Source organism: Aureibaculum marinum, from assembly GCF_003813905.1.
In the GTDB taxonomy this organism is placed as follows: Bacteria; Bacteroidota; Bacteroidia; order Flavobacteriales; family Flavobacteriaceae; genus Aureibaculum; species Aureibaculum marinum.
In genome coordinates this window covers 115343-163341 of sequence record NZ_RPFJ01000009.1, presented here as the reverse complement: position 1 = coordinate 163341, position 47999 = coordinate 115343, and the positions used below count along the sequence as shown (strand labels likewise).

45 protein-coding genes and 1 riboswitch (1 of these 46 cut by a window edge) are annotated in these 47999 nt (G+C 30.0%); of the genes, 22 read left to right on the top strand and 23 right to left on the bottom strand.

What is annotated here, in order from left to right; genetic code table 11:
- The first annotated feature begins 98 nt into the window (after positions 1-98).
- Positions 99-461: a helix-turn-helix domain-containing protein gene (locus tag EGM88_RS08310; RefSeq protein ID WP_123897509.1), complete on the top strand. Its 363-nt coding sequence runs from the start codon at positions 99-101 to the stop codon at positions 459-461.
- 34 nt (positions 462-495) lie between these two features.
- On the opposite strand, the gene dut is transcribed toward EGM88_RS08310, so the two are convergent.
- From dut to rplU, 4 genes are all read right to left on the bottom strand, one after another.
- The gene (gene dut / locus EGM88_RS08305; protein ID WP_123897508.1) at positions 496-927 is read right to left on the bottom strand and encodes a dUTP diphosphatase; all 432 of its coding nucleotides are present in this window, start codon (positions 925-927) and stop codon (positions 496-498) included.
- The gene (locus EGM88_RS08300; RefSeq protein ID WP_123897507.1) at positions 908-2374 is read right to left on the bottom strand and encodes an oligosaccharide flippase family protein; all 1467 of its coding nucleotides are present in this window, start codon (positions 2372-2374) and stop codon (positions 908-910) included. The genes dut and EGM88_RS08300 overlap by 20 nt, the downstream gene beginning before the upstream one ends.
- Positions 2375-2461: 87 nt before the next feature.
- Complete coding sequence (gene rpmA / locus EGM88_RS08295; protein ID WP_123897506.1) at positions 2462-2722, bottom strand: 50S ribosomal protein L27; 261 nt, start codon at positions 2720-2722, stop codon at positions 2462-2464.
- 41 nt (positions 2723-2763) lie between these two features.
- On the bottom strand, positions 2764-3408 hold the full coding sequence (gene rplU, locus EGM88_RS08290) for a 50S ribosomal protein L21 (protein ID WP_123897505.1): 645 nt from the start codon (positions 3406-3408) through the stop codon (positions 2764-2766).
- Positions 3409-3667: 259 nt separating this feature from the next.
- On the opposite strand from rplU, the gene EGM88_RS08285 reads away from it, so the two are divergent.
- Both EGM88_RS08285 and EGM88_RS08280 read left to right on the top strand, forming a co-directional pair.
- Positions 3668-4045 (top strand): heavy-metal-associated domain-containing protein, encoded by a 378-nt coding sequence (locus tag EGM88_RS08285; protein ID WP_162497557.1) that lies wholly within the window; start codon positions 3668-3670, stop codon positions 4043-4045.
- 83 nt (positions 4046-4128) lie between these two features.
- Entirely contained in the window at positions 4129-4446 is a 318-nt protein-coding gene (locus EGM88_RS08280) for a YtxH domain-containing protein (protein WP_123897503.1), read from the top strand.
- A 60-nt stretch (positions 4447-4506) separates the two neighbouring features.
- Here the strand turns inward: EGM88_RS08280 and EGM88_RS08275 are convergent, their stop codons facing one another.
- From EGM88_RS08275 to mutY, 5 genes are all read right to left on the bottom strand, one after another.
- Positions 4507-5565 carry a COX15/CtaA family protein gene (locus tag EGM88_RS08275; protein ID WP_123897502.1) on the bottom strand — a complete coding sequence of 353 codons (1059 nt, stop codon included), beginning with the start codon at positions 5563-5565 and terminating at the stop codon, positions 4507-4509.
- 84 nt (positions 5566-5649) lie between these two features.
- Complete coding sequence (gene gldD / locus EGM88_RS08270; protein ID WP_123897501.1) at positions 5650-6216, bottom strand: gliding motility lipoprotein GldD; 567 nt, start codon at positions 6214-6216, stop codon at positions 5650-5652.
- Positions 6200-7516, bottom strand: a complete 1317-nt coding sequence (gene gldE, locus EGM88_RS08265) for a gliding motility-associated protein GldE (RefSeq protein ID WP_123897500.1) — start codon at positions 7514-7516, stop codon at positions 6200-6202. The genes gldD and gldE overlap by 17 nt, the downstream gene beginning before the upstream one ends.
- A 21-nt stretch (positions 7517-7537) precedes the next feature.
- Entirely contained in the window at positions 7538-7987 is a 450-nt protein-coding gene (locus tag EGM88_RS08260; protein ID WP_123897499.1) for a single-stranded DNA-binding protein, read from the bottom strand.
- A gap of 71 nt (positions 7988-8058) precedes the next feature.
- The gene (mutY, locus tag EGM88_RS08255; RefSeq protein WP_123897498.1) at positions 8059-9093 is read right to left on the bottom strand and encodes an A/G-specific adenine glycosylase; all 1035 of its coding nucleotides are present in this window, start codon (positions 9091-9093) and stop codon (positions 8059-8061) included.
- A gap of 133 nt (positions 9094-9226) precedes the next feature.
- Between mutY and EGM88_RS08250 the strand changes: the two genes are divergently transcribed.
- The 3 genes from EGM88_RS08250 (at position 9227) to EGM88_RS08240 (ending at position 11915) form a co-directional block, all read left to right on the top strand.
- The gene (locus EGM88_RS08250; protein ID WP_123897497.1) at positions 9227-9517 is read left to right on the top strand and encodes an HU family DNA-binding protein; all 291 of its coding nucleotides are present in this window, start codon (positions 9227-9229) and stop codon (positions 9515-9517) included.
- Positions 9518-9786: 269 nt separating this feature from the next.
- Positions 9787-11325, top strand: coding sequence for an Rne/Rng family ribonuclease (locus EGM88_RS08245; RefSeq protein ID WP_123897496.1), 1539 nt, complete (start codon positions 9787-9789; stop codon positions 11323-11325).
- Between the two features lie 116 nt (positions 11326-11441).
- The gene (locus EGM88_RS08240; RefSeq protein WP_123897495.1) at positions 11442-11915 is read left to right on the top strand and encodes a regulatory protein RecX; all 474 of its coding nucleotides are present in this window, start codon (positions 11442-11444) and stop codon (positions 11913-11915) included.
- A 26-nt stretch (positions 11916-11941) separates the two neighbouring features.
- On the opposite strand, the gene EGM88_RS08235 is transcribed toward EGM88_RS08240, so the two are convergent.
- Together EGM88_RS08235 and EGM88_RS08230 are read right to left on the bottom strand one after the other, a co-directional pair.
- Positions 11942-12433 (bottom strand): DUF6646 family protein, encoded by a 492-nt coding sequence (locus EGM88_RS08235; RefSeq protein ID WP_123897494.1) that lies wholly within the window; start codon positions 12431-12433, stop codon positions 11942-11944.
- Between the two features lie 66 nt (positions 12434-12499).
- Positions 12500-13000, bottom strand: coding sequence for a hypothetical protein (locus EGM88_RS08230; protein ID WP_123897493.1), 501 nt, complete (start codon positions 12998-13000; stop codon positions 12500-12502).
- A gap of 183 nt (positions 13001-13183) precedes the next feature.
- On the opposite strand from EGM88_RS08230, the gene EGM88_RS08225 reads away from it, so the two are divergent.
- Together EGM88_RS08225 and EGM88_RS08220 are read left to right on the top strand one after the other, a co-directional pair.
- Positions 13184-14125 carry an NAD-dependent epimerase/dehydratase family protein gene (locus EGM88_RS08225; RefSeq protein ID WP_123897492.1) on the top strand — a complete coding sequence of 314 codons (942 nt, stop codon included), beginning with the start codon at positions 13184-13186 and terminating at the stop codon, positions 14123-14125.
- Between the two features lie 74 nt (positions 14126-14199).
- Positions 14200-14808: a thioredoxin family protein gene (locus tag EGM88_RS08220; RefSeq protein WP_123897491.1), complete on the top strand. Its 609-nt coding sequence runs from the start codon at positions 14200-14202 to the stop codon at positions 14806-14808.
- Positions 14809-14969: 161 nt separating this feature from the next.
- On the opposite strand, the gene truB is transcribed toward EGM88_RS08220, so the two are convergent.
- The 4 genes from truB to EGM88_RS08200 are packed head-to-tail and all read right to left on the bottom strand — an operon-like array spanning position 14970 to position 17591.
- Positions 14970-15659, bottom strand: coding sequence for a tRNA pseudouridine(55) synthase TruB (truB, locus tag EGM88_RS08215; protein ID WP_123897490.1), 690 nt, complete (start codon positions 15657-15659; stop codon positions 14970-14972).
- A 2-nt stretch (positions 15660-15661) separates the two neighbouring features.
- Entirely contained in the window at positions 15662-16456 is a 795-nt protein-coding gene (locus EGM88_RS08210; protein ID WP_123897489.1) for an undecaprenyl-diphosphate phosphatase, read from the bottom strand.
- Between the two features lie 3 nt (positions 16457-16459).
- The gene (locus EGM88_RS08205) at positions 16460-16711 is read right to left on the bottom strand and encodes a DUF3098 domain-containing protein (RefSeq protein ID WP_123897488.1); all 252 of its coding nucleotides are present in this window, start codon (positions 16709-16711) and stop codon (positions 16460-16462) included.
- A gap of 1 nt (position 16712) precedes the next feature.
- A complete protein-coding gene (locus tag EGM88_RS08200; RefSeq protein ID WP_123897487.1) occupies positions 16713-17591 on the bottom strand; it encodes a cell division protein FtsX in 879 nt (292 codons plus the stop codon).
- A 368-nt stretch (positions 17592-17959) separates the two neighbouring features.
- On the opposite strand from EGM88_RS08200, the gene rbfA reads away from it, so the two are divergent.
- From rbfA to EGM88_RS08175, 5 genes are all read left to right on the top strand, one after another.
- A complete protein-coding gene (gene rbfA / locus EGM88_RS08195) occupies positions 17960-18352 on the top strand; it encodes a 30S ribosome-binding factor RbfA (protein WP_123897486.1) in 393 nt (130 codons plus the stop codon).
- Between the two features lies 1 nt (position 18353).
- Complete coding sequence (locus tag EGM88_RS08190) at positions 18354-19562, top strand: ABC transporter permease (protein WP_123897485.1); 1209 nt, start codon at positions 18354-18356, stop codon at positions 19560-19562.
- A gap of 70 nt (positions 19563-19632) precedes the next feature.
- A complete protein-coding gene (locus EGM88_RS08185; protein ID WP_238988411.1) occupies positions 19633-22017 on the top strand; it encodes a GAF domain-containing protein in 2385 nt (794 codons plus the stop codon).
- Between the two features lie 3 nt (positions 22018-22020).
- On the top strand, positions 22021-23214 hold the full coding sequence (locus EGM88_RS08180) for a Pycsar system effector family protein (protein WP_123897484.1): 1194 nt from the start codon (positions 22021-22023) through the stop codon (positions 23212-23214).
- Positions 23215-23232: 18 nt separating this feature from the next.
- Positions 23233-26907: a metallophosphoesterase gene (locus tag EGM88_RS08175; protein ID WP_123897483.1), complete on the top strand. Its 3675-nt coding sequence runs from the start codon at positions 23233-23235 to the stop codon at positions 26905-26907.
- A gap of 71 nt (positions 26908-26978) precedes the next feature.
- Here EGM88_RS08175 and EGM88_RS08170 read toward each other — a convergent pair whose 3' ends face one another.
- On the bottom strand, positions 26979-28511 hold the full coding sequence (locus EGM88_RS08170; protein WP_162497556.1) for a pyruvate kinase: 1533 nt from the start codon (positions 28509-28511) through the stop codon (positions 26979-26981).
- Positions 28512-28710: 199 nt separating this feature from the next.
- Here EGM88_RS08170 and EGM88_RS08165 point away from each other — a divergent pair, with 199 nt between their 5' ends.
- Positions 28711-29052: a DMT family transporter gene (locus EGM88_RS08165; protein ID WP_123897513.1), complete on the top strand. Its 342-nt coding sequence runs from the start codon at positions 28711-28713 to the stop codon at positions 29050-29052.
- A 159-nt stretch (positions 29053-29211) separates the two neighbouring features.
- Positions 29212-29430, top strand: a complete 219-nt coding sequence (locus EGM88_RS08160) for a hypothetical protein (RefSeq protein ID WP_123897481.1) — start codon at positions 29212-29214, stop codon at positions 29428-29430.
- Between the two features lie 94 nt (positions 29431-29524).
- Here EGM88_RS08160 and EGM88_RS08155 read toward each other — a convergent pair whose 3' ends face one another.
- The 3 genes from EGM88_RS08155 to EGM88_RS08145 form a co-directional block, all read right to left on the bottom strand.
- On the bottom strand, positions 29525-30358 hold the full coding sequence (locus EGM88_RS08155; protein WP_123897480.1) for a universal stress protein: 834 nt from the start codon (positions 30356-30358) through the stop codon (positions 29525-29527).
- A 163-nt stretch (positions 30359-30521) separates the two neighbouring features.
- Positions 30522-31514 (bottom strand): tRNA dihydrouridine synthase DusB, encoded by a 993-nt coding sequence (gene dusB, locus EGM88_RS08150; protein ID WP_123897479.1) that lies wholly within the window; start codon positions 31512-31514, stop codon positions 30522-30524.
- Between the two features lie 35 nt (positions 31515-31549).
- Complete coding sequence (locus EGM88_RS08145) at positions 31550-32779, bottom strand: M28 family peptidase (RefSeq protein ID WP_123897478.1); 1230 nt, start codon at positions 32777-32779, stop codon at positions 31550-31552.
- A 142-nt stretch (positions 32780-32921) separates the two neighbouring features.
- Here EGM88_RS08145 and EGM88_RS08140 point away from each other — a divergent pair, with 142 nt between their 5' ends.
- On the top strand, positions 32922-34043 hold the full coding sequence (locus tag EGM88_RS08140) for a TolB family protein (protein ID WP_123897477.1): 1122 nt from the start codon (positions 32922-32924) through the stop codon (positions 34041-34043).
- Positions 34044-34060: 17 nt separating this feature from the next.
- Here the strand turns inward: EGM88_RS08140 and EGM88_RS08135 are convergent, their stop codons facing one another.
- Complete coding sequence (locus tag EGM88_RS08135; protein WP_123897476.1) at positions 34061-34744, bottom strand: response regulator transcription factor; 684 nt, start codon at positions 34742-34744, stop codon at positions 34061-34063.
- Complete coding sequence (locus EGM88_RS08130) at positions 34737-36191, bottom strand: sensor histidine kinase (protein ID WP_123897475.1); 1455 nt, start codon at positions 36189-36191, stop codon at positions 34737-34739. The genes EGM88_RS08135 and EGM88_RS08130 overlap by 8 nt, the downstream gene beginning before the upstream one ends.
- Before the next feature lie 242 nt (positions 36192-36433).
- Here EGM88_RS08130 and EGM88_RS08125 point away from each other — a divergent pair, with 242 nt between their 5' ends.
- The 3 genes from EGM88_RS08125 (at position 36434) to EGM88_RS08115 (ending at position 41864) form a co-directional block, all read left to right on the top strand.
- Positions 36434-37297: a GLPGLI family protein gene (locus tag EGM88_RS08125; protein WP_123897474.1), complete on the top strand. Its 864-nt coding sequence runs from the start codon at positions 36434-36436 to the stop codon at positions 37295-37297.
- Between the two features lie 91 nt (positions 37298-37388).
- Positions 37389-40097, top strand: a complete 2709-nt coding sequence (locus EGM88_RS08120) for a TonB-dependent receptor (protein ID WP_123897473.1) — start codon at positions 37389-37391, stop codon at positions 40095-40097.
- A gap of 207 nt (positions 40098-40304) precedes the next feature.
- Positions 40305-41864 carry a M20/M25/M40 family metallo-hydrolase gene (locus tag EGM88_RS08115; protein WP_123897472.1) on the top strand — a complete coding sequence of 520 codons (1560 nt, stop codon included), beginning with the start codon at positions 40305-40307 and terminating at the stop codon, positions 41862-41864.
- A gap of 239 nt (positions 41865-42103) precedes the next feature.
- Here the strand turns inward: EGM88_RS08115 and EGM88_RS15770 are convergent, their stop codons facing one another.
- Positions 42104-42277, bottom strand: coding sequence for a hypothetical protein (locus EGM88_RS15770; protein WP_162497555.1), 174 nt, complete (start codon positions 42275-42277; stop codon positions 42104-42106).
- Positions 42278-42456: 179 nt separating this feature from the next.
- Positions 42457-43713, bottom strand: coding sequence for a methionine adenosyltransferase (gene metK, locus EGM88_RS08110; protein ID WP_123897471.1), 1257 nt, complete (start codon positions 43711-43713; stop codon positions 42457-42459).
- A 242-nt stretch (positions 43714-43955) separates the two neighbouring features.
- Here metK and EGM88_RS08105 point away from each other — a divergent pair, with 242 nt between their 5' ends.
- The 3 genes from EGM88_RS08105 to thrA all read left to right on the top strand — a co-directional run.
- Complete coding sequence (locus tag EGM88_RS08105) at positions 43956-44366, top strand: DM13 domain-containing protein (protein ID WP_123897470.1); 411 nt, start codon at positions 43956-43958, stop codon at positions 44364-44366.
- 146 nt (positions 44367-44512) lie between these two features.
- A riboswitch (SAM riboswitch) is annotated at positions 44513-44626 on the top strand.
- A gap of 236 nt (positions 44627-44862) precedes the next feature.
- Positions 44863-46155 (top strand): O-acetylhomoserine aminocarboxypropyltransferase/cysteine synthase family protein, encoded by a 1293-nt coding sequence (locus tag EGM88_RS08100; protein WP_123897469.1) that lies wholly within the window; start codon positions 44863-44865, stop codon positions 46153-46155.
- A gap of 84 nt (positions 46156-46239) precedes the next feature.
- Positions 46240-47999: the 5' portion of a bifunctional aspartate kinase/homoserine dehydrogenase I gene (gene thrA, locus EGM88_RS08095; protein WP_123897468.1), read on the top strand. It continues 1630 nt past the right edge of the window; only the first 1760 of its 3390 coding nucleotides appear in the window; the start codon lies at positions 46240-46242; its stop codon lies off the right edge, out of view.

Below are 47999 nucleotides of genomic sequence, written 5' to 3'. Positions count from 1 at the left end.
AGAGTCTAAAGAGTCTAAAGAGTCTAAAGAGTCTAAAGAGTCTAAAGAGTCTAAAGAGTCTAAAGAGTCTAACAATAAGGGGTCGCTAAACCCAAGCTATGGAAATAGGACATAAGTTAAAAAAGCTTAGAGAAGCTAATAATCTCTCACAAAAACATGTTGCGTATTTTTTAGAAATTTCACAAAAAACGTGGTCTAATATAGAAAGTAATAAAAGCAAAATCGGCTTAGCACGATTGTCAAAATTTAGTCAACTGATGAATTATGATATTTTAGAACTTTTTATGGAGTTGGAAATCGTTACTATAGAAGCTATAAGAGATATTCAAAAAAATGCAGATGATGATAAAGAGTTAGTTGATAAAATGAATAGGCAGTTTACCGAAAGGCTTAAGGAAAAAGATGAAATGATTGCTTTGTTAAAAGAGAAAATTGAAAGGTTAAATGGAAATTTAAAATAGTATTTTTAACTGTATCATTCAATCAATCTCAACTCTATAAGCCAGTACTTCCAAATCCACCTGCACCACGTTTGGTTTCATCCAAAATTTCGACTTGTTCCCATTTGGCTTGGGTATATTGAGCAATGACAAGTTGAGCGATGCGTTCTCCGTCGTTCACGATAAAATCTTCATTTGAAAGATTGACTAGTATCACACCAATTTCACCACGATAATCAGCATCAATAGTACCAGGAGCGTTAAGTACTGTAATTCCTTTTTTAGCTGCTAAGCCACTACGAGGACGTACTTGTGCTTCGTATCCAACAGGTAACGCGATAAATAGTCCTGTTTTAATGATAATCCTTTCTAATGGTTTTAATGTGATAGGTGTATCTATATTAGCTCTTAAATCCATTCCTGCAGAAGCAGAAGTTTCGTAATTAGGTAAAGGGTGTTTTGATTTGTTAATAATTCTTACAGTCATTTTTTAAAATGGTTTTTATTTCTTTTTTTTCATTAATATATATAAAAGCAATAAACATTAAAACAAATAAAGTAGATATATAATAATTGTCTTTAAATTGGTAATATGATAGTATTGATAAGCCAAATGAAAGTATAATATATAATACTATTTTATTCATTTTATAGGGAACGCTATAATACTTTTTGCCATAAAAATAAGATATTAAAGTCATTCCACCATAGGCAATTAAAGTAGCCCAAGCAGAAGCCATAAACCCGTACATAGGAATGAATATTAAATTTAGAACAATGGTAATAGCCGCACCAAAAATAGAGAAATACATACCATATTTTGTTCTGTCAGTTAGTTTATACCAAACAGATAGGTTGTTGTAAACACCTAATAATAAATTGGCTAGTAAAATAATAGGAACAATAGCTAAGGCACCAAAATATTCATCGGCTATTATAAAGCTTGCTAAAAAGTCAATATAAACAACAACAAATAGCATAAAAAATGCTCCAATTATAGTAAACCATGTTAAAATTTTGGCATAGTTATCTTTTGCATTTGCTTTATCTGATTGATTAAAAAAGTAAGGTTCTGCACCTAATTTGAAGGCCGTAATATATAAAGTCATAAAAACGCCTAATTTATAACAGGCTGCATAAATACCCATTTGCTCTTTACCAATCATATCACCTAAAAGTAATTTATCTAAATTTTCATTGGTAGTATATGCCAAACTTCCTACCATTATAGGAATACCATATCCTAACATTTTTTTTAATATCTGTTTGTCAAAGTCAATACCAAATTTAAACATTGAGGGAAGTAACATTAAGAAAGTAACAAAGCTGGCAATTAAATTGGCTATAAAAATAAAAACTACCGTAGGTGTAGATTGGTAATAATTTACAATTGTAGTAGGTATTGAAATATTATTTTTTATAGCGTAAGGAATAAACCACAAAAAGAATAGATTGAAGAAAGCATAGATAATTATATTAGATATTCTATAAAACGCAAATTTAATTGGTCTGTTTGTTACCCTTAAGTAAGCATAAGGTATTACAACAAGTAAATCAAATGCGGTAACAAACGTTAATATTTTTAAATGTAGCGGATTTTCAAAACCTAGCAACTGAGCTAATTGATTATTAAAAGATAGTAAAACAACTAAAAATAAAATTGTTGATGTAATTAATGTTAAAAATGAAGTAGAAACTACTTTGCCTTTTTCTTTTTCTTTTGAGAAGAATCTAAAAAAAGCAGTTTCTAAACCAAAGGTTAAAAAAGCAATAAAGTAAGCTGCAAAAACAAAATACCAAGTGTTCTCAGCGAACTTATCTGTTTCAAGTTTTTCGGTATGAAGTTTTGTTAAAAGTATATTAATGGCCCTAGGTAAAACCGCAGCCACTCCATAAATAACAGTGTCTTTAAAAAATCGATGTAACGAACTCAAGTTTAATTTTTTATAGTAGTTACAAATATAAAAGAAAAACCCTCACCAGAAGGTAAGGGTTTTTATATTCTATTTAAGATATTGTAATTAAGCTTCTATTGGATCAATAGAAACGTAAGATCTATTATCTTTTTTCTTTGTAAATTTTACAATACCATCAACCTGAGCATGTAAAGTATGGTCTTTACCCATATATACATTTTCTCCTGGATGATGTTTAGTACCTCTTTGGCGAACAATTATATTACCCGCAACGGCACCTTGACCTCCAAAAATTTTAACGCCAAGTCGTTTCGATTCTGATTCTCTACCGTTCTTAGAACTACCTACACCTTTTTTATGTGCCATGATTTATAGTTTTAAATTGTTAAACATTTTTTGAGGTGCTATTATTCAATACCACCTTTGGTCTCATCTTGCCATTTTTTTAACTCATCCCATTTACCCTCAGCAGCCATTTTAGCTTGCTTTGGCCATGAACCAGGGTTTTTAGATGCATATCTAGATCCTGCACCTTCTAAGATAGCTTTTAATTCTTCTTGAGAAGCTTTAGCTAATTTAGCAAAAGTATCAATACCAGCCTCAACAAAAATATCTGCAATTTTAGGACCAATACCTTCTATTTTTTTTAGGTCATCAGCAGTTGCTACTTTTGCAGCTGCTTTTGGTTCAGCTTTTTTAGAAGTTTCCTTTTTTGGTTCTTCTTTTTTAGCTTTTTTCGCTCCACTTCCAACAATACTTTCAATCTGAATTTCAGATAAATATTGGCGGTGTCCGTTTTTTACTTTATAACCTTTTCTACGTTTTTTCTTAAAAACGATTACTTTGTCACCTTTAAGGTGTTTAAGGATTTTAGCAGTTACTGCTGCACCTTCTATAGCTGGGGCACCTACGGTTACTTTGCCATCATCTAGTAAAAGAACGTTATCAAAAGTCACTTTTGAACCTTCTTTATCTTGTAAACGATGTACAAAAACCTTCTGGTTTTTAGCAACTTTAAATTGCTGCCCTGCTATCTCTACAATTGCGTACATAAATTAATGTTTTTTATAAAACCCATTTAATTTGGGTTTGCTTGTTAAAAAATGAGTGCAAATATACTTCAATTTTAGAAATAATCAATATCTAAAGTGTAAAATTTGTTGTACGTATTAAATTTATAAATTGTTAGTCAAGAGATTAAACGCTTCATTAACTTAATTTTAAGATTATATTAGGTATTTTGCCTGTTTATTTTTACTAATTTTGCGGTATCTTAAACTGATAGAGATGAAAGTTTTAAAAACAGTTTTATTGCTCACGTTAACAAGTTTAGTTATTTCATGTGGTGTTGATTCCAAGAATAATGAGACTAAAACTTATGTAACTACTAAAACTTTTGAAGATTCTAATGGGCAAATTGAGAATGGGGATGGTGCTATTGCTTCAAAATTGACTAAAGTTGCATTAAAAATTGAGGGAATGACCTGTGAAATTGGCTGTGCTAGAACTATTCAGTCGAAGCTTTCTAAGGCAGATGGGGTTAAATTAGCAGAGATAAGTTTTGAAAAAAAATCTGGAATTGTAGAGTTTGATTCTAGTAAGATTACTGAGAATGAGATAGTTGAAATAGTTGAGGCAGTTGCAGGTGGTGATCTGTATGATGTAGTTGAAGTTCGAAAGACTGAATAAAAAAGTAAAAAAACCTTTGTTTACATGAAATATAATTAGTTATTTTGCGTTTCGTTAACGTATTAAAACTAAATTTAAAACAAATGAAATTAATTAAAGGATTATTAGCAATTGCTTTAGTAAGTTTAATTGCAGTTTCTTGTAAAGAAGCTAAAGACAAAGCTGGCGACACTATGGATAAAGTAGAAGAAGCAGCACAAGACGTAAAAGATACTGCTGAAGAAGCGGTTGAGGACGTAAAAGATACAGCTAATGAAGCAGTTGATTCTGTTAAAGCTAAAGCTGAAGATTTAAAAGAAGGTGCTGAGAACGTTGTAGAAGACGTTAAAGAGGGTGCTGAAAAAACTGTTGACGCAGTAAAAGAAAAAGCAAATGATGTTAAAGAAGCAGTTACTAACTAATTCTTAACATTAAAACTCTATAAAAAAAGGCTTCCAATTTGGAAGCCTTTTTTTTGTAAATTATTTTGTTGGTTCTTTTCTTAATGAAAAGTAAAAAAAGAATAGGCTAATGAAAAATAGTAAACCTATCAATTGATGCATAACGCCATAAAATAATGGTATGCCAGGGTTTATGTTTAAAACAATCAATACTCCTAATGTTAGTTGTACAAATATTAGAATTGTAATTATGTTTAACCATAATTTTGACAATCTAGAAGTTATTTTTCTATAGGTGTAATACAAATACACCGTAAAAAAAATTAGAAGATATGCTAATAAGCGGTGAATAAACTGTATTAATGCAGGGGCAAATATGAAGGTGTCGTAGTTGGTAAGGTTCATCCATTTCCAATTTTCTAATTGGTGAAGTACTTTTGGAATGAAATATCCATTCATATCTGGCCATGATTGATAATACAATCCTGCTTTCATACCAGCCATAAGTCCTGCAAAAATCATTTGAATATAGGTAACACCTATAAAAATTGGTATAATAATACCTGGTTTTTTTTCTGAATTGTTATTGAAATTATACACGTCGGCAATGGTTTTAACCATAAATACAATACTTGTTAATGCTAATATAAAATGCAAGGTTAGTTTGTAAGCGTTTACCCAAGGGCGGTCAACTAAGCCACTTTTTACCATAATCCATCCTGCGGAAGCAGTAAGTGCTGCAAATAGTACAACTAGAAATAGTCGTTTTATTAAATAAAAGTCAATTTTTTTTCTAATAACAAATATAATGAAGGGGATTAGAAAAATAAACCCTAGAATTCTCACCCATAGTCTGTGAAAATATTCCCAGAAATAAATGAATTTAAAGTCAGAAAGGTCAAAATGCGAGTTAATTTTATGGTATTGTGGGGTTTCTTTGTAAAGGTCAAAAGCTTCTTGCCATTGTTCTACATTTAAAGGCGGAATTGTTCCGCTAACTATATCCCATCGAGTTATCGAAAGTCCAGATCCAGTTAATCGAGTTATGCCACCAAGTACAACTTGTCCAATTAGCATAACCAAACCAATAATTAACCAAATTCTAATTGTTTTTGAGTATTTATAATTTGAAAGAGTCAATTTTAAAAATCTTTAAGTTACTATTGTTAATGGTATTTGTTAAATGTTGTTTTTTTAATTAGAGGGTACAAAGGTGTGTAAAAGTTATTTCCATTTTAATGTTTCTACAATGTGCTGAAGATCTTTTTCAATATATTTAACTGCAGGTAAAATTGAATCATAGTTGGGTTTTGCTTTAAAATATAAGGCTCCTGTTACAAAATGTTTAGTATTATCCGTCAAATGAAACTGTAGTGGTGAGGCAGCATTTCCAATAACTTCTCTTAAAGCACCATGTTTTTTAGAAGAAATATCTTCATAATTAGTAGATATAATGTTGTCTGCTTTTATTGTATGGTTGTAAGTCAGTTTTTCAGACTCTCGTAATAACTCGGCAAGATTGTTTTCTACGGGTCTGTAGGTAATATTAAGTGAAGCTTTTAGTTTTGGATATTTAATATTTACCCAGCATTTTTGGTTAAATTCAGCTTGAGCCAAATCAGATATTTCAAAATTATAAGGGCAGTCAGAGATTATTTCTTTATAAGTTGGAGGGCTGTATTCTAAACGTAAATAGGCCTTAGGTTTAGGTAATACTTCTTCAGAATTGCACGAGGTAAATAGTATAATAGCAATTATGGCTAGTGAAATGTTTTTAAGTAGTGGTAACATTTTGTGTATCAGGTTTTGTTACTTTTATTTGTTTTATACGTTTTTTTTCAATCACTTCTATTTTAAAAATATAGTCATTAAATAGTATTTGTTCATTTAATAGTGGAAACTTTTGATTTATTTCTAAAATAAAACCAGCTAACGTTTCGGCTTCACCTTTGTTTTCTTCAAATATAGACTCATCAATTTTTAATATTTTGTAGAAGTCTTTCAAGGCAATCTTACCTTCAAACACATAATTGTTTGCATCAATTTTAGAATAGCTTAAATCATTATCGTCAAATTCGTCACTAATATCACCAACAATTTCTTCAATAACATCTTCTAAAGTTACAATTCCAGAGGTACCTCCGTATTCATCAACAACAATGGCTAAATGATTTTTCATTTCCTGAAATTCCTTAAGTAAATCGTCTAATTTTTTATTTTCAGGAACAAAAAATGGTTCTCGGATTACTTTTTTCCAATTAAATGTTTTTTTATTAAGATGAGGTAATAAATCTTTAGAATATAACACTCCTATAATTTCGTCAATATTTTCGTGATATACTGGAATTCTAGAGTGTCCGTGTTTGATAATTTTAGCAACTACTTCAGAGAAGTTATCACTATCAGGTAAAGCAAATAAATCTGTTCTAGGGCACATTACATGAACAGTTTCAGTGTTGCCAAAAGTTACAATTCCTTGTAATATTTTTTGTTCTTGCTTTGAGGTACCTTCTTCAGTTGTTAATTCTAAAGCTTGAGATAGTGTTTCTACAGAAAAATCTGAATTTTTTTTACCTAACCTTCGTTCTATTATTCCTGTTAAATTTAAAAGTGGAATACTTAGAGGAGTAAGTAAAATACGTAAGGCATTTATAGGGTTTACCATAAAGGTGGCAAATTTCAGGGCATTTCTGTTGGCATATACTTTAGGTAGTACTTCACCAAATAATAAAATTAAAAAGGTGACTAAAATCACTTCCAGCCCAAAGCGTAGTAAAGCATTGGAAATATTGCTAAAGAGGTAATTGCCTAAGTAAGCAAAAAGCAAAACAATTAAAATATTGATAAAATTATTAGTAATTAAGATAGTTGCTAATAATTTTTTTGGTTGTTCTAATATGGAGGATACTAAGTTGTTTTTCTTTGAGTCTTCAGCATTGTTTAATTCTGTTTTTGATAAAGAAAAAAATGCAACTTCTGATCCAGAAATTAAAGCAGATATTATTAATAAAATAATAAGAGCAATCATTCCAGTGGCAAAAGACCAGTCTATAGTAATTAGTAAAAATAAACTCGAAGGTTCGGGATCCAAGATTATGCTGTTAAATTAAACTTAAAATGGTAAATCGTCGTCATTTTCTTGCGGAGCCTCATTAATTTGAGGTTTAATAGTTTGTTCTGCAGAAGATGCAGTGGGTGTACTTTTAGATTGGCTATCTATATCTTTTTTAGTCGTTAAAAAAGTCATTTCCAATGCATGAATTTCTGTAGTATATCGTTTAGAGCCGCTTTGATCATCCCATTGTCGGGTTTTGATTCTTCCTTCAACATATACTTTGTCGCCTTTACTTAAATATTTTTCACAAATTTCTGCTAACTTATTTCTAACGACAATGTTATGCCATTCGGTGGTAGTTACTCTTTCTCCTGTTTGTCTGTTTGTGTAAGTTTCATTTGTAGCTATAGGAAATCTTCCAATAGAATTACCTCCTTCAAAATAGTGCATTTTTACTTCATCACCTAAATGCCCAATTAACATTACTTTATTTAGTGTACCAGCCATTGTTTTAATAATTGTTGTCAAAGATAATGAAAATATAAATCTAATATAGTTAAAAATATTAAATTCAAAAGTTAAAAATAGACTTCTATAAAGTTGTTTATTAAAGTTGGTACTGGATATTTTTTCAAACGATCTAATGAAATGCTGTTTTTGTATTTCTTTTTCGTAGTTATTATCCAAAATTTAACTGATAAATGTTGGTGAGATAGCTTGTGTGTAATTGGTTTATGGTTAAATAATGAGATCTCACTCTTTTCAGTAATTATTTGTTGAAATTCATCCATTAGAATAAGTTCATTTATATCAATTTCTTGATGAGTTTCAATGAGAGGAAATTCGTATAGGTTTTCCCATATACCTTTACCTGTACGTTGATTTATTATAATATTGTTATTGGCATTTATAATTACTAAATAATTGAAAAATCTATTTTTAATAGTTAATTTTTTATGTTTTACGGGTAGTTTGTCAATTGTTTTGTTTGAAAAAGCTTTGCATGAATTTTGTAAAGGACAGGTATTACAATCAGGATTTTTTGGTTTACATTGAATAGCACCAAATTCCATTATTGCTTGATTGAATGTTGCGGGATTATTAATATCTAATAACTGTGTTGCTAATTTTTTAAAATATTTGATACCTTCGGGACTATTAATAGCTGTTTTAATTCCAAAATATCTCGCTAAAACTCTATAAACATTACCATCAACAACTGCACAAGGTTTATTGTAACTAATAGAAGCAATGGCTGAGGCTGTGTAATCTCCTACGCCTTTGAGTTTTAAAAGGTCTTTGTAGGTATTCGGAAACTTTCCATTTAATTCGTTTGTTATATATTTAGCAGAAAAATGAAGATTTCTTGCTCTTGAATAATAACCTAATCCCTGCCATAATTTAAGTATTTTTTCTTCGTCAGCGGTTGCTAAATCTTTTATGTCAGGAAAGGTGTTTACAAACTTATTATAATACGTTAACCCTTGATTTACTCTAGTTTGTTGTAGTATAATTTCTGATAACCATATGTGATAAGGATTGGTAGTTTTACGCCATGGTAAATCGCGTTTATTTTGTTCATACCAATTTATTAATATTTCTGAAAAAACCATAGTTTTAATAAAACACGCAAAATTAAGGATTTATACCTTTAAATTTTAACAGATAGGCTAGTTAAAATTGATTTATTGTTTTATCTTTGCCAGCCAAAAAATACACTTATAACAATAATAAAATAAATTTAGAATGACAAAAGCAGAGATTGTAGCCAATATTTCAGAAAAATCTGGTATTGAAAAGGTTGATGTATTAAGAGTAGTTGAAGATTTTATGAAAGAAGTAAAGGATTCACTAGAAAGCAATGAAAATGTTTATTTAAGAGGTTTTGGTAGTTTTATTATTAAGACTAGAGCAGAAAAAACAGGTAGAAACATTTCTAAAAATACAACTATAAAAATTCCAGCACACAACATTCCTTCTTTTAAGCCTGCTAAAGTATTTGTAGAAGGTGTTAAAAAAAATGTGCCAGTAAAATAAGTATTCACAATAAAACAGATATAGATTATGCCAAGCGGTAAAAAAAGAAAACGCAGTAAAATATCTACTCACAAGCGTAAAAAAAGAAGTAGACAAAACAGACACAAAAAGAAAAAATAGCTTAAGCTATTTTTTCTTTTTAGTAGTATCAAATCGTTCTTTGAAAAGAAATTTGCAAACACAAATTTCATCGGGTTAATAAAAAAACTCGTAAACATTTTTTTAATCAGTCTATACCTTATTAGGTATAGATACAAAACTTATACAGAGTGAAAACAGAATTAATAATTAGATCAACTTCCTCTGATATAGATTTTGCCTTATTAAAAGATGGTAGACTTAATGAGTTACATAAAGAAACAAATGACAATAATTTTAATGTTGGTGATATTTTTTTAGCTAAAATTAAAAAGACCTTGTCAGGTTTAAATGCGGCTTTTGTAAATGTAGGTAGTGAAAAAGATGCTTTTTTACATTATCATGATTTAGGACCGCAACTGTTATCTTTAACAAAGTACATTAAGTTAGTAAGCACGGGTAAACTAAAAGATTACACTTTAAAAGACTTCCATTTAGAAAAAGACATAAATAAAAATGGATCAATTGACCAAGTTGTAAAAGCTGGTCAAAATTTATTAGTACAAGTTGTTAAAGAGCCGATATCAACCAAAGGGCCTCGAATAAGTTCTGAACTTTCTATTGCTGGTAGATATTTGGTATTAGTACCTTTCTCAGATAGAGTTTCGGTATCTCAAAAAATATCGAACAAAAAAGAAAAAGAAAGGCTAAAACGACTTGCAAAAAGTATTAAACCCAAAGGCTTTGGCGTTATTTTAAGAACGGTTGCCGAGGGTATAAAAGTTGCTGAACTAGATAAAGATTTACAAAACTCTTTACAAAGATGGGTCAACTTAAGTAAACACTTGCCTAGAGCTCAAGCTCCAGCAAAAGTGCTGTCTGAATTAAATAGAGCTTCCTCTATTTTACGTGATATTTTTGATGATTCATTTACTAGTATTGTCACTGATGATGCTGAATTGTATGAAGAATTAAAACATTATTTAGAGCGTATTGCTCCTAAAAAAGTTTCTATAGTCAAATTATATAAAGCTAAATTGCCAATATTTGAAAAGTATGGTATAGAGAAACAAATAAAAACAGCATTCGGTAGGACAGTATCAATGCCAAAAGGAGCATATTTAGTTATTGAACATACTGAAGCATTGCATGTAATTGATGTAAATAGTGGTAATCGTTCAAATAAAGCCAATTCGCAAGCAGACACTGCACTAGAAGTAAATTTAATTGCAGCGACTGAAATAGCTCGACAGTTGCAATTGCGTGATATGGGAGGTATTATAGTAGTAGACTTTATAGATATGCATACAGCAAGTCATAGACAAAAGTTGTATGATCATTTAAAGAAAGAAATGAAGTCAAACAGAACTAAGCATAAAATTTTACCTCCTAGTAAATTTGGCTTAGTACAAATTACAAGGCAACGTGTAAGGCCTGAGATGGTCATTAAAACAAAAGAAGAAAATCCAAATAAAAATGGCGAAGTTGAGGCTCCCATAATTTTGGTAGATAAAATAGAAAATCATTTAGAACGGATTATTGATAAGTCTAAAAAAGGAATAACACTTCATACTCATTCCTTTGTAGAATCTTATCTTAAAAAGGGGGTGCCCTCGATTCAACAAAAATGGTTTTTTAAATATAAAAAGTGGATTAAAGTTATACCTAGAGATGCTTACCAATATCTTGAATATCATTTTTTTGATAAAGATGACAACGAGATAAAATAAGGTAGTATTATTATATCATAATAAACCTGCAAATTTAATTTGCAGGTTTTTTTTTGCCTAAATTTCATATTTCAAAGTAACTTTGTTTTGTTCATGCTAATTGGGACACATTTATTATGAAAAATAAAAAATTTTATACATTAGAAGAAGCCAAACGAAAGTTTGAAAGTTACTGTGTTTACCAAGAACGTTGTCATGCAGAAATTGAAAGTAAACTTTATGAAATGTATTTATCTTCTAAAGAGAAAGAAGAGGTTATATTACATTTGTTAGAACATGATTTTTTAAATGAAGAGCGTTTTTCAAAAAGTTATGCGAGAGGTAAGTTTTATATAAAAAAATGGGGCAAAGATAGAATTGTTAGGGAATTAAAACATAGAAAGATTACAAGTTATAACATAACAAAAGCTTTACTAGAAATTGATGAAGATGAGTATCTGGCTACATTTAATGAGCTAGCTGAAAAAAAGAATGCACAACTAACTGAAACAGATATTCAGAAAAGAAGAAAAAAATTGATAGATTATTTACGTTATCGTGGATGGGAAAGCCATCTTGTTTATGATAAAGTATTAGAATTGACCTCGTGATGTTTAAGGTAATCTAATTTCAGTTTTTAAAGGTTAAATACTGTACCAATACCAACAGTGAATTGATTGTGAATTTCTTGAGCAGGGGTCAAATCACCAGATTTATATTTGGCTATAGGAAAATTAACTTCAGTAAATACTCCAAAACCATCACTGAAAAAATAACGAGCACCAGCATGACCGCCAAAGTTCTTTAAACTAAAACTTAATCCTGGATAAAAATCAAAATTTTCATCTATATTTAATACAGAACCAATGTTGGCATTAAATCTAGCTTTTAAGTCAAATCGATTGTCAAATGAAGCATCTACTGATTCAGGTATGCCTAAAGCATAGGAAGATACTACGCCTACAGAAAAATTCTCACCTAATCCGTAATCATAAGTTACATTTATAGAAGTTGCATTATGTTGAAAATTAGCACCTACTTGAAACTTGCTATCTTCTTTGCCGGTAAAAGCTTGTGCATTAGTAAATAAAAAACTTAGTAAAAGACCAATAGTGAGTATGTTTTTCATGCGTAATATTTTTTCAGCAAATATATTACAAGTATTTCGTTTTTAGAATAGAAATTATCAAATACTTTATTTTAAATCTTTGGTTAATAGAGAGTCTTCCCTTTCTAACAAAATAGGAGCGTCATATTCTTTTAATTCTTCTTCTAATTCTTCTGTTTTTGTTAAATTATTGATTTTTGAGTTTAAGGCTGAAAAAGCATCTAAAATATTTTGAGTTTCTTCTTTTACTTCATCAGCTGTAATGCTGGGAATTGTAGACATATCAGCTAAACGCAACGCATAATTATGAATAACATTAATTCTAATAAGTACATCTGGTTGTTTAAACCTTTCTATTTTAATAGAATCTTTTAATTGTTTTGTGGTAGTAGATAGTTCTTTTGAAAGATTTAATACCTCATTAGGTGAACTGCTATAAAAATTATCTAATAAATTATCTAACTGTTTATATGCGACCCAATTCTCAACTTTTTTTTTGGCATTTGGTGTAAGTGTTTCTCCAATTGCTCTTATCGTTTTTTTATCTGTTTCGTTAATAGAATCTGTTACAACATCACTTTGTTTCATTATATCTCTTTTGGTATTTTTACAAGAGAATAAAAGTGTAACTAAAAATAAAAGGCTTAATGTTTTTATATAGTGTGTCATAATTACGAAAAGTCTATGCACAAAGTTAAATAAATTAGTAACCTACTGAAGAGAATGACATAAATATTTTATTAAATTTGCGACACTACCAAATTAGAAAATATGAATAATTCTACTATACTAGTTATTGGAGCTTGTGGACAGATAGGCTCTGAACTAGTACTTAAGTTACGCAATGTTTATGGAAATAATAAAGTTATTGCATCTGACATAAAAGAAGGGTATAATGAATTAATGCAAGGAGGTGTGTTTGAAATATTAGATGCAACCTATAAAAACTCCATTTTAAATATTATTAAAAAGCACAATGTTTCTGAAGTCTATTTAATGGCTGCTATGGTATCCGTTGTTGCCGAAAAATATCCACATAGAGCTTGGGATTTAAATATGAATAGTTTGATGTATGTGCTTGAGTTGGCTCAGGAAGGACATCTAAAAAAGGTATTTTGGCCAAGTTCTATAGCCGTATTTGGGAAAAGTACTCCGACAATAAACACACCACAAGTAACCATTTCTGAACCTTCTACAGTTTACGGCATCAGTAAATTGGCAGGAGAACGCTGGTGTGCATATTATAAAACAAAGTATGGTATTGATGTGAGAAGTGTTCGTTATCCTGGAATTATTAGCTGGAAAACACCTCCTGGAGGTGGTACTACAGATTATGCTGTAGAAATTTATCATAAAGCGTTAGAAGATGGAGCTTACGATTGCTTTTTATCAGAGGATACAAGATTACCTATGATGTATATGGATGATGCAATTGATGCTACTATAAATTTAATGGAAGCAGAAGTTCCTGAAGATTTTGTTTCTTATAACATTAGTGCAGTAAATTTTACACCAAAAGAAATAGCAGAATCTATAAAAAAACACATTGCAGATTTTAAAATAACTTACACACCTGATTTTAGACAGAAAATTGCTGATAGTTGGCCACAGAGTATTGATGACAGTCAGGCTATAAAGGATTGGGGTTGGAAACCTAAATTTGATTTGGAGAAAATGACTCAAGTAATGTTGCAGAATTTAAAGAATAATTAAGTTATTGTAATATTTGTAACAAAGCACCGACTAATTAAATCTTAAATTTGCTGGCTAAAAAAATAAACAGATAGATGAAAAATATTATAAAAAATAGTTTAGAAAACGCAATTACATATCAACAATATAGAGATTTGGTTGCAGGGCTTTTAAAAGAAGGTAAATCTACAGGTCCAAATCAATCAGAAGAGTTGCTTCATTATAGCAAATTGAATAACAGTAGAATGAAACGTTTGGATAAAACTTTTTCCGTTGCTGAAAGTACAGTTGAAGCTTTAAAAAGTGTTGCTGAAAAGTATGTATGGTTGGTGTTAGTAGAAGGGTGGTGTGGTGACGCTGCTCAAGTATTACCAATAATCAATAAAGTAGCAGAGGCTTCAGAAAATATTGAATTAAAAATTGTGTTGCGAGATGAAAATGAAGAATTAATGAATCAATTTTTAACCAATGGAGGTAAGTCAATTCCTAAATTAATAATGATAAATGCTGAAAGCTTAGAAGTGTCGGGTACTTTTGGTCCAAGACCAACAGTTGCAACTCAGATGGTAATGGAACAGAAAGAGAAATATGGTGTATTAGATGCTGCGTTTAAAGAAAAGTTGCAAAATTGGTATAATTTAGATAAAGGTAAATCTATAGAAAGCGACTTGTTAGAGTTGTTAAATGTAGGTCAGTTGGTCTAAAAATTATAAGAATGTTGCTTTTGTAAAATTATATAATTAGAGACTATATTTATACATAATTAAATTGCATGTGGTGGTTCATGCTTTATTGAGAACACCAAGTTCATAATGAATTTGGTGTTTTTTATTATTAAAAATTTATTTTTTGCTCTTTAAATAGGTTAATTATTCAATTCAGTTAAGAAAGAGTCTATACTGATAGCATTATTTACATTGAAGTTTCCAATTTTTGTACGTCTTAATTCAGACAAATGAGCCCCAGAGTTTAATGCTTTGCCAAAATCATATGCTAAAGAACGAATATAAGTACCTTTACTACAAACAACTCTAAATTCAATTTTTGGTAAGTTTATAGCTGTAATTTCAAATTCAGAGATATTTATATTTCGTAATTTAATTTCTGTGGTTTCTCCCGCTCTAGCAAGCTCATATAAACGTTTTCCATCTTTTTTTAAAGCAGAAAATAGTGGTGGTTTTTGTTGAATGTCTCCAATAAATTGTTGAGTTGCATTGAGAATTAATTCATCGGTTATGTGATCAATTTTAAAATGCTGATTAATTTCAGTTTCTAAGTCGTAAGAAGGTGTTGTAGCACCCACAGTAAAAGTTCCCGTATATTCTTTTACTTGAGCTTGAAATTCGTCAATTTTTTTTGTGAACTTTCCGGTACAAAGAATTAATAATCCTGTTGCTAAAGGGTCTAAAGTGCCAGCATGACCAACTTTAATTTTTTTTATATTAAAACGCTGTTTTATTGCCCATCGTAGTTTGTTTACAACTTGAAAGGAAGTCCACTTTAAGGGCTTATCAATCAGAATAACTTGTCCGTTTTTATAATCTTCTACAGTCATTGTTAAAAGAATAGAGCATAACCAATAGCAACTAATCCAACGATGGTGCAATAGATTGCAAAATATGAAAGTTTACTTTTTTTAACTAAAGAAATCATCCATGTACAAGCAAATAAACCTGAAATAAAGGCGGCAAAAAAACCTAAAGACATTTGTCCAAATTGTGCATTTTCAAAATTTACATCTCCACTCATGATGTCTTTAGCTACTTTTCCAAAAATTAATGGAACTACCATTAAGAATGAAAATCGAGCAGCTTTGGTACGATCAATACCTAATAAAACTGATGTAGAAATGGTTGCACCAGATCTAGAAATACCTGGTAACATAGCAATGGCTTGAGAAATTCCTATGATTAAAGCGTTAGTGTTGGAAACGTCTTTGGTTGTATTTTTTGCTCTATCTGCCAATAATAATAAAATGGCTGTAACCAAAAGCATACATCCTACAAGTAAAATTTTACCTCCAAAAAATGATTCTAATTGTTCTTCAAATAATAATCCTATAATTACTGCAGGAAACATAGAAATAATAATTTTTAATGAAAAAATCATCTCATCGTTCCATTTGAATTGAAATAATCCTTTAAAAATTTGAAATACTTCTGCTCTAAATACAATTAAAGTACTTAAAGCTGTAGCAAAATGTAAGATTACAGTAAAGGTTAAACTTTCTTCGGGTAAAGAATTGTCGCCAAATATAGCTTTAGCTAATTCTAAATGTCCACTTGAAGATACGGGTAAAAATTCTGTTAAGCCTTGAATTAGGCCTAAAATAATAGCTTCTATGTAACTCATGAATTATTTGTTGGGGTTGGCAAAAATAGCAAAAATTTCTATGGCTAAGCCAATAAGTACAAGAGTAGGAGCTAATCTAATTCTTTGAAAATTATAAATTTTTTCATTAAAAACCATTGGGTCATCGCTGCCACCACCAGCCATCAATATAAAGCCTATAGCAATTACTACTAGACCAACAACCATTATCATATAATTCTTCTTGCTAAAAAGAAATTCACTATTCGGTTTATTTTGGATATCTTTTTTATTCATCTTAATAATATAATTGATCTGTTCGTAAATTTAAAAACCGTTGTGTTGCAAAAAAAGCACTTATCCATGAAATTATAATTCCCATTAAAAAAATACTGATAAATAGAATAGCCAATAATTCTTTATTTTCTAAAAATCCAAATTCAGGAAAGTTAATATTTAAATAATACATAGCAATGGCTAATGCAACTAAAGCGACAAGTGCACCTAATGCACCCAGCTTAATACTACTCCAAACAAAAGGTTTTCTAATAAAACGTTTTGTGGCACCAACCAATTGCATAGTTTTTATTGTAAATCTTTTCGAGTAAACTGACAATCGAATAGAGTTATTAATTAAAAGCATTGCAATGAAGACAAATATACTACTAAAAACAAGTACCCAAAGACTGATGCGTTTTATGTTTTTAGTTAATAAGTCAATTAGAGGTTTATCATAAGAAACTTCATAAACAACTTCATTTTTTGCTAAATTCTTTTCAATTTCAGTCATTTTTTCAGGCGATACATAATCTGCTTTTATAAATAAATCATAAGCATTTTTTAAAGGATTGTAACCCAAAAACTCCATAAAGTCTTCACCATTTTCTTCAATTGCTATTTTTGCAGCTTCATCTTTTGAAATATAGGTGATAGATTTTGTATACGGCTCGCTCTCTAATAGAGTTTGTAAGTTTTTTACTTTTTGTTGATCAGCATTGTCTTTTAGAAAAATTGTAATTGAAGATTGCTCTTTAAAGTAATCCGAAACTTTTTTCGTATTTAAAACTAAAAGTCCAAACAATCCCAATAAAAATAATACAAATGCGATACTTAGTATTACAGAAAAATAGGAAGATTTTAGTCGCCTTTTTTGATATTTTTCAAAAGATGTACTCATTGATAAAAAATTAAATTTTCTGATGATAACTTTTTCTGTTACCCATTTATCACTTCTGTAATGAACTTTTTACAAAACCATTAAGAAGAAATAACTGTAGCTATTTGTTCTGTACGTGTTAGAAAATTGCGTCGCAATATACTTATTTTTGCTTAAATTGTAGGTGTAAATTGATTAAAAACCCATTCCAATTTTTTGTAGTAAATACCCTAATATTTTGTTTTGATACTCAAAGTTTAGCTTAATTTTTTATTAAATAAATAGTAAGTCTTACTATTTTTGAATAACTTATTTATTTAATAAGCAATATTGTAATATAAAATAACAGCTTAAAACAAAAGTTCAGTTTTATAACCTATTTTTGCATTATGGAAACAAATAGACAGAAAAAAATAGCCAGTGTTTTACAGAAAGATTTAGTGGATGTATTACAGCATGCAGCACGAGATGGAATGAAAGGCGTAATTATTTCGGTAACTAAAGTTAATGTAACTTCAGATTTATCTGATGCAAAAGTATATCTAAGTATTTTTCCTACTGATAAGGCTACAGAAATAATGGAAGGTGTAACATCTAATACTCCTTTAATTAGGCACGAATTGGCTCAGCGAACAAAAAATCAATTACGTCGTATGCCCAATCTTACTTTTTATTTAGACGATTCTTTAGACTATATAGAAAGTATAGATCAATCTTTAAAAGGAGATGTTGAAAATCCAATAAAAAATCCAAATATTTTATCAAAAAGACAAAAACGATAAATTGCAATTTCCTTTATACATAGCTAAACGATATTTATTATCTAAAAGTAGTAATAATGCAATAAATATTATTACTATAATAGCGGCTACTGGTGTTGTAGTGGGTACAATGGCTTTGTTTATAGTATTGTCTGTTTTTTCAGGATTAAAAGATTTTAGTTTAGATTTTATTAGAGTTTCAGATCCTGATTTAAAAGTAAGTGCCACTGAAGGGAAATCATTTTTTTTTAATGATTCAATTGCTTCTGTTTTAAATGATAATCGTATAAAGCATTATAGTAAAGTAGTAGAAGAAAGAGCCTTTTTTAGTTACAATGAAAAATCTCACATTGCAAGTATAAAAGGTGTTGATGATAACTATTTGTCAGTAAATAATATAGACACGGCGATTTATGTTGGTGATTGGTTAGATAAAGAAGCCATTAATACTGTAGTGATAGGCAATGGGGTTTCTGCCATACTATCACTTGGTACATATGATTACTCAGAGTCTCTAAAAGTTTCAGTTCCAAAACCAGGTAAGGGATATGTGACTAATCCTAAAACAGCATTTAATACACTTAATTTTCAGGCTGTTGGAGTTTTTAGATTAACCGAAGAGTTGGATCGAAATTATGTGTTTGCTCACTTAACTATGGTACAAAGTTTGCTAGATTATAAACCGAATCAAATTTCGGCAATAGAATTAAAATTGGCAGAGAATGTAAATAGAAGTCAAGTTATTGAAGTGCTACAGCAAAAACTAGGAAATAAGTTTAAAATAGAAACTAGAGAGCAACTGAATGCTGTTTTTCACAAAATGTTAAATACTGAAAATTTAGTTTCATATTTAATTTTTACACTAATATTGATTATTGCTTTATTTAATGTTATTGGGGCAATAGTAATGATGATTTTAGATAAACGTGAAAATTTGAAAACGTTGTTTAACTTAGGAGCAAGCTTAAAAGAAATAAAAAAAATATTTATTTTTCAAGGATTTTTACTTTCGTTGTTTGGTTTAGTTTTGGGGTTAGTTTTAGCCATAACTTTTGTGTTGTTGCAAAATTATTTTGGTTTAATAATGATTAATGCTTCATTAGCTTACCCAGTAAAATTTACATTATTTAATGTAGTAGTTGTGTTTTTTACAATTCTTTCCTTAGGATATCTGGCAGCATTAATTGCAAGTTCGAGAATATCTAAAAAACTATTAGCTGATTATGGTTAATGTTATTTAAAGGGAGTTGTTACGTCTAAACCTATACAAATCTGTTATTTATTAATTAAAAAACTAAATTGTGGTAATACGTCAATCAGAAGATTTAAAATATAATTCGTTTCCATTACAACTTCAGGTAAGTTTTGAAAAGGTATATTTGTTTTATAAAAAATATGTTAGAAATAAAAAACATCCTTACCATAAGTCTGCCAAGTTTTTAGTTGAATATTTAGATAACTACCCTGAGCTAATTAATGGTTTTACTGATGAGGCTTTATTGCTTAAATATAAAGATCAAATAGATTTATTGTTGGAAGGATTGTTTCCTGAGATACTTACCAATAATGAGATTAAAGCAGCGAGTATTCCTTTTTCGTTTACCTCATTTAAATTTTCAAATAGGTTTAAAAATATAATACAAAATGCTGGTGAAGATTATAAGTTTATAATTCGAAATTTTCACGAAAATGAACTTTATATTCATGGTTGTGTAATGATTTTATCTTACTGCTATGGATATAATATAGATCTTAAACGTCCTTTCTTTTTTGACATTCCAGATAAAGAGTTAGGGGTTACAAAACACTTTAGAGTTGCTCTCAATGGTGATTTTTCAGATATAATACCTACTGAAAATGCTCCTAAAATTACCGATGAAGATTATAAGTTGTTGTTAGATAATTATGATAATATAGATGTTTGGAAAGAAAAATTTCCTCCTAATAGCTATATTTTTAAAGGGTTTGTATTAGTAAATCTTTTTGATGTAACTCCAGATGAAATTTTATCTTCATTAACCAGAAATTTATTAAAACAAGATGATAATCTTATAGCTGATGTAAGAGAAAATTTAAGTGTTTTTTATAACATTAAAGATTTAAAACTTGGGTTCTCTATTTTGGATACAGTAAACATGAAGTTTTGCGATGCTAAAATTAGAAAATCCGATAGTTTAATAATAAATAACCAAGCTGTTATTGATTGTGAAAATTACTTTTGTACTGATGTTTTAAATTCTGTTTTTAACAAAAATGAAATAGTTACAATTTCTGATGTTGAAAAATATGGCAGATTAACTAGAAAAAATGATTTTTATAAAGATTTGAAAGCTAATGGTATTGGTAGTGTTATACTTATTCCAATACGTGTTACTAATGGTAATGATCTGGCTTTGTTAGAGATAGCGTCTCAAAGGCCTTATGAATTAAATTCTATTAATCAAAACAAATTAAAAGATATAATTCCAGTTTTTAAAGCTGCCTTAAAACGCTCTTCAGAAGATCATAAAAATATATTAGAAGCTACAATTCAAGAAAATTATACTTCTATACATCCAACTGTAAAATGGCGTTTTATAGAGGCTGCTGAAAAATATTATAGAGATGGATTTAAAGGCGTAGAGAATAGGAAATTAGATGAAATTGTCTTTGAAAATGTATATCCTCTTTATGGACAGTCAGATATAAAGGGTTCTTCTTTTGCTAGAAATATAGCCATAAAGAATGATTTGGTAGTTCAATTGAATTTGGCAGTTGATGTTTTAAACGATGCATGTAAAGTTGAAAAATTACCCATTTATGAAGAGTTGATGTTTCGTGTTAAAGATTATTTACAGAAGGTTAAAAATGGGCTTCATGCAGGGGACGAAGTTGGGATACTTGACTTTTTAAAATCAGAAATTTATCCTGTTTTTGAGCATATTAAATCAATTAATGCTGCACTAAAAAAATCAGTTGAAGTTTACATGAATAGGTTGGATCCTAATTTACATGTAGTATATGAAGAACGTAAAGCATACGAACAAAGTGTTACTAAGTTGAATCAAAAATTAGCCGATTATCTTGATAAAAAGCAAGAAGAAGCTCAGGAAATGTTTCCTCATTATTTTGAGCGTTACAAAACTGATGGTGTTGAACATAATATGTACATCGGACAATCTTTGGTGAAAAACAAAAACTTCAATCCGTTATATTTACAAAATCTTAGACTTTGGCAATTGAAAGTAATGGTAGAGATGGAAAATATTGCCAATCAACTTAATAAAACAAATGAAACCAATTTAGAAATAGCTTCGCTTATTCTTGTTCATAGCAATCCATTATCTATAAAATTTAGAATGGATGAAAAGCAATTTGATGTTGATGGAGCTTATAATATTCGGTACGAGATCATTAAAAAAAGGATCGATAAAGCACATATATTGGGTACAAAAGAACGTTTAACAGTACCAGGAAAAATTGCCATAATATATTCGCAAGATAAAGATGCTAATGAGTATTTAATGTATATAAAATACTTACAATCAAAAAACTATTTAGGTGAAATTGAAAATTTAGAATTAGAAGATTTTCAAGGAGTTTCTGGTTTAAAAGCTTTACGTATTGAGGTGGTTTATAGAAAAAATTTCCAAGAAAAATCTACACTTACAATAGACCAATTAATACAAGACTTAAAAGCAAATTAATAAATGACAATAGTACAAAAAGTTGAAAGTTATGTAGTTTCTCAACTCACTGAACATTTACCTGATAATTGTATTTATCATAACTTAGGACACACACGAAGGGTTGTTAATTTTGTTAGAGAATTATCCGAATTTGAAGAGGTATCAGAAGAGGATAAACAAATTTTAGAGATAGCTGCCTGGTTCCATGATATTGGTTTTGTTAAAAGTAATGAAAATCATGAAACATTAGGGGTTCAGATAGCTAGAGAATTTTTACAAGAACAGAACATTTCTAAGTCTATTATTGATAAAGTTGTTCATCTAATTTTATTTACAACAAAAAATACAGAACCAAATACCTTGTTAGAAAAGATTATTCTTGATGCTGATTGTGGGCATTTAGGTAATAGTGGTTATTCTGAATTAAATGAACTACTTCGTGAGGAATGGGAGCAAAAGGGATTGTTTACTTTTTCAGATGCAGAGTGGACTCAAGAAAATATTAACTTTTTAACCAATCATCAATTTTATACCGATTATGCATTTTCTAATTGGCAAATGGGTAAAGATCAAAATTTAGCCAAGCTATATAAATTGCAAAAAAAACAAAAACTAAACGAAGAGAAGAATATAATAAAAAAAGCGGAATTAAAATTAAAGCAGAAAAAGGCAAGTATTCCTGAGCGTGGAATAGAAACGATGTTTAGAGTTACGCTTAGAAATCATATTGATTTGAGTAATATAGCAGATACTAAAGCCAATATATTGTTATCGGTAAATGCAATTATTATATCTATGTCTTTGTCAAATTTAATACCAAAATTGGACAGTCCTTCCAATGAGTTTTTAATTATACCAACTGCAATTTTTGTTGCCTTTAGTTTGTTATCTATGGGATTGTCAGTATTGGCCACTAGGCCAAATGTTACTAGTGGAAAGTTTACCAAAAAAGATGTTGAAGAGCAAAAAGTAAACTTATTATTTTTTGGTAATTTTCATAAAGTAAAATTAGAAGATTTTGAATGGGCTATGGGAGAAATGATGAACGACAGAGATTATTTATATTCTTCAATGAAAAAAGACCTTTATTATTTAGGATTAGTACTACATAAAAAATATAAAATTTTAAGAATTACATACACTATATTTCTAATTGGTATTGCTTTATCTGTAATCGCTTTTGCAATTTCATTTCAACTAGCTAATCTTGGCTAATGATTCAAAATTGAAACTATGCGTTATTTTTACAAATATTCACTTGTACTAACAGTTATATTCCTCTTAAATGCTTGTGCAACTTATAAAACTCAACTAAAAAAAGGAGTATCTAGTATAGCTCTCCCTAATAAAGAAATTGAGCATACTTTTTATTTAATTGGAGATGCTGGTAACTCTAAAATAGGTGCTTCTACAATAGCATTACAATTGTTTAAAAAGCAACTTTCAAAAGCATCGAAAAACAGTACTGCTATTTTTTTAGGAGATAACGTATATCCGAAAGGATTTGTAGCAGAACAACATAAAAACAGAGCTTTTGCAGAGCATCAATTAATTGTTCAAACAGATGCAGTAAAAGATTTTAAAGGACAGGTAATTTTTATTCCTGGAAATCACGATTGGTATTCCGGTATAAAAGGATTGCATGCCCAAGAAGAGTATATAGAAAATATTATAGGAGATGGTTCTTTTTTACCAGAAAAAGGATGTCCGATAGATAAAGTTCATGTTTCTGATGATGTTGAGTTGATAATTATTGATAGTGAATGGTATTTAACAGATTGGGACAAGCACCCTACAGTAAACGACGATTGCGAAATTAGAACACGAGAAAGGTTTTATGAAGAATTTGAAAGTTTGGTAAAAAAAGCTAGAGGTAAAACTACCCTAATAGCTATACATCACCCAATGTTTACCAATGGACCACACGGAGGGCAATATTCATTTACATCTCATTTAAAACCAATACCTATTTTAGGAAGTTTAAAAAATGTGATTCGAAAAACTAGTGGAATTTCGCCGGCTGATATTCAAAATAGTGATTATAATACAATGATTAAAAGGTTGGTTACATTGGCAAGAGAAAACGACAAAGTTATTTTTGTTTCTGGTCATGAACATAATTTGCAATATCTAAAAAGAGATAATATTGCTCAGATAATTAGTGGTTCTGGTTCAAAAAACACTCCAACTCGAAACATATCTGCAGAATTTACTTCAAGTGAACCTGGTTTTGCCATATTAGATGTGTATAAAGATGGGTCTTCTTATGTAAGATTTATTTCTGCAAAAACCAATGAAATACTATTCCAATCAGAGGTTTTAAAAGCAAAACAAAAAAAAGAAATTTCTTTTTCAGAAAGTTTTCCTGACTCTGTTAAAGCTTCTATATATAAAAAAAATGAAATAGATAAATCCAAATTGTTTAAATTTATATGGGGCGAGCGTTATCGCAATTATTATGGAGTAAAAGTTAAGGCTCCAACGGTAAGGCTAGATACCTTGTTTGGAGGTTTAATTCCTTTAAGAAAAGGGGGAGGAAATCAAACAACTTCTTTGCGTTTAATAAATAAAGAAGGGAGACAATATGTAATGCGAAATCTGCGTAAAAATGCCGAAGTGTATTTACAAGCAATGGCATTTAAAGAACAATATGTAATGGGAGATTTTGAAAATACTGTTACAGAAAGTGTATTATTAGATTTTTATACAGGAGCTCATCCTTATGCATTACTTACTATAAGTGTTATGTCAGATGCTCTTAATATTTTTCATACCAATCCTGCATTATATTACGTGCCAAAACAACATGCCTTAGGTGCGTATAATGACGAATTTGGAGATGAGTTGTATGTAATCGAAGAGCATGTCGGAGATAGTCAAACTAATGTTAAAAGTTTTGGATATACCAACAAAATAGAAAGTACAGATGATTTAGTAAAAAAGCTAAGAAAAGATGAAAAGTATGTTGTAGATGAAGCTTCGTATTTAAGAGCCAGATTGTTTGATATTGTTATAGGAGATTGGGATAGGCATCAAGATCAATGGCGATGGGCTGAGTTTAAAGATGAAGACAATGACAACGTAAATTTTAAACCTATACCAAGGGATAGAGATCAAGTTTTTTCCGTTATGGGGGATGGTGCTTTTATGGAAATAGCTACTAGAATTATACCTCCATTAAAACATATGGAAGGTTTTTCTGAAGAAATTAGAAATATTAAAGGGTTTAATTTAAATCCTTTTCCTTTAGATATGATTATTCTTAATAGAACTTCTAAAGAAGAATGGAAAAAACAAGTTGAATATATTCAAAATAAATTAACTCCAGAAGTTGTAGATAAGGCATTAAAAAAATTACCAAAAGAAGTTCAAGATGATAGAGTTGCGGAGATTAAAAATAAATTATTAGCAAGAATAAATAATCTTCACAACACAGCAGATGATTATTATAAGGTGATTAATAAAGTTGCTATTATTAGAGGTACAGATAAAGATGATTGGTTTGATATTGAGAGGTTGCCTGAAGGTGAAACAAAGGTAACTGCATATAGAATAAAAAAAGGGGAAAAAGCAGATGTTTTCCATCAAAAAACTTATCAAAAAGAGGATACAAAAGAAATTTGGATCTATGGTTTAGATGATGATGATGTTTTTAAAATTTATGGAGTTGGAAATAACTTTATAAAAACTAGAATCATTGGAGGTCAGAATAATGATACATATGTTGTAGAAAACGGAAAAAAAGTTAAAATTTATGACTATAAGTCCAAAAAAAATAAGTTTATTACTAATAAAGGAAGAGTTAAGTTAACCGATGATTATGATACAAATGTTTATGATTATTCCAAAATAAAAAACAATACCAATCAATTTTTGCCTACAGTAGGTTATAACCCTGATGATGGAGTTAAACTTGGTGTACAAAATACGTTTACTAAGTACGGTCTTGAACGTAATCCATTTACTGCTAGCCACGTTGTTTCAGGGGCTTATTATTTTGCCACTGCTGGTTTTGAACTTAATTATAATGGAGAGTTTGCAAATGTTTTAGGAGATTGGAATTTAGTACTAGATTCTCGTTTTACAAGTCCTAATTACAGTGTCAATTTCTTCAATTTTGGTAATGAATCTAAAAATCCTAATTATTTGAATGACAATTCTTTCAATAAGAATTACAATAGGGTAAAGATAAGCAGTATGTCGTTTAATCCATCTTTGGTTAAAACAGGTACTTATGGTACTAAGTTTTCTATTGGAACAAGTATTGAGTCAATAGAGGTTGAAGAAACAACAGGTAGATTTATTAATGTTTTTTATGATGAAACAGAAATCGAAAATACTAATTATTTTTTAGGAGTAGATACAGAATTTAGTTATAAAAATCAAGATAATAAGGCTTTTCCAACGATGGGAATGCAATTGAGTATACAAGGAGGTTACAAAACTAGTTTAGAAAAATCTACCGGATTTGGTTATTTAAAACCATCATTAAGTTTTAATTATCAGTTAGTGCCTTCAGGTCAATTGGTATTGGCAACAAAATTTAAAGGAAGTATTATTTTTGGTGATAATTTTGAATTTTACCAAGCTTCTTCAATTGGAGGTACTGATGGGTTAAGAGGATATAGAAACCAGCGTTTTACAGGGAAATCATCATTTTATCAAAGTACAGATGTACGATTAAACCTAAGAAAAGTTAGAACTAAATTTTTACCGTTATACCTTGGTGTTTATGGAGGTTTTGATTATGGTAGAGTATGGTTAGATGATGAAGAATCTGAAAAATGGCATAATTCTTATGGTGGCGGAATTTTTGCTAATGCTTCAGATGTTGTAACTTTACAAGTATCTTTATTTACAGCAACAGAACGCATTCGTTTTGCATTTGGAGTTGGCTTTACGTTTTAAATTTTCAGTTGTTGAAATATTGTTCTTTCAGCTCTTATTATTTTTTAACAAAAAATAATAAGAGCTGACACTTAAAGTCCATATTTATTTATTTTATTTAAGCTATTTTTTGCTACCTCCAAAGCTCTAAGTATTGATTTCTTTTTTAATTTGTGGCTGCTCATCCGCTTTAAAATACCTTTTAAAACTATTACAGCTTCTGTAATATGAGGGCCTTTATTTAGCATTACAGCTTCTGCTTGCCCACTTATGGTGGCATCTGAAATTTCAGCTCGGGTTGCTATTCCTTTCTTAGCCAGTTGATCTAAAACTTGAGTGGCCCATATTACCGGTATATGTGCAGCTTCACAGAGTAAAAGAATTTGATTTTGTACTTCTGAGACTCGTTCAAAACCTACTTCTACAGCTAAATCTCCTCTTGCAATCATTACACCTATATTTCTATTTTTCATAGCTTCAAATAAAATTAACGGAAGATTTTCAAAGGCTTCTCTATTTTCTATTTTAAATACAACACCGCAAGATGTGTTGTTTAATTTATCAAGTTCATTATAAAGTTGAGTTACATCTTCAGGTTTTCTAACAAAAGAGTAGCCAAGCATATCAGCATATTTACTTATAAATGGAAGCAATTCAATATCTTCTTTAGTTAACGAAGGTAATGATAGCGTCGTGTCAGGTAAATTAATACCTTTATATAATTTTAATTTCTTTTTATAGGCATGTTTTATTTTAATTTTAATACCATCATTTGATTTAGCAATTGCAACTGCTTCAATAGATCCATCATCAAAAAATACTCTATGTCCTTTTTCAAGGTCATCAATAATTTGAGGGAGTGACACTATTATTTTAGGAATTTTGCTATCTCCGTCAAGCAACTCTTTATCATTTTGTGAAGTACAAGCCCCTTTTTGAAGAAAAAGAATATTACCATCATTTATTTTAAGACCATTTTTCTTTTTCTTTTTATAAAATGTTTTTTTAGAAGAAATAATATCCACTACTCTAATTTTTGGTCCTGGTAAATCCATATATATTTTTATAGGATGTGCTAAGGTCTTACTAGCAGTATTAATGTTTGATATCATTTTTTTCCATAATGTAATATCGCCATGGCTTAAATTAATGCGAGCTATTTGCATTCCAGAAACCATTAATTCTTTTAATAATTCTAGGTTTTCAGCAGCTTCATCAGGCATGGTAACCATTATTTTTGTGTAATGTACTTTTTTATTTGATTTAAAAAGAGCGTTAACATGCTTTAGCAAAAGACGTTGACTACCCATATATCCTATGGTTACTGGATTTTGGTCCTTTTCCCACGACTTACCATGGAGTAATTTTACTAGCATTAAAGCATTTGAAACATTTGAGAGTACGTAACCCGCTCCACTTCCTAAAGAAGAAATGCCCAATTCCGAAAGACGCCACTGTATTTTTCTGATATCCATACTTCGAAGAATAATATATCTATATAAATTAATGGCACTTTCGCGGTAACGTTTATCAATACTAGAAAGCTGAGGATTGTTTATTGGGTCATGACTTAAAAGTGATTGATAAATTTTTTCGAGACCTTTTTCTAATTTTTCTAAATTCATAACCATTATTTTATATATTAATTATTCTAAAAATGAGAGAATACAAATTTATTATTTTGTATTTTTAGATTGTATGATTTACGTCATGTTCAAATAGTTTAGGTTTTTTATTTTGGACAAGTTTTTTTGCCAAAATGAACTATTTTAGACCAGTAATTATTTAGAATAGATTTAACTTTTTTAATGTTTGGTTATGAGTATAAACTGGATATTTTTAATTATTGGAGGTCTTTTTGAAATGGGGTTTGCCATAAGTTTAGGGAAAGCTCAACAAACTTCGGGAAAAGAAATGTGGTTGTGGATATTGGCTTTTATTGTTTCTGTTAGTGCTAGTATGTACCTGTTATACAAGGCAATGGGAGGAGATTTTGCCATTCCTGTAGGTACGGCTTATGCGGTATGGGGAGCTATTGGAGCTATAGGGACAGTAATTGCTGGTATTTTATTGTTTAATGAACCTGTTACTTTTTGGAGGTTATTTTTTCTTACTACGCTTATTATTTCTGTAGTAGGATTGCAGTTAGTAAGCGTAAAACATTAGTATACTTAAAAAAGAATATCTGAATAACCATACCTCATTTTTATATTTTTTAATAAAAAATATATTAACTTTTGTTTAACGAGTTAAATTCCCTATATTGAGCAATATAACGTATATTGTCAGCTACAAAGACAATTTTAAATAAGATTTAGTAATACTATGGGAAGACCTGCAACAAAGCCAAAGAAGTTGAGAGATGGATATTATATAGAAATTAAAAATAAGAATCAGAAATCGGGAGGTATTAAAATTCACCGTGAAAATATAAAAGAATTGGTTATAGCAATTCAAGAGTACGAAAAAACTAAAGAAGTTACAGTATTAGGAAAGCTTGAAAATGGAAAAATGAAAGAGATTGATATGGCTCAACTTATTTAACCTTTTATCTGAGCAATAATTGAGTATATAAAAAAAGCTATCATCAAAATTTTGATGATAGCTTTTTTATTTTAACTAAAGTTATAATGCGAACTTAACTAGGTTCATTAAAACTCATTAATGGTATAGAAATTTTAACTTCTAATTTTTCAGCAATACCTTTAGTAAATAATTTTTGGAAAAAGCCTTTTTCTTCGCGTTCTAACAACACGATAATATCTGCATCTATTCTTTTAGCATGTGCGTTTAATTCTTTTTCTATGTTCTCTGAAAACAAGACTTCAAACTCTATATTATTATAATCTATTTGTTGAGATAATTGGTTTTCAAAAGCCTGCATTTTATCCTTACCAGCATATTCAGTTTTAGTAGAAACATGAACAACATGTATTTTGGCATCCATATTTTTTGCAAGAGGTACTATTTTATTAATTGCTAATAAATCACCTTTTTCAAAATCTGTAGCATATAATATTGTTTTTACGGGTTTGTTACTGGTGGTATTTGGTACAATTAAAATTGGAAGAGTCAATTTTTTTAAAAGTTCTAATCCAATATCACTTGCTAAAAGTCCTCTTTTGGTATGTTTCTCTTTTTTACCAATTACTACTATACTAGGATTGGTTTTTTTTGATTTGTCTAATATAGCATCTAAAATAGTGTCTGATATAACAACATCAACTTTGATATTACTCATGTCTTCTCCTAAATGCTTTTCACAATAGGCCTTTACAATGTCTTTTTGTTCTTTAATAATAAGATCTACCATTTGTTCTGCCGGACGAGAAACTGAAACACGTACTGGAGGCAATTGGTAAATATGAAAAACTTCTAAGGTTAAGTTTAAATTTTGACTTAATTTATAGGCATATTTTAAGACCGAAGCTTCATTTTTGTTGAGGTCTGTGGCGTAGAGTATTGTTTTCATGATTGTTAAATTTTAGACAATAAAAGTACTAATTTTTATAGAGACAAAAAATGACAATAATCATGTGTTTTTTTGACGTAAAATATTGATTATGAATTCGAAAATATGTAATATGGTGTGGTTTAAAATGAGCTTAAATATTAGCCTAAATAAAGGTTATTAATTAAGAAAATTGATAATCGCCAAACTTTTCTATAACACTATCAAAAACTTCAAAAACGCCTAGAGCATCATCAGTAGTCACCATTTTTAATCGATATTCTTTAAAGTGAGGTATTCCTTTAAAATAATTGGTATAGTGTCGTCTGGTTTCTACGATGCCTAATCGTTCTCCTTTCCAATCTATTGCCATTTGCAAATGTCTTCGAGCCATTTCAACACGTTCTGCAATAGTTGGAGGAGGTAAATGTTGTCCGGTCTTAAAATAGTGTTTAACTTCTTTAAAAAACCATGGGTAGCCAATTGTTGCTCTACCAATCATTGCTCCATCTAATCCGTATTGGTCACGCATTTTCATTGCTTTTTCAGGTGATGAAATATCTCCATTTCCAAACACAGGAATGTGCATTCTAGGGTTATTTTTTACCTCAGCAATGGGTTTCCAATCGGCATCTCCTTTGTACATTTGAGCACGGGTTCTTCCATGAATAGAGATGGCTTTACAGCCAACATCTTGAAGTCGTTCTGCAACTTCTACAATTTTTATCGAGTCGTGATCCCAGCCAAGTCTAGTTTTAACCGTTATTGGTAACTTGGTACGTTTAACCATTGCATCGGTTAGTTTAACCATCAAATCTATATCCTTTAAAATACCGGCACCTGCACCTTTGCTAACTACTTTTTTTACTGGGCAACCGAAGTTAATATCAATAATATCTGGATTAGATTTTTCTACAATGTCAATTGTCTGTAGCATGCTATTTAAATTTGCTCCAAAAATTTGAATGCCAACAGGACGCTCTTTTTCGTAAATATCTAATTTCATTGTACTTTTGGCAGCATCACGAATAAGACCTTCACTAGAAATAAATTCGGTATACACAACATCTGCACCTTGTTCTTTACATAATGCACGAAAAGGTGGGTCGCTTACATCTTCCATAGGAGCTAAGAGTAATGGAAAATCAGGTAGTTCTATATTGTCTATTTTTACCAAGTTTATTTTTTTTATTTTTTGAGTAGATTCGATTTTTAAAAAGTAACTTTTTTTTCTGTCGTTTTTCCATTTCTTTCTACTGTTACAGTAGTTGAGTCTCCAGATTTAAAAGAGGATAACGCTTTCATATAACTCATCATATCAGTAATAGAAATTTCTCCCAATTTTACCACAACGTCACCTTTTTGTAGGCCTGCTTTTTGAGCAGGTTTCTCTTCACTTACACCGTCAATCCGCATTCCTTTACCGTCAAACATGTAATCTGGAACAACACCTAAGGTGACTTTAAAACGAGGTGCATCTTCGCTTTCATTTTTTGTTTTTCTAAAAGGCAATTTGCCATTATCATCAAGGTCAGTAATAATACTATAAATATACTCAGATATAAGCTCCATGCCTTTATAATTCAATTTATCATAATCATCACTCGGTCTGTGATAATCTTCGTGCTGTCCAGTAAAAAAGTGTAATACAGGAATGTCATTTAAATAAAACGAAGTATGGTCTGAAGGTCCAACACCAGACTCTTTTAAGATTAATTTAAAATTATCGTTATAAACAGTAACAAGATGCTTAAAAATTGGTGATGTGCCCACACCATAAATAGCTAAAGCGTTATCCTCTTTTAACCGTCCAACCATATCCATATTAAGCATATAGTTAACGTTTTCAAGATTGATAGTTGAATTTTTTACAAAATAATTTGAACCTAATAAGCCCATTTCTTCACCAGAAAAAGCCATAAATAGATAGTTGTTACCTGTATTTGTTTTTGTTAATTTTTCGGCTAAGTTTAGTAATGTGGCAACACCACTGGCATTGTCATCGGCTCCATTATGAATTTGTTTTTTTTCGCCTCTATATAATGAGCCTTCGCCTCCATAGCCTAAATGATCGTAATGTGCACCAATAATAATGGTTTGTTTTGCATTGTTGTCTATGTATCCTAAAATATTTCTTCCAGTAATTGTATTGTTACTATTGGTATCTGAAAATTTTACCTCTCCATGAGGATTTGTTTTAGGTGTAAACGTGAAATCTTGGAAGTAGCCGTTATTGCCTTTAGGAGCTAAGCCAATTTCTTTAAACCGTTTTGCAATATATTCTGCAGCAATTTTTTCTCCTTCACTACCTGTTTTTCTACCTTCTAATTTGTCATCAGAAAGAAATACAACATCATTATATATTTGAGTTTCTGTTTGAGCATTTATTTTACCGATGAATAGAAAGGTAAAAAAAGCAAAAATTAATATCCGATTTATCATAATAGTATTATTTTTGGCAAAATTAGGTAATAAATGCCATTTATTATAGAAATTATATAATTGGATATAAAGCATTTATAATTTTAGTAAAATATTAGTTATAAGAATGTTCCTTTTAATTAAAAAAACAATCAATAATAAGATGAAATATTTGTATACAGTATTAGTTGTAATAATTTTAGTCTCTTGTAAAACTCAAAGTACAGGTAAAACCGTTGTAAAAAGAGCTACAAATACTGAACCTGTATATGTTAATTCAGAAGGAGAATCTCTAGTTTTTCCTGAAGAAAAACATTTTAAATCACTTAGACAAGTAACTTTTGGAGGTGATAATGCAGAAGCATATTGGAGTTTTGATGATAAGCAATTAGTGTTTCAATCTAATCATAAAAAGTGGGGAGTTGAGTGTGATCAAATGTTTTTAATGAATGCTAATGAAACTTTAGATAGTGTAGTAGCTCCACCAATGTTAAGTACAGGAAAAGGACGTACTACTTGTGCATACTTTTTGCCTGATAATAAGAGTATTGTTTATGCATCTACGCATTTAGGAGGTGATGAATGTCCTGAAGCTCCTCTACGTAAAGAAGGAAAATATGTATGGCCTATTTATGATACTTATGATATTTTTGTTGCAGATTTAGAAGGGAACATAACCAAGCAGCTTACATTTGAAAAGGGATACGATGCCGAAGCTACTGTATCGCCAAAAGGAGATAAAATAGTGTTTACTTCTGACCGAAGTGGAGATTTAGAACTTTATACCATGAATATTGATGGTTCAGATGTAAAGCAAATTACTTTTGAATTAGGTTATGATGGTGGAGCATTCTTTTCTCCAGATGGAACAAAGTTGGTTTTCAGATCTTCAAGACCAAAAACAGAAGAAGAAATTAAAGAATATAAAGAATTATTAGCAGAAGGTTTAGTAATGCCGACAAATATGGAATTATACATCTGTAATGCTGATGGTTCAGATTTACGCCAATTAACTAACTTAGGAAATGCCAACTGGAGTCCGTTTTTTCATCCTTCTGGAGAGAAAATATTGTTCTCATCAAATTTTGAATCTGAGCGTGGATTTCCATTCAATTTGTATATGATTGATATTGATGGAAAAAACTTAACCAGAGTTACTCACAGTGAAACTTTTGATGCTTTTCCTGTATTTTCTAATGATGGTACAAAGTTGATTTTTTCTTCAAATCGTAATAATGGAGGAGGTAGAGATACCAACTTGTTTATTGCAGAATGGCAAGATTAGAAAAGTTAAACAGACGTTTAACAAACCAATTTATATCCAAAACCTCTTACATTTAAAATTTGAATTGAAGAATCTTGACTTAATTTTTTTCGAAGTTTTGTAATAAATACATCCATACTTCTTGCACTAAAAAAGTCATCATTACCCCAAAGTTTAGTAAGAATAATTGAGCGATCTAATACTTCATTTCTATTTTTATACAAATGGAAAAGTAGATGAGCTTCTCTATGTGTTAACTGAATTTCTTTTTCATTTTTGAATTGTAACAATTGCCTTCTAAAGTCAAAGGTATACTCTCCAATTTTTATAATTTCAGTAGTTTTTTGAAGCTGTGTTCTTTGAAGTAAATTATTAATTCTAACAATTAATTCTTCCATAGAAAATGGTTTTTTAAGGTAGTCATTACCACCAATAGTAAACCCTTCTACCACATCTTTAGTTTGAGATTTTGCGGTTAAAAATATAATTGGTATTTCATCATTTTCTTTTCTAATTTCTTTGGCTAAGGTAAAGCCATCTTTTTTTGGCATCATTACATCAAGTACCAAAAGTTTAGGTTCGGTTTCTTTATAGGTTTTAAAGGCTACTTCGCCATCTTCACATAATAATACGTTGAAGTTTCTAGTTTCTAAACTTTCTTTAATTATTTGTCCTAAAGCGGGTTCATCTTCAGCCAAAAGTATTGTAGTTTTCTCAGTCATTAGGTAATGTTATTTTAAAAGTAGTTAAGTTATTACTTAAATGTACTTCAATAGTACCTTGGTGTTTCTCTACTATTTTTCTAGCATAATAAAGTCCAATTCCAAAACCTTTTACATCGTGAGTATTTCCTTTTGGAACCCTATAAAATTGCTCAAAAATTTTGTCTTTATTAGCATTAGTTAAACTGTGTCCATTGTCTGAGATGGTCAGTTCTACTTTATTTTTAGTTTGATTAGCTTCAATAGTAATTTTATCACCACCATATTTTATGGCATTATCAATGATATTATTAATTACATTTTCAAAATGAAATTCATCTACTTTAATTATAATATCATAAGTGCTATTTTTAAATTCAATGGTTTTGTTTTTTAGTTGAAAATCATGTTTAGTAATAATGCTTTGAAGTAACGCATTAATATTTACTTCATCATAATTTAAATTGAGATTATCACTGTCTAAAGAGGCAGTTTCTAGTAATTTTTCAACCATAATATTTAATTTAGACAATTGATCGGTAGACATGTTTACATACTTTGTAGTCTTTTCTTTATCGTCAATAGCATTAAAATTGGTTATACTTTCTAGGGCTACTCCTATAGTTGCAATAGGTGTTTTAAACTCGTGTGTAATATTATTAATTAAGTCATTTTTAACTTCCGCTAGTTGTTTTTGTTTATAAATTGTTTTTAGCAAGAGTACTAAACTTACTATAATTCCAGCAGAGAGCAACAGAGATAGTAAAATACTAACTAAAGATTCTCTTAGTAAAATGGCAACTTCATTGGTAAAGTAAAGTTCTAATGTGCCTCTTCTTGGTAAAAATGTAGATTTAGAGGTTGCTGTTAAATAATCTTTAGGAAAATTTTCTAGGTATAAGTTTTTCGATTCTCTAATTATACTATCATGTTGACTGTGTTTAAGATAATCATATTTTAAAGCATAATTTATAGTTAGGTCTCGTCTATTTAACTCTTTAGATAGATAATTGTCTAGTTTTTTTAGATTTATACTATCTCTAGATATTGAAATAAAAACTTTTGAAATAAGACTATCTATGTTTTTAGGTAATATTTTATCTGTAGTATAAAAGGGATAGTTACTATTTCTATATTCTTTTATAAGAATAGGCTTTTCATTCTCTAATTTAGAAATGTTTTTTAAGGTACTGTCAATTTTTGTTCTAAAAGCACTTTTTGAGCGGCTGTTTATATGAATGGTGTCTATAACTTCTTTTAAATCAACGTTATACTTTATAATTCCAGTCCTGGTAATGTTAGCGAAATAAGCCTCAACAGAATCATCTAAACTTTGTTGAACTTCACTGATTAAGCGTTGTTTGTTTATCTGATATTCTTTATAATTCCAGAATAATTGTACACCAATTGTTGCTAGAATTGTTAAAACTATAAAGCTTACTACCCATTTGTAGTTTTTTTCAGTCATTAATTAGTTTTTAATATGTATTGATTAGACGAAGGTCTAAATCAACGTATTTAATTGTATATAAGGGTTTCAGACTTCAAAGTTAATACAAATCTTATGTAAAACTAATTGGTTAACAGTCATTAACATTAGTTAACCTTTATGTGTATTATAAATAATTAGTTTTGTGTCGTATTAAAATTGGAATAATTTTCGATAAACTAAAATTGTAAGGAATCTATTATATTATTAAACATTATAAAATGAAAACAAATATTATTTCCGTGGTTGTGGTAGCTATAGTACTTTTTTTTACCACAAAAATTACAGCTCAAAAGGATTTCCAAGGAAAGGCTTACTATCAAAGTAAGACTACTATGGATATGAATTTTGGAGGAAGGCAAATGAGTGAAGAAAGAAAAAAAGAAATAGCCGAAAGAATGAAAAGTATGCTTGAAAAAACGTATACATTATCATTTAATAAGTCAGAATCAATGTATAAAGAAGATGAAAAATTAGAAGCTCCAGGCCAAGGTGGTGGTAGAGGTGGAAGATTTAGTGCTATGATGGGTGCTGCCAATGGACCTCAATATAAAAATATTAAAGACAGTATCTTTTTACAAGAAAATGAATTGTTGGGTAAAAACTTTTTGGTGAATGATAAATTAACTCCATTAGAATGGAAAATGACAGGTGAAACCAAACAAATTGGTCAATACACAGCATTTAAAGCTACTGCAATGCGAGCTCCATCAGCAATTAGTTTAGCTGGACCACGAGGACCTCGTAGAGCAAACAATGATCAGGCTTCGACAGATGATAAAGATAAACCTGAAGAACCAAAAATGATTGAAGTTACAGCTTGGTATACAATGCAAATTCCAGTAAATCAAGGTCCTGGGAAATATTGGGGCTTACCAGGTTTAATTTTAGAAGTACATGAAGGTAATACAAGTATATTATGTACTAAAATAGAAATAAATAGTGATCAAATAGAAACTATTAAAAAACCTTCTAAAGGTAAAAAAGTTACTCAAGCAGAGTATGACAAAATTACGAAAGAAAAAATGGAAGAAATGAGTGAGCGTTTTAGAGGTGGTAGAAGAGGTGGAGGAAGAAGAAACTAAAATTATAATGTTTTAGAAATAAATAATCTTCAAAAAAACATAATTATTATAACCATTTTACACTGCTAAAATGATCAATACAACAAGAAACATGAAACAAACACTAGCAATTTTATTGCTTTTAGTAACAGTAAGTCTTTCTGCTCAAGTAAAGGTAGAAGGTTTTGTAAAAGACAGTCTAGGTGCACCGTTAGAATTAGCTAATGTTGTAGCCATTAATCAAGCAACTAATGCCCTAGATTCTTATGCAATTACCAATGATAAAGGAAGGTATAGGTTGAGTTTACAAGAAAATACAAGCTATAAAATACAAGTAAGTTTTATTGGGTATAAGACTTTTGATTTAGCTTTAACTACGGAAGAATTAGATATTGATAGGAATTTTACTTTAATGGAAGATAATACTCTTGATGAAGTTCAACTAGTTTATGAAATGCCAATAACCATAAAAGGAGACACTATGGTTTATAATGCAGATTCTTTTAAAAATGGTACAGAGCGAAAGCTTGAAGATGTTATTAAGAAAATGCCAGGATTAGAAATAAATGATGAAGGACAAATACAAGTAGAAGGAAAAACCGTAGAAAAATTAATGGTGAATGGAAAAGATTTTTTTGATGGAGATACTAAATTAGCGACTAAAAATATTCCTTCAAGTGCTGTTGATAAAGTTGAAATTTTAAAGAATTATGGTGAGGTAGGGCAATTAAGAAGTGTTCAAGATAATCAAGATAATATTGCAATTAATATTAGATTAAAGAAGGGGAAAGATAACTTTTGGTTTGGAAACATTACAGCAGGTGGAGGTACATCAACTGATGATCCGTTGTATGTACTTCAGCCAAAACTTTTTTATTACAGTCCTAAAACCAGTGTAAATGTAATAGGAGATTTAAATAACCTAGGAGAAGTAGCTTTCTCTAGACGAGACTATTTTAACTTTACCGGAGGTTTTAGAGCTCCAAGTAGAAATAGTGGTACAAGTATAGATTTAGGAAGTGAAGATTTAGGCTTTTTACAATTGCAAAACAACAGAGCAAAAGATATTAAGACAAAATTTGGAGCTATAAATATTAGTCATTCACCAAACGAAGCATTAGACTTAAATGGGTTTTTAATTTACTCAAATAATCAAACGGAAATGCAACAAAATAGATCTGTAAGATATACAGACTCTAATTTGGGTATACCTGATGAGGTTACAGAAACTAATACCAAACAGACAAGCGATTTAGGTATGGGTAAATTTAATCTTAAATACAGACCTAATGCTAATAATGAGTTAAACTATTCGGTTATTGGAAGACTTTCAGATCAAAATCAAGATCAAAATATATTTTCTACTGTTAGTGGAGATGTAACTGAAATAAATAATTCTTCGCCATACAGTGTAAGACAAAATTTAAATTATTATTATACTCATAATGATAAAAATATTTTTGCTCTGTCTGCTCAACATTTAATTCAAGATGAAGATCCTTTTTACAATGCTATACTGTCAGATACCACGTTTAACAGAACAGCTTATGAAATAGGTTTTGATACCATACAAAATGCTTACAATTTAAATCAAGACAAGCGTGTTAAATCAAATCAGTTAGATGCAACATTAGATTACTGGTATATTTTAAATCAGAAAAGTAATATTAATTTAACTTTTGGAACTGTTTATAGCAATCAAAAATTTGATTCAGATATTTTTCAATTCTTAGATAATGGAAGTTCTGAAGAGCCAATACCAAATATTAATGATATTGAAATTGGTAATGATGTTGATTATACTTTTTCTGACATTTATTTAGATTTAAAATACCGTTTAAAAGTAGGTATATTTACATTTACTCCAGGTATTTCTGGACATGCTTACAATACTAAAAGTTTACAATATAATACTACCTATAAGGATAACTTTTTTAGATTTTTGCCAAGTTTTAATACACGAGTAGATATAAAGAGTAGTGAAAATATATCTTTTGATTATAGAATGACTACGCAATTTACAGATGTAACAAACATAGCACAAGGGTTGGTTATGGGAGATTATAATTCATTTTCTGTAGGTACACCTGAATTGGAAAGTTCGTTAAGACATAACTTAAGATTAAATTACTTTAATTTTAATATGTTTAGTTATACCAATATTAATGGTAGCATTTCTTATAGTAAAAATGTTAACCAAATACGTAATTCAGCAAGGTTTAACCAAGGTAGTGTTGTAAATATTAGTAAGCCTTTTAACTCTGATTTTTCTGATGAAAGTCTAAGCTTTAATGGTCGTTTTCAACGTAGTTTTGGTAAATTAAGAGCAAGTTTAAGTGCTAATTTAAGTTATAGTAAATACAATCAGGTAATAAATGATAATGTTTCAATAAATGAAAACTATTCACAAACTTATAGATTGGGTGTAAACAGTAATTTTACAGATGCTCCAAACTTCGATTTAAGTTATTCGTTAAGAGTTGCTGATAATGATCAAGGTTCAAGTAGAACAACTTACTACACGCATTCACCTTCTATAGATTTTGATGCCTTGCTTTTTAAAACCATAACATTCCGTACAGATTTTAGTTATAATCTATATAGAAACGAAACTAGTACGTTAAATACATATAAGTTTTGGGATGCTTCTTTAGCCTATAGAAAAAATCAAGACAGTAAAATGGAGTACGAATTAAAAGCGACAAACCTGTTAAATGCGACTTCTCAAAGTCAGGCAAATGCAGGTACGTTTTCAGTAAGTTCTTCAGAGTATTTTATTCAACCTAGATTTATCACATTACGATTAATTTATAACATATAAGTTTATTAAAATTCATAAAAATCTACTTATTTTAATAGCAGAAATAAGTAGATTTTTTGTTTGTAATAAGTAAGTATTATTACATTTTAATCTGCAAAGTTGAGCTATTATCATTTTGGTTTTTAACATCAGATAGCTTATCAATTGTACCATTCAAATATTATTACTATTTTCATAAATTAATTCTCAAAATAAAATCACTCTAAAATGAAAAAATTATTCAAGTATTGTTTAGTGGCTTTAATGCTATTTAGTGTTAGTATAAGTGCACAAGAAAAGGATGTTGTTATTGAAAACATCATAAAAGAGGCTAATGAAAATTCGCAATTAGAACGTTTAGCTCATGAAATGTTAGATGTAATTGGACCTCGATTGGTAGGTACACCACAGATGAAACATGCTCATGATTGGGCAGTTGCTGAGTTTAAAAAATGGGGAGTAGATGCAAGAAATGAAAAATACGGTGAATGGCGTGGTTGGGAACGAGGTATAACACATATAGATATGATTTATCCTCGTGTTCAAACTTTAAAAGGAACACAATTGGCGTGGAATCCAAGTACTTCTAAAAAAGGAGTAACTGCAGAATTAACGGTATTGCCTACAGTAAAAAATGCTGAAGAATTTAAAAAGTGGTTGCCTAATGTAAAAGGTAAATTTGTAATGGTTGATATGAAGCAGCTTACGGGTAGACCTGATTACAACTGGGAAGAATTTGCTACAGAAGAGTCTTTTGAAAAGATGAAAAAAGAACGTGAAGCACAAACCAAAGCATGGAGAGAAAATATTAGAAATACAGGGTATAACAGCCGTTCAATAATTGAAGCATTAGAAAAAGCAGGTGCTGCCGGAATCGTATCTAGTTATTGGTCTAAAGGATTTGGAGCCAATAAAATATTTAGTGCAAGAACTAAAAAAATTCCATCAGTTGATCTTGAATTAGAAGATTATGGAATGTTATATAGGTTGGTTGAGTCTGGTCATAAACCACAAATAAAAGTAGTAGCTGAATCTAAAGAATTAGGAGCAGTACCAACTTTTAATACCATTGCAGAAATAAAAGGAACAGAAAAGCCTGAAGAATATATTATTCTTTCAGCTCATTTCGATTCTTGGGATGGAGGAACAGGAGCTACTGATAATGGAACAGGAAGTTTGGTAATGATGGAAGCAGTGCGTTTATTAAAAAAATATTATCCAAATCCTAAGCGTACCATATTGGTTGGACTTTGGGGAAGTGAAGAGCAAGGTTTAAATGGTTCTAGAGCCTTTGTAGAAGATCATCCAGAAATTGTAAAAAATATACAAGCTTTATTTAATCAAGATAATGGTACGGGTAGAGTGGTAAATTTATCAGGACAAGGATTTTTACATTCGTATGATTTTTTAGGAAGATGGTTAGCCGCAGTACCTAATGATATTACCAAGCACATTGAAACTACTTTTCCTGGAACGCCAGGTCGTGGAGGGTCAGATTATGCTTCATTTATTGCTGCAGGAGCACCTGCGTTTAGTTTAAGTTCTTTAAGTTGGTCATATTGGAATTATACATGGCATACCAACCGTGATACTTACGATAAAATTGTTTTTGATGATGTACGCAGCAATGCTATTTTAACCGCTATTTTAGCATATATGGCTAGTGAAGATGAGCAATCAACACCAAAAGATAAAATTGTATTGCCTGTAAGCAAAAGAACAGGAAAGCAAATGGAATGGCCAACACCAAGGTCTCCAGAACGTAAAGGAATGCTTGAAGACAAATAATTCACTCTTAAATATCAACTAATAAAAAAACCTTTTCAATTTGAAAAGGTTTTTTTGTGGGTTTCGTTTAAGAGTGAGCATAAGAAATGTAGGGCAGAAAGAAGATAAGCACTAAATTTTAGTTTATGATTTACCTAGATATAAATATTTTTCTTTTCAATTTAAATGTCAAATTATATACTTAGTTGACTTTGTAATTAACATAAAACCATATTTTTTATAAAGTGTTAGCAATTGGATTATTTTTTATTTACGATTTGCACATCAATTATTTTTAGAGTTAAAAGTTTTCCTTGAATAGTTCTCCAGCAAGTAAGTTTGTTTTTCGCTTCTTTTACTATTTCTTTTGAGAAACTCTTTTTATTTTTTAATATGGGACCAGCTTTTTTTATTTGTGTTCGTGATATTTTCATTTATCCGATGTTTTTTCTGATAATTGTTTACAACAACTAAACATAAATTCGTTTTACTATTTTACAGTTATTATAAAACGAAAATCGGTAATTTTTGTATAAAAGTAAAATGTAGTTATAAATAAAAAAAGCCTCATAATCAAATCACTATGAGGCTTTGTATATTAAAATATTGTGGTTTACATATTAAATGCAGTTTTTACAGCATCTACAAAATCTAATTTTTCCCAAGTAAATAATTCTACTTCTTTTTCTACTTTACCAGAATAAGGGCTTTCAAAAATTTTAGTAATGGTTTCAGGGGCTTTACCCATATGGCCATACGCCGCAGTTTCTAAATAAATAGGGTTACGTAATTTTAAACGCTCTTCTATTGCTGCAGGTCGCATATCAAAAATTTCAGAAACTTTTTTTGCAATTTCACCATCTGTTAATTCTAATGTTGAGGTTCCGTAAGTATCAATAAATATAGAAGTAGGTTCAACCACACCAATAGCGTAACTAACTTGTACGAGTACTTCGGTAGCAACACCTGCAGCTACTAAGTTTTTAGCAATATGTCTAGAGGCATACGCAGCACTTCTGTCTACTTTACTAGGGTCTTTACCAGAAAAAGCACCACCTCCGTGAGCTCCTTTTCCTCCATAAGTATCTACAATAATTTTTCTTCCTGTTAAACCAGTGTCACCATGTGGGCCACCAATTACAAATTTACCCGTTGGGTTAATATGATAGGCAATATCATCATTAAATAATGCCTGTACGTGGGCAGGAAATAATTTTTTTACTCGTGGTATAAGTATGGTAATAATATCATTTTTGATTTTTGCTAACATTTTTTCGTCATCAGCATCAAAATCATCATGTTGTGTAGAAACTACAATTGCATCTATACGTTTTGGCTTATTATCATCACTATATTCAATAGTAACTTGGCTTTTTGCATCTGGGCGTAAATAGGTAATTTCTTTATTTTCTCTTCGTAATTCAGCCAGTACTTGCAATATTTTATGAGAAATATCTAAAGCCAATGGCATGTAATTTTCGGTTTCATTGGTAGCATAACCAAACATCATACCTTGGTCTCCAGCACCTTGCTCTTCTTTAGTAGCTCTATCAACCCCTTGATTAATATCTTGTGACTGTTCGTGAATTAAAGAAATTACTCCACAAGAATCTCCAGAAAATTGATACTCGCCTTTGGTGTAACCAATTTTATTGATAACCTTTCTAGCTATTTCTTGAACATCTAAATAAGTTTCACTTTTAACCTCACCAGCTAAAACTACTTGTCCAGTAGTTACTAAGGTTTCACATGCTACTTTCGATTCAGGATCAAAAGCTAAAAAATTATCTAATAATGCATCACTAATTTGATCTGCAACTTTATCAGGATGCCCTTCAGAGACACTTTCTGACGTGAATAAATATGCCATAATATTATTTTAAATGGTAACGATTTTATATAAAAAAGATTGCAAAATAGACTAAAGGAGTAGAGGTACTGCTTTAGCATTTTTTAAGAGGTTGCAATCAGTCAAATTATTCCTCTGTGTAATAACGAGGTCAAAGGTAGAAAAATTAATAGCATTAAGAATAAAGTCTTGTTAAATTTTTAGTATTTTTTGTTTAATGTAAGGTTAAAGCAATTGTTTCGTCAACTATATAAAATAGATTTATGAAAAATGGATTGGTGGTATTGTTTTTAGTTGCTTTATTTACAAACTGTTCTTCTTCTAGCGAAGATATGCAAACGGAATTTGAAATGGAACAAGAAATGGAAGAAACTATTGTAAGTAAAGGTTCTTTTGTTTCAGGTGCACATGTAACTTCAGGTAATGTTGCTGTTAGTTCTGACGGTAAACAATTAAATTTTACAAACTTTAAAACTGATAATGGACCAAAATTATTGGTTTATCTTACTACAAATGTTGGTTCTTCAGATTTTGTTTCTTTGGGAGATTTAAAAGGTATACAAGGAAATTATACTTATGCTATACCTAGCAATACTGATATATCTAAGTATAAAATTGTAGATATTTGGTGTGTAGATTTTTCGGTAAGTTTTGGTCATGCCGAATTGAAATAGTAGCTTTTTACTAAAATTTTTATAAAAATAATAAGAGCTTGCAATATATATTGTTTTCAATAAATTCTAAAAAAGTAAAGAAAAAGCTTTGATATGTAAGAATTGTTTTGCAATATTTGCAACGTAAGTTCAATTACTTATTGAAATTGTTATCAAGAAAGGCAGAGGGATTAGACCCGCTGAAGCCTTAGCAACCCTTTAATCTTTAAAGAAGGTGCTAAATTCTACCAAAGTTGAAAAAACTTTAGGATAGATAACTCAGACGAAATTACATCCGGTAATTTTTTATGTATTTCTTAATAACATTTTTCTAAGTACTCTAATAATCCTGAAGGATTAGTTAGTTCATTATATTTTTTTATCTGAGCAGTAAAGCAGATAAAAAATTGATTTGAATTAGCAGGTTTTAGGGTGTTTTAGTACTGTGAGTACATCATATTATATGATGCATTTGACTTTTAACTTTAATCATTTATTAATTTAAAAAGTAAGAAAAATGAGTACAAAAAAATTAGCAACCAATGCGTTGCACGCAGGTCACGACACTACAACAAATGGAGGTACAAGAGCAGTTCCTATTTATCAAACTTCTTCGTATGTTTTTAATGATACAGACCATGCCGCAAATTTATTTTCATTGAAAGAATTAGGTTTTATTTACACACGATTAAATAACCCTACAAATGAAATATTACAAACACGATTAGCAGCGGTTGAAGGTGGAGTAGGAGCCGTAGTTTTTGCTTCAGGTTCATCTGCTATTTCAACAGGGTTATTAACTTTATTAAAAGCTGGTGATCATATAGTTGCATCAAGTAGTTTATATGGAGGTACATTTAACCTTTTAAATGTAACATTACCAAGACTTGGTATAACTACAACATTTGTAGATGCTTCTGATCCTGAAAATTTTGGAAAAGCAGTTCAAGAAAATACTAGAGCCTTTTTTGTAGAGTCTTTAGGAAATCCGAAATTAGATGTATTAGATTTAAAAGCAATCTCCAAACAAGCAAAAGCGGCTCAAGTGCCATTTATTGTGGATAATACAGTTGCAACTCCTGCATTATTAAACCCAATTGAACATGGTGCAAATATTGTCATCCATTCACTTACAAAATATATTGGTGGACAAGGTACATCTTTAGGAGGGGCTATTATTGATGCTGGTACATTTGATTGGACTAATGGTAAATTTCCTGAATTTACAGAACCTTCTGCAGGTTATCATGGTTTGGTGTATAGCGAAGCGTTAGGTGCAGCAGCATTTACTTTTAAATTAATTTTAGAAGGATTGCGTGATTTTGGAGGAGCTTTGAGTCCATTTAATGCTTTTCAAATTATTCAAGGGTTAGAAACATTACCTGTTAGAATAAAACAGCATAGTGCAAATGCTTTAGAGTTAGCTACATGGTTAGAAGGAAGAGATGAAGTGGCTTGGGTAAATTATCCGGGGTTAAAAAGTAGTAAATACCATGCGTTAGCAAAAGAATATTTGCCAAAAGGACAAAGCGGGTTAGTTACTTTCGGTTTAAAAGGAGGGTTTGAAACAGCTAAAAAAGTTACAGATTCTACCAAAATTTTTTCTTTGTTAGCAAATATAGGAGATACAAAATCATTAATAATTCATCCTGCTAGTACCACACATCAACAATTAACTGTTGAGCAACAAGCAGCAGCAGGGGTAATTCAAGATTTAATTAGACTTTCTGTTGGTTTAGAAGATGTTGACGATTTAAAGGAAGATTTAGAACAAGCTTTTGCTGTAATTGATAAAAGTGTTTTAGCTTAATTTTGAGATGTTATTCATGTCGAAACAAAGAATAGTACTGTAATTTCTGATGTTTCGGATGGTAAAGTGATTAATTATTAATGTATGCTATCTAAAATTATTATAAATAATTATACAACTCAATCAGGGGTTTCGTATCCAGAAATCCCTTTGAGTTATCAACTTTTTGGTAAAGAGTTGCACACCGCCCCCATAGTGTTAGTTAACCATGCGTTAACAGGTAATAGCAATGTTGCTGGTAAAGACGGATGGTGGTCAGACTTAATAGGTGATGGTAAAGTAATAGATACCTTAAGATATACCGTTTTAGCTTTTAATATACCAGGTAATGGGTATGATGGTTTTGTAATAGAAAATTACAAAGATTTTGTAGCCAGAGATATTGCTTGTTTATTTTTATTGGGATTAGAACAACTAAAAATTAATAAACTTTATGCTATTATTGGAGGCTCTTTAGGAGGAGGAATTGCTTGGGAAATGGCAGTTTTATCTCCAAAAATTGCCAAACATCTAATTCCTGTAGCTACAGATTGGAAATCTACAGATTGGCTAATTGCTAACTGCCAAATTCAAGAACAGTTTTTATTGAATTCAAAAAACCCAGTACATGATGCTCGAATGCATGCCATGTTATGTTATAGAACACCAGAATCTTTTAAAGAACGTTTTCATCGTTCAAAAAATGAAGAACTTGATGTTTTTAATGTGGAAAGTTGGCTATTGCATCATGGAAAAAAATTACAAGAGCGTTTTCAATTGTCAGCCTATAAATTGATGAATCAATTGCTTAAAACAATTGATGCTTCTAAAGATAATTCTGACAAAATATTAGATACAATCACTGCAAATATTCATTTGGTAGGTGTAGATTCTGATTTGTTTTTTACAGCTGAGGAAAATAGAGAAACTCAATTGAAATTAGCTCAAACACATCCTAATGTTACCTATAACGAGATTAATTCCGTACACGGACACGATGCATTTTTAATAGAATTTGATCAATTAGAAAAAATTATTGAAGGCATTTTTAGACCTTCATCAGAAACAAAAAGAATGAAAATATTAAAATTTGGAGGTAAATCTCTTGCCAATGGTGAGGGTATTAATAAAGTTGTTTCCATAATTAAAGATAAAGTAGCTCAAGGTGAAAGAATAGCTGTAGTTGTTTCTGCAAGAGGTGATGCTACAAATGAATTAGAAAAAATATTAGAACAGGCTGTAAAAAATCAATCATATAAAGAGTCACTAGAATTTTTTAAAAAATATCAGCAAGATGTTTACAATACTGTAGACTTTTCTGAAGAGTTTGCGACCTTAGATAAACTTTTTAATGGAGTTCAATTATTAGGTGATTATAGCAATAAAATTAAAGATCAGGTATTAGCTCAAGGAGAATTATTATCTGTAAAATTATTAGCATCCATTTTAGAAGAACATGGAATAAACTCTAATATTACAGATGCTAGAACCTTAATAAAAACCGATGAAAATTTTGGTAATGCTCAACCTGTAGCTAAAATATCAAAAGAAAATGTGATTGCTCATTTTAAAAAATTTAATGGTTCTACAGTAAATATTGTAACCGGATTTATAGCTTCAAATGAAAAAAATGAAACTACAACGTTAGGGAGAAATGGAAGTAATTATACAGCGGCATTATTAGCCAATTATTTAGATGCAGAAGAATTGCAAAACTATACACATGTAGATGGAATTTATACTGCCAATCCCGATTTGGTATCTGACGCAAGAAAAATTAAAGAACTTTCCTATACCGAAGCTAATGAATTGGCCAATTTTGGAGCAACAATTTTACATGCCAAAACGATTATTCCTTTAATAGA

Coding starts and splice junctions, on each gene's coding strand:
- EGM88_RS08125 (WP_123897474.1), top strand. CDS start 36,434: ATGAAAACAAATATTATTTCCGTGGTTGTGGTAGCTATAGTACTTTTT.
- EGM88_RS08220 (WP_123897491.1), top strand. CDS start 14,200: ATGAAAAATATTATAAAAAATAGTTTAGAAAACGCAATTACATATCAA.
- EGM88_RS08105 (WP_123897470.1), top strand. CDS start 43,956: ATGAAAAATGGATTGGTGGTATTGTTTTTAGTTGCTTTATTTACAAAC.
- EGM88_RS08200 (WP_123897487.1), bottom strand. CDS start 17,591: ATGAGTACATCTTTTGAAAAATATCAAAAAAGGCGACTAAAATCTTCC.
- EGM88_RS08115 (WP_123897472.1), top strand. CDS start 40,305: ATGAAAAAATTATTCAAGTATTGTTTAGTGGCTTTAATGCTATTTAGT.
- rbfA (WP_123897486.1), top strand. CDS start 17,960: ATGGAAACAAATAGACAGAAAAAAATAGCCAGTGTTTTACAGAAAGAT.
- EGM88_RS08170 (WP_162497556.1), bottom strand. CDS start 28,511: ATGAATTTAGAAAAATTAGAAAAAGGTCTCGAAAAAATTTATCAATCA.
- EGM88_RS08240 (WP_123897495.1), top strand. CDS start 11,442: ATGAAAAATAAAAAATTTTATACATTAGAAGAAGCCAAACGAAAGTTT.
- EGM88_RS08100 (WP_123897469.1), top strand. CDS start 44,863: ATGAGTACAAAAAAATTAGCAACCAATGCGTTGCACGCAGGTCACGAC.
- rpmA (WP_123897506.1), bottom strand. CDS start 2,722: ATGGCACATAAAAAAGGTGTAGGTAGTTCTAAGAACGGTAGAGAATCA.
- gldD (WP_123897501.1), bottom strand. CDS start 6,216: ATGTTACCACTACTTAAAAACATTTCACTAGCCATAATTGCTATTATA.
- EGM88_RS08250 (WP_123897497.1), top strand. CDS start 9,227: ATGACAAAAGCAGAGATTGTAGCCAATATTTCAGAAAAATCTGGTATT.
- EGM88_RS08280 (WP_123897503.1), top strand. CDS start 4,129: ATGAAATTAATTAAAGGATTATTAGCAATTGCTTTAGTAAGTTTAATT.
- EGM88_RS08235 (WP_123897494.1), bottom strand. CDS start 12,433: ATGAAAAACATACTCACTATTGGTCTTTTACTAAGTTTTTTATTTACT.
- EGM88_RS08175 (WP_123897483.1), top strand. CDS start 23,233: ATGCGTTATTTTTACAAATATTCACTTGTACTAACAGTTATATTCCTC.
- dut (WP_123897508.1), bottom strand. CDS start 927: ATGACTGTAAGAATTATTAACAAATCAAAACACCCTTTACCTAATTAC.
- rplU (WP_123897505.1), bottom strand. CDS start 3,408: ATGTACGCAATTGTAGAGATAGCAGGGCAGCAATTTAAAGTTGCTAAA.
- EGM88_RS15770 (WP_162497555.1), bottom strand. CDS start 42,277: ATGAAAATATCACGAACACAAATAAAAAAAGCTGGTCCCATATTAAAA.
- EGM88_RS08135 (WP_123897476.1), bottom strand. CDS start 34,744: ATGACTGAGAAAACTACAATACTTTTGGCTGAAGATGAACCCGCTTTA.
- EGM88_RS08225 (WP_123897492.1), top strand. CDS start 13,184: ATGAATAATTCTACTATACTAGTTATTGGAGCTTGTGGACAGATAGGC.
- EGM88_RS08145 (WP_123897478.1), bottom strand. CDS start 32,779: ATGATAAATCGGATATTAATTTTTGCTTTTTTTACCTTTCTATTCATC.
- EGM88_RS08155 (WP_123897480.1), bottom strand. CDS start 30,358: ATGAAAACAATACTCTACGCCACAGACCTCAACAAAAATGAAGCTTCG.
- truB (WP_123897490.1), bottom strand. CDS start 15,659: ATGACTGTAGAAGATTATAAAAACGGACAAGTTATTCTGATTGATAAG.
- EGM88_RS08205 (WP_123897488.1), bottom strand. CDS start 16,711: ATGAATAAAAAAGATATCCAAAATAAACCGAATAGTGAATTTCTTTTT.
- EGM88_RS08130 (WP_123897475.1), bottom strand. CDS start 36,191: ATGACTGAAAAAAACTACAAATGGGTAGTAAGCTTTATAGTTTTAACA.
- EGM88_RS08210 (WP_123897489.1), bottom strand. CDS start 16,456: ATGAGTTACATAGAAGCTATTATTTTAGGCCTAATTCAAGGCTTAACA.
- mutY (WP_123897498.1), bottom strand. CDS start 9,093: ATGGTTTTTTCAGAAATATTAATAAATTGGTATGAACAAAATAAACGC.
- metK (WP_123897471.1), bottom strand. CDS start 43,713: ATGGCATATTTATTCACGTCAGAAAGTGTCTCTGAAGGGCATCCTGAT.
- EGM88_RS08180 (WP_123897484.1), top strand. CDS start 22,021: ATGACAATAGTACAAAAAGTTGAAAGTTATGTAGTTTCTCAACTCACT.
- EGM88_RS08140 (WP_123897477.1), top strand. CDS start 32,922: ATGAAATATTTGTATACAGTATTAGTTGTAATAATTTTAGTCTCTTGT.
- EGM88_RS08230 (WP_123897493.1), bottom strand. CDS start 13,000: ATGAAACAAAGTGATGTTGTAACAGATTCTATTAACGAAACAGATAAA.
- EGM88_RS08310 (WP_123897509.1), top strand. CDS start 99: ATGGAAATAGGACATAAGTTAAAAAAGCTTAGAGAAGCTAATAATCTC.
- EGM88_RS08120 (WP_123897473.1), top strand. CDS start 37,389: ATGAAACAAACACTAGCAATTTTATTGCTTTTAGTAACAGTAAGTCTT.
- EGM88_RS08260 (WP_123897499.1), bottom strand. CDS start 7,987: ATGGCTGGTACACTAAATAAAGTAATGTTAATTGGGCATTTAGGTGAT.
- EGM88_RS08160 (WP_123897481.1), top strand. CDS start 29,212: ATGGGAAGACCTGCAACAAAGCCAAAGAAGTTGAGAGATGGATATTAT.